General features: G+C 34.5%; 56 protein-coding genes, 2 rRNA genes and 1 other annotated feature (1 of these 59 running past the window's edge). Of the genes, 15 read left to right on the top strand and 43 right to left on the bottom strand.

What is annotated here, in order from left to right; translation table 11 throughout:
• The 3 genes from ald to LD272_RS09745 form a co-directional block, all read right to left on the bottom strand.
• On the bottom strand, positions 1-119 hold the 5' end (the start) of the coding sequence (gene ald, locus LD272_RS09755; protein ID WP_226036422.1) for an alanine dehydrogenase. Its footprint begins 994 nt before the window's first position; 119 of the gene's 1,113 nt are visible here — the first part of the coding sequence; it begins with the start codon at positions 117-119; the stop codon falls past the left edge of the window.
• Between the two features lie 57 nt (positions 120-176).
• Complete coding sequence (locus LD272_RS09750; RefSeq protein ID WP_226036421.1) at positions 177-929, bottom strand: SDR family oxidoreductase; 753 nt, start codon at positions 927-929, stop codon at positions 177-179.
• Positions 930-1,053: 124 nt separating this feature from the next.
• A complete protein-coding gene (locus LD272_RS09745) occupies positions 1,054-1,197 on the bottom strand; it encodes a hypothetical protein (protein WP_226036420.1) in 144 nt (47 codons plus the stop codon).
• 128 nt (positions 1,198-1,325) lie between these two features.
• Here LD272_RS09745 and LD272_RS09740 point away from each other — a divergent pair, with 128 nt between their 5' ends.
• Entirely contained in the window at positions 1,326-1,775 is a 450-nt protein-coding gene (locus LD272_RS09740; protein WP_226036419.1) for a universal stress protein, read from the top strand.
• Positions 1,776-1,981: 206 nt separating this feature from the next.
• Here LD272_RS09740 and LD272_RS09735 read toward each other — a convergent pair whose 3' ends face one another.
• The 5 genes from LD272_RS09735 to LD272_RS09715 form a co-directional block, all read right to left on the bottom strand.
• Positions 1,982-3,184 (bottom strand): acetate kinase, encoded by a 1,203-nt coding sequence (locus tag LD272_RS09735; protein ID WP_226036418.1) that lies wholly within the window; start codon positions 3,182-3,184, stop codon positions 1,982-1,984.
• A 130-nt stretch (positions 3,185-3,314) separates the two neighbouring features.
• Positions 3,315-4,301, bottom strand: a complete 987-nt coding sequence (locus LD272_RS09730; RefSeq protein WP_226036417.1) for a class I SAM-dependent methyltransferase — start codon at positions 4,299-4,301, stop codon at positions 3,315-3,317.
• A 234-nt stretch (positions 4,302-4,535) separates the two neighbouring features.
• The gene (tpx, locus tag LD272_RS09725; protein ID WP_226036416.1) at positions 4,536-5,036 is read right to left on the bottom strand and encodes a thiol peroxidase; all 501 of its coding nucleotides are present in this window, start codon (positions 5,034-5,036) and stop codon (positions 4,536-4,538) included.
• A gap of 104 nt (positions 5,037-5,140) precedes the next feature.
• Positions 5,141-5,584: a GerW family sporulation protein gene (ytfJ, locus tag LD272_RS09720; protein WP_226036415.1), complete on the bottom strand. Its 444-nt coding sequence runs from the start codon at positions 5,582-5,584 to the stop codon at positions 5,141-5,143.
• Positions 5,585-5,602: 18 nt separating this feature from the next.
• On the bottom strand, positions 5,603-6,253 hold the full coding sequence (locus tag LD272_RS09715; RefSeq protein ID WP_226036414.1) for a DUF2953 domain-containing protein: 651 nt from the start codon (positions 6,251-6,253) through the stop codon (positions 5,603-5,605).
• Positions 6,254-6,398: 145 nt separating this feature from the next.
• On the opposite strand from LD272_RS09715, the gene LD272_RS09710 reads away from it, so the two are divergent.
• Positions 6,399-7,199 carry an NAD kinase gene (locus tag LD272_RS09710; RefSeq protein WP_226036413.1) on the top strand — a complete coding sequence of 267 codons (801 nt, stop codon included), beginning with the start codon at positions 6,399-6,401 and terminating at the stop codon, positions 7,197-7,199.
• A 51-nt stretch (positions 7,200-7,250) separates the two neighbouring features.
• Here LD272_RS09710 and LD272_RS09705 read toward each other — a convergent pair whose 3' ends face one another.
• The 7 genes from LD272_RS09705 to refZ form a co-directional block, all read right to left on the bottom strand.
• Positions 7,251-8,843, bottom strand: coding sequence for an amidohydrolase (locus tag LD272_RS09705; RefSeq protein WP_226036412.1), 1,593 nt, complete (start codon positions 8,841-8,843; stop codon positions 7,251-7,253).
• Positions 8,844-9,077: 234 nt separating this feature from the next.
• Entirely contained in the window at positions 9,078-9,284 is a 207-nt protein-coding gene (locus LD272_RS09700; RefSeq protein WP_226036411.1) for an alpha/beta-type small acid-soluble spore protein, read from the bottom strand.
• 97 nt (positions 9,285-9,381) lie between these two features.
• Positions 9,382-10,584, bottom strand: coding sequence for a tRNA uracil 4-sulfurtransferase ThiI (thiI, locus tag LD272_RS09695; RefSeq protein ID WP_226036410.1), 1,203 nt, complete (start codon positions 10,582-10,584; stop codon positions 9,382-9,384).
• A 7-nt stretch (positions 10,585-10,591) separates the two neighbouring features.
• Entirely contained in the window at positions 10,592-11,731 is a 1,140-nt protein-coding gene (locus tag LD272_RS09690) for a cysteine desulfurase family protein (RefSeq protein ID WP_226036409.1), read from the bottom strand.
• Between the two features lie 298 nt (positions 11,732-12,029).
• Positions 12,030-12,341 (bottom strand): hypothetical protein, encoded by a 312-nt coding sequence (locus tag LD272_RS09685; protein ID WP_226036408.1) that lies wholly within the window; start codon positions 12,339-12,341, stop codon positions 12,030-12,032.
• Between the two features lie 11 nt (positions 12,342-12,352).
• Positions 12,353-14,044 (bottom strand): septation ring formation regulator EzrA, encoded by a 1,692-nt coding sequence (gene ezrA / locus LD272_RS09680; protein WP_226036407.1) that lies wholly within the window; start codon positions 14,042-14,044, stop codon positions 12,353-12,355.
• A 213-nt stretch (positions 14,045-14,257) separates the two neighbouring features.
• Complete coding sequence (gene refZ / locus LD272_RS09675) at positions 14,258-14,896, bottom strand: forespore capture DNA-binding protein RefZ (RefSeq protein WP_226036406.1); 639 nt, start codon at positions 14,894-14,896, stop codon at positions 14,258-14,260.
• A gap of 134 nt (positions 14,897-15,030) precedes the next feature.
• Between refZ and LD272_RS09670 the strand changes: the two genes are divergently transcribed.
• Positions 15,031-15,510 (top strand): free L-methionine (R)-S-oxide reductase MsrC, encoded by a 480-nt coding sequence (locus LD272_RS09670; protein ID WP_226036405.1) that lies wholly within the window; start codon positions 15,031-15,033, stop codon positions 15,508-15,510.
• 57 nt (positions 15,511-15,567) lie between these two features.
• Here LD272_RS09670 and LD272_RS09665 read toward each other — a convergent pair whose 3' ends face one another.
• Positions 15,568-17,460, bottom strand: coding sequence for a sensor domain-containing diguanylate cyclase (locus LD272_RS09665; protein ID WP_226036404.1), 1,893 nt, complete (start codon positions 17,458-17,460; stop codon positions 15,568-15,570).
• Between the two features lie 327 nt (positions 17,461-17,787).
• On the opposite strand from LD272_RS09665, the gene rpsD reads away from it, so the two are divergent.
• Positions 17,788-18,390 (top strand): 30S ribosomal protein S4, encoded by a 603-nt coding sequence (gene rpsD / locus LD272_RS09660; RefSeq protein WP_226036403.1) that lies wholly within the window; start codon positions 17,788-17,790, stop codon positions 18,388-18,390.
• A gap of 63 nt (positions 18,391-18,453) precedes the next feature.
• On the opposite strand, the gene tyrS is transcribed toward rpsD, so the two are convergent.
• Complete coding sequence (tyrS, locus tag LD272_RS09655) at positions 18,454-19,725, bottom strand: tyrosine--tRNA ligase (protein WP_226036549.1); 1,272 nt, start codon at positions 19,723-19,725, stop codon at positions 18,454-18,456.
• A 61-nt stretch (positions 19,726-19,786) separates the two neighbouring features.
• Positions 19,787-19,995, bottom strand: a binding site (T-box leader).
• A 120-nt stretch (positions 19,996-20,115) separates the two neighbouring features.
• On the opposite strand from tyrS, the gene LD272_RS09650 reads away from it, so the two are divergent.
• The 4 genes from LD272_RS09650 to LD272_RS09635 all read left to right on the top strand — a co-directional run bounded on the left by LD272_RS09650 (position 20,116) and on the right by LD272_RS09635 (position 25,865).
• A complete protein-coding gene (locus LD272_RS09650) occupies positions 20,116-23,106 on the top strand; it encodes a transglycosylase domain-containing protein (RefSeq protein WP_226036402.1) in 2,991 nt (996 codons plus the stop codon).
• Positions 23,107-23,389: 283 nt separating this feature from the next.
• Positions 23,390-24,043 carry a GNAT family N-acetyltransferase gene (locus LD272_RS09645; protein ID WP_226036401.1) on the top strand — a complete coding sequence of 218 codons (654 nt, stop codon included), beginning with the start codon at positions 23,390-23,392 and terminating at the stop codon, positions 24,041-24,043.
• Positions 24,044-24,045: 2 nt separating this feature from the next.
• The gene (locus tag LD272_RS09640; RefSeq protein WP_226036400.1) at positions 24,046-24,690 is read left to right on the top strand and encodes an acetoin utilization AcuB family protein; all 645 of its coding nucleotides are present in this window, start codon (positions 24,046-24,048) and stop codon (positions 24,688-24,690) included.
• Between the two features lie 5 nt (positions 24,691-24,695).
• On the top strand, positions 24,696-25,865 hold the full coding sequence (locus LD272_RS09635) for an acetoin utilization protein AcuC (protein WP_226036548.1): 1,170 nt from the start codon (positions 24,696-24,698) through the stop codon (positions 25,863-25,865).
• A 65-nt stretch (positions 25,866-25,930) separates the two neighbouring features.
• On the opposite strand, the gene motS is transcribed toward LD272_RS09635, so the two are convergent.
• From motS to LD272_RS09570, 13 genes are all read right to left on the bottom strand, one after another.
• On the bottom strand, positions 25,931-26,713 hold the full coding sequence (gene motS / locus LD272_RS09630; RefSeq protein ID WP_226036399.1) for a flagellar motor protein MotS: 783 nt from the start codon (positions 26,711-26,713) through the stop codon (positions 25,931-25,933).
• Positions 26,703-27,518, bottom strand: a complete 816-nt coding sequence (gene motP, locus LD272_RS09625) for a flagellar motor protein MotP (protein ID WP_226036398.1) — start codon at positions 27,516-27,518, stop codon at positions 26,703-26,705. Before motP ends, motS begins: the two co-directional genes overlap by 11 nt.
• A gap of 104 nt (positions 27,519-27,622) precedes the next feature.
• On the bottom strand, positions 27,623-28,618 hold the full coding sequence (gene ccpA, locus LD272_RS09620) for a catabolite control protein A (RefSeq protein WP_226036397.1): 996 nt from the start codon (positions 28,616-28,618) through the stop codon (positions 27,623-27,625).
• A 391-nt stretch (positions 28,619-29,009) separates the two neighbouring features.
• Positions 29,010-30,071: a bifunctional 3-deoxy-7-phosphoheptulonate synthase/chorismate mutase gene (locus LD272_RS09615; RefSeq protein ID WP_226036396.1), complete on the bottom strand. Its 1,062-nt coding sequence runs from the start codon at positions 30,069-30,071 to the stop codon at positions 29,010-29,012.
• A gap of 351 nt (positions 30,072-30,422) precedes the next feature.
• Entirely contained in the window at positions 30,423-30,866 is a 444-nt protein-coding gene (locus LD272_RS09610; RefSeq protein ID WP_226036395.1) for a YtxH domain-containing protein, read from the bottom strand.
• Positions 30,867-30,899: 33 nt separating this feature from the next.
• Positions 30,900-31,304: a DUF948 domain-containing protein gene (locus LD272_RS09605; RefSeq protein WP_226036394.1), complete on the bottom strand. Its 405-nt coding sequence runs from the start codon at positions 31,302-31,304 to the stop codon at positions 30,900-30,902.
• A gap of 456 nt (positions 31,305-31,760) precedes the next feature.
• Positions 31,761-33,062 carry a UDP-N-acetylmuramate--L-alanine ligase gene (murC, locus tag LD272_RS09600; protein ID WP_226036393.1) on the bottom strand — a complete coding sequence of 434 codons (1,302 nt, stop codon included), beginning with the start codon at positions 33,060-33,062 and terminating at the stop codon, positions 31,761-31,763.
• Positions 33,063-33,205: 143 nt separating this feature from the next.
• Positions 33,206-34,312, bottom strand: coding sequence for a nicotinate phosphoribosyltransferase (locus LD272_RS09595; protein WP_226036392.1), 1,107 nt, complete (start codon positions 34,310-34,312; stop codon positions 33,206-33,208).
• A 249-nt stretch (positions 34,313-34,561) separates the two neighbouring features.
• Complete coding sequence (locus LD272_RS09590; protein ID WP_226036391.1) at positions 34,562-36,976, bottom strand: DNA translocase FtsK; 2,415 nt, start codon at positions 36,974-36,976, stop codon at positions 34,562-34,564.
• A 205-nt stretch (positions 36,977-37,181) separates the two neighbouring features.
• Entirely contained in the window at positions 37,182-37,787 is a 606-nt protein-coding gene (gene ytpR, locus LD272_RS09585) for a YtpR family tRNA-binding protein (protein WP_226036390.1), read from the bottom strand.
• A 3-nt stretch (positions 37,788-37,790) separates the two neighbouring features.
• Complete coding sequence (locus tag LD272_RS09580) at positions 37,791-38,618, bottom strand: DUF1444 domain-containing protein (protein WP_226036389.1); 828 nt, start codon at positions 38,616-38,618, stop codon at positions 37,791-37,793.
• A 257-nt stretch (positions 38,619-38,875) separates the two neighbouring features.
• Positions 38,876-39,190, bottom strand: a complete 315-nt coding sequence (locus LD272_RS09575) for a thioredoxin family protein (protein WP_226036388.1) — start codon at positions 39,188-39,190, stop codon at positions 38,876-38,878.
• An 18-nt stretch (positions 39,191-39,208) separates the two neighbouring features.
• Entirely contained in the window at positions 39,209-40,249 is a 1,041-nt protein-coding gene (locus LD272_RS09570; RefSeq protein ID WP_226036387.1) for a PTS sugar transporter subunit IIC, read from the bottom strand.
• Between the two features lie 276 nt (positions 40,250-40,525).
• Here LD272_RS09570 and LD272_RS09565 point away from each other — a divergent pair, with 276 nt between their 5' ends.
• Entirely contained in the window at positions 40,526-42,634 is a 2,109-nt protein-coding gene (locus tag LD272_RS09565) for a methyl-accepting chemotaxis protein (RefSeq protein WP_226036386.1), read from the top strand.
• A 60-nt stretch (positions 42,635-42,694) separates the two neighbouring features.
• Here the strand turns inward: LD272_RS09565 and LD272_RS09560 are convergent, their stop codons facing one another.
• Positions 42,695-43,219, bottom strand: coding sequence for a hypothetical protein (locus LD272_RS09560; RefSeq protein WP_226036385.1), 525 nt, complete (start codon positions 43,217-43,219; stop codon positions 42,695-42,697).
• Between the two features lie 188 nt (positions 43,220-43,407).
• Here LD272_RS09560 and LD272_RS09555 point away from each other — a divergent pair, with 188 nt between their 5' ends.
• Positions 43,408-43,848, top strand: coding sequence for a YtoQ family protein (locus LD272_RS09555; RefSeq protein WP_226036384.1), 441 nt, complete (start codon positions 43,408-43,410; stop codon positions 43,846-43,848).
• A gap of 29 nt (positions 43,849-43,877) precedes the next feature.
• On the opposite strand, the gene LD272_RS09550 is transcribed toward LD272_RS09555, so the two are convergent.
• Positions 43,878-44,393, bottom strand: a complete 516-nt coding sequence (locus tag LD272_RS09550; protein ID WP_226036383.1) for a DUF84 family protein — start codon at positions 44,391-44,393, stop codon at positions 43,878-43,880.
• Between the two features lie 148 nt (positions 44,394-44,541).
• The gene (locus LD272_RS09545) at positions 44,542-45,609 is read right to left on the bottom strand and encodes a M42 family metallopeptidase (protein ID WP_226036382.1); all 1,068 of its coding nucleotides are present in this window, start codon (positions 45,607-45,609) and stop codon (positions 44,542-44,544) included.
• A gap of 143 nt (positions 45,610-45,752) precedes the next feature.
• Between LD272_RS09545 and LD272_RS09540 the strand changes: the two genes are divergently transcribed.
• A complete protein-coding gene (locus tag LD272_RS09540) occupies positions 45,753-46,067 on the top strand; it encodes a PepSY domain-containing protein (RefSeq protein ID WP_226036381.1) in 315 nt (104 codons plus the stop codon).
• Between the two features lie 80 nt (positions 46,068-46,147).
• Here LD272_RS09540 and trmB read toward each other — a convergent pair whose 3' ends face one another.
• A complete protein-coding gene (trmB, locus tag LD272_RS09535; protein ID WP_226036380.1) occupies positions 46,148-46,786 on the bottom strand; it encodes a tRNA (guanosine(46)-N7)-methyltransferase TrmB in 639 nt (212 codons plus the stop codon).
• Between the two features lie 303 nt (positions 46,787-47,089).
• Here trmB and LD272_RS09530 point away from each other — a divergent pair, with 303 nt between their 5' ends.
• Complete coding sequence (locus LD272_RS09530; protein WP_226036379.1) at positions 47,090-47,248, top strand: hypothetical protein; 159 nt, start codon at positions 47,090-47,092, stop codon at positions 47,246-47,248.
• A 147-nt stretch (positions 47,249-47,395) separates the two neighbouring features.
• A complete protein-coding gene (locus LD272_RS09525) occupies positions 47,396-47,683 on the top strand; it encodes a YtzH-like family protein (protein ID WP_226036378.1) in 288 nt (95 codons plus the stop codon).
• Here the strand turns inward: LD272_RS09525 and LD272_RS09520 are convergent.
• The 5 genes from LD272_RS09520 to LD272_RS09500 form a co-directional block, all read right to left on the bottom strand.
• Positions 47,670-48,467 (bottom strand): phosphotransferase family protein, encoded by a 798-nt coding sequence (locus LD272_RS09520; protein WP_226036547.1) that lies wholly within the window; start codon positions 48,465-48,467, stop codon positions 47,670-47,672. The genes LD272_RS09525 and LD272_RS09520 overlap by 14 nt on opposite strands.
• A 240-nt stretch (positions 48,468-48,707) precedes the next feature.
• Positions 48,708-49,652, bottom strand: coding sequence for a diacylglycerol/lipid kinase family protein (locus LD272_RS09515; protein ID WP_226036377.1), 945 nt, complete (start codon positions 49,650-49,652; stop codon positions 48,708-48,710).
• Positions 49,653-49,683: 31 nt separating this feature from the next.
• Entirely contained in the window at positions 49,684-50,592 is a 909-nt protein-coding gene (locus tag LD272_RS09510) for an NERD domain-containing protein (protein ID WP_226036376.1), read from the bottom strand.
• A 12-nt stretch (positions 50,593-50,604) separates the two neighbouring features.
• A complete protein-coding gene (thpR, locus tag LD272_RS09505) occupies positions 50,605-51,171 on the bottom strand; it encodes an RNA 2',3'-cyclic phosphodiesterase (RefSeq protein ID WP_226036375.1) in 567 nt (188 codons plus the stop codon).
• Between the two features lie 117 nt (positions 51,172-51,288).
• Positions 51,289-52,314, bottom strand: coding sequence for a potassium channel family protein (locus LD272_RS09500; protein WP_226036374.1), 1,026 nt, complete (start codon positions 52,312-52,314; stop codon positions 51,289-51,291).
• A 313-nt stretch (positions 52,315-52,627) separates the two neighbouring features.
• Between LD272_RS09500 and LD272_RS09495 the strand changes: the two genes are divergently transcribed.
• Entirely contained in the window at positions 52,628-52,846 is a 219-nt protein-coding gene (locus tag LD272_RS09495; protein WP_226036373.1) for a DeoR family transcriptional regulator, read from the top strand.
• 76 nt (positions 52,847-52,922) lie between these two features.
• Here the strand turns inward: LD272_RS09495 and LD272_RS09490 are convergent, their stop codons facing one another.
• On the bottom strand, positions 52,923-53,630 hold the full coding sequence (locus tag LD272_RS09490) for a pseudouridine synthase (protein ID WP_226036372.1): 708 nt from the start codon (positions 53,628-53,630) through the stop codon (positions 52,923-52,925).
• A gap of 141 nt (positions 53,631-53,771) precedes the next feature.
• Positions 53,772-55,400 carry a putative polysaccharide biosynthesis protein gene (locus tag LD272_RS09485; RefSeq protein ID WP_226036371.1) on the bottom strand — a complete coding sequence of 543 codons (1,629 nt, stop codon included), beginning with the start codon at positions 55,398-55,400 and terminating at the stop codon, positions 53,772-53,774.
• Between the two features lie 272 nt (positions 55,401-55,672).
• On the opposite strand from LD272_RS09485, the gene LD272_RS09480 reads away from it, so the two are divergent.
• The gene (locus LD272_RS09480) at positions 55,673-56,941 is read left to right on the top strand and encodes a BaiN/RdsA family NAD(P)/FAD-dependent oxidoreductase (protein WP_226036370.1); all 1,269 of its coding nucleotides are present in this window, start codon (positions 55,673-55,675) and stop codon (positions 56,939-56,941) included.
• Positions 56,942-57,109: 168 nt separating this feature from the next.
• Here LD272_RS09480 and rrf read toward each other — a convergent pair.
• Together rrf and LD272_RS09470 are read right to left on the bottom strand one after the other, a co-directional pair.
• Positions 57,110-57,225 (bottom strand): 5S ribosomal RNA (gene rrf, locus LD272_RS09475).
• Between the two features lie 321 nt (positions 57,226-57,546).
• A 23S ribosomal RNA gene (locus LD272_RS09470) occupies positions 57,547-57,671 on the bottom strand; the annotation flags it as partial.

The following is a 57,671-nucleotide window of genomic DNA, read 5'->3' as shown; positions in this document are numbered from 1 at the left end:
CCTGACGTTGTTTCCACATAAACATAGTGACCTGCATTAGTTAGTGTTATTACTCCCGCAGGGGTCATTGCTACACGATTTTCATTGTTTTTTATTTCTTTTGGAATACCTATATTCATTTGTTGACCTCCCTTTATCTTTATCTATATGGTATATTTTATCAAAAAAATGTACTGTTATCGATATCTGTTTATGACATCAAGTCCACCAGTTACTTCAAAGATTGAACCGGTTATCATATCTGAATCTCTATCACATAAAAATAAGATTGTTCTAGCGATATCCTCTCCGGTCCCAGATCTACCAATTGGAGTGAATTCATCAGGAATGGTCCTGCTCCTCGCAATACTAGACTCCTTCATCTCTCCAACAATATTCCCCGGACAAATCATATTGGATGTAATACCAAATTCAGCTTCTTCAAGAGCGATTGATTTTGTTAATGAAACAAGGGCTACCTTTGCAGCTGCAAATGCAGAACGATATAACCATCCTGAAGCTGATGATGCCCCTTGAAATCCACAGTTTATAATCCTCCCAAATCCTTGCTCTCTCATACTTGGTATTGTTAGCTTCATCATGTGAAAGACAGCATCTAAATTACCTCGTACCATACTGTCCCACTCCTCTTGAGTGTAATCCATTAACTTTTTCCGTTCAAAAACAAATGGACCCGCATTATTCACTAAATAGTCTACTGTTCCAAATCGATTCACTGCTTGTTCTACTAGTCTATTAAGATCTTCTTTTTTTGTTACATCGACATTTACTATATGTAATTTTCCATTCGGAAAAATTTCTTTTAATTCATTTGCTTTATCCAAATCATTTAAGTAGGTTACTGTAACTGCATGTCCTGCATTAATGAACTCCTCTGTTACTTTTCTGCCCAATCCTTTCGTACCTGCAGTAATAATTGCATGTCCCATATGACCCCTCCTAAAAACGAATTTTTATTCTATTACAAGCAATTATATCGTACATGAACAAAAATATTATTACTACCTAAAAAGACTAGGAACTAATTTTAGAAGTCCCTAGCCCTAGTTTATTCTAGTTACTCAAATTCTTGCCTTTAGAATTTGCTTCTCGATCACTATCAATAACTCCACTATGGTAACTATCTAAAATCTGTTGGCTTACAAGTTCTTCTCCTTTATTTTTCAAGCTCGGGTCTAAATAATTATTTTTTTTCAAAGTTATCACCTCCATTTTTAGTATGTTCAATACCTTGAAAATTCAGCTAAATAACTTTTTCCAAATTTTGTTGAGGTTGTTTAAAACATGTTATAATTAAAGTAGAAATTAATGAGGGAGAGGTTGTTATGACATTCGAATATAAACGAATCCTTGTTGCTGTTGATGGTTCAAAATCCTCGGAACGTGCCTTTGAAAAAGCAGTTGCTATTGCTAAAAGAAACGATGCTAAACTGATTTTGTCGCATGTAGTAGATACGAAATCATTTGCTACAGTTGATGCTTATGATCGTACGTTAGCTGATCGCTCTGAGGTTTACGCTAACTCACTACTAGAAGATTACAAGCATAAAGCAAAGGCTGTAGGGATAAACGACGTGGAAGTTAACATCGAATACGGATCTCCTAAGATTAAAATTCCAAAAGATGTGGCAAAAAGTTTTAATGCGGACTTAATTATATGTGGTGCTACTGGCTTAAATGCAGTTGAAAGATTTCTTATAGGTAGTGTTTCTGAAAATATCACTCGCTATGCTAACTGTGACGTCTTAGTTGTTCGAAAAGAAGAAACAAAATAAGTAAATACACACTTAAAAATATAGTATTAAATGTTTAATGTGGACTAACTAATGGTCCACTTTTTTTCGTTTTGTTTACTAATAAGTCCGTGTTCAAAAAGGTGCCAAAATTAAAAACTAGAAGAAGGTCGAGGCGCTTAACTTTGAACAACTTCTATAACTAATCTAAATAAGGAGTCTGACTTATACTGGCCAGACTCCTTATATTAATTACTATATTCTTTTTGAGATAGTCTTACTGTGTCTCTAGCAATCATTACTTCTTCATTTGTTGGAATAACAATAACCTTTACCGGCGAATGTGGATAATTTATAAATGTCTCTTTCCCACGAACATTATTAAGTGACTGGTCCCAATAAACACCCATAAATTCGAGTCCTTTTAAAATCCTCTCACGCATAGTTATACTATTTTCACCAACGCCAGCAGTGAAAATAATCGCATCTACACCATGCATTCTTGCAGCATATGACCCAATATATTTATGAATCCTCTCAGCAAACACCTCTAAAGCAAGTTCAGCACGGTGATCCCCGTTCGTAGCCTTTTCCTCAATATCTCTAAGATCACTTGAAAAACCAGATAGAGCTAACATACCACTCTCTTTATTCAGTACATTCATTACTTCACTCGCAGTTTTACCGGTTTTTTCCATGATATATGGAATTAACGCTGGATCAATATTTCCGGACCGTGTTCCCATTGTTACACCAGCAAGTGGAGTGAATCCCATAGATGTATCAATAGATTTGCCATTTTCAATTGCGGCTATACTTGCACCATTTCCAAGGTGACATGATAATAGACGAAGTTGATCTAATGGAATTCCTAAAAGCTCTGAAGCTCTCTCAGAAACATATTTATGAGAAGTGCCGTGAAAACCATATTTTCTTATGCCATAGTCTTTATAATACTCATATGGCAAGCTATAAAGATAAGATTGTTCTGGCATTGTTTGGTGAAAAGCTGTGTCGAATACTACTACTGATGGTACTTCAGGTAAAATTTCCTTGAAGGCACGAATACCCGTTAAGTTTGCTGGATTATGAAGTGGTGCAAGTTCAGATACATCTTCAATTTCTTTTATAACTTCTTCAGTAATCAGTACTGAATCACTGAACCTTTCTCCACCATGTACAACGCGGTGACCTATACCATCTATTTCATTTAGGGAAGCAATGACACCTGATGAAGTAAGTTTATCCAATAACATTTTAACTGCTTCTCCGTGATCAGCAATATCCTTTATTGTCTTATCTTTTTCGTCATTTACCTCAATAGTAAAGATAGAATCGTTCATGCCAATTCGTTCCACTATTCCTACTGCTAACACCTTTTCTTCCGGCATCTCAATTAATTGAAACTTTAATGAAGAGCTACCGGCATTGATTGATAAAATCTTGTTCAAAATTATTCAACCCTTTCATTTAATAGGTTTTAAGACCTGAGCCTAACTCCATTTTAACCACCGGTTTGTTGCCTTTGCAATACGAAGTCATTATTGATAACGCTTGCTAACTAAATTTGTTATTTTCCAACTATTCGAAACCTTCATTTTTATACCATTGATTTATCTTCTCGACTATATTATTCATTGCTGATGCGTCTTTAAAGGAAGGTAGTTGAGCCAAAAGAGTTTGCTTGGGTGCTTTTGTTTCAGGTCCCTTTTTTTGTAGCAACAAAATACTTTTAGCATTACTTTCTGATTTAAATATACTAAGAGGTAATTGAAGTAATCCTACTATATGAGCGTTCTTGTGAAGAAAAGCATTTAACTTATCAGCTTGATCACCTTCAAACAAAAAGTTTGGAACCACAAATAAGAGATAACCACCCGGTTTTATATAATTCAGGCTCTGCTCGATAAAAAGATGGTGTGAATAGGAATGTCCTTGTTCTGCTTTTAATTCATATTGTCTAGCTTGTACATCATCTGGGTAATATCCTACAGGTAAATCCGATACAACTATATCAACTGGCTCTAATAAAAATGGACTTAAGCTATCTTGGTGAAAGAATTCTACTTCCGTTTTTTGAAGGTTAGCACTTAGTAAGGCAAGCTTTATTAGAGTTGGATCAACTTCACTACCATAAGATTGTCCTACCTGATTTAACTGATTCGTAACAGCTGTTAATAAATTTGCTGTTCCACACGCCGGATCAAATAACCTTAAATTTTTCTTGTTGCCTGTAAGTTTTTGAACTAAATATCCTATAAAGATAGCAACCGTATCCGGTGTAATTAGGTGATGCTGTTGGGTGAATCCTTTCATTCCTTTTAAAATTGCTAGCTGTAAAGCTTTTCTTATTTCTTCTTTCTCAATGGCATTAAGATTTATTGATTCTAATCTGTTTTTTAACTGTTGTTTCGCCAATTCAGTCATTTCTTCATTTGTTTCTTTTTGAAATAAAAATTCTAATGCAACCGTAAGACTATCAATATATGTCTGATTTGTCTGTTTTTGAACTAATTCAGTTGTTTCATCTATCCATGCATACATATTTTCTACTTTAGTTTGTTCCAAGTTTGTTCCTCCATTCATACCTTATCGTAACAACGATTATATTTTACCAAAACTTTATGTATTTTAGAAAAAGAAAGTCCTCATGGTAGGTTCGTACAGTAAACTTTTTTAGGATTATCTAAAACAACGAATATTTCGTAAGCTTAAGTTAATTTGTACTGACCTCTTTGGTAATTAGATATGTTTATATTAAATTCAGAGAACCCGGCTTCTACAAGCACCGGGTTCTTTAACTTATGAAATCTTTCTAACTGCTTCTAGTGCTTTTTCGTAATTCGGATGATTTGTACCTTCACTAACATATTCCGTGTACCTCACAATATCATCATTGTCTATTACAAAAACGGACCTAGCAAGCAAGCGAAGTTCTTTCATTAAGACACCATAGTTTATACCGAAATCTGCTTCCCGGTGATCGGAAAAGATTTCGATTTGTTTGATACCATTTTCATTTTTCCATCTTTTTTGTGCAAATGGTAAATCCATACTAACAGTAAGGACTTTAACGTTCCCTAACTTTTCTGCCTCATCATTGAAACGTTTTGTTTGTTCAGAACATACACCAGTATCTACAGATGGAACAACACTAATGATTTTAACTTGTCCTTTAAAATCGCTAAGACTTACTTCCTGTAAATTATTATCTAAGACCTTAAAGTCTGGTGTCTTATCGCCAATTTTAACTTCATCACCAATTAATGTCATTGGTGTTTCTTTAAATGTTACTTGTACCAATTAATCATCCTCCATTTTCATCTAATTAGTTTTTATTATTGTAAAAAAGAGACTGCCTTTCTGTTTATTATGAAGGCAGCCAAAGTTAATGTCTAATGTTAGAGTTACTCTTGTGGTTTCTCTTTTTGTTTTTTTCCATCACTCTTACTATTTTTAAGTATTTCTTGTATTTTCTCAACAGCCTGAGGTGCTAAGTCAATCATTTTTTCATACAAATGAGTGTTTTCATCTAGGTGTATCATTTGAACACCCTTACTGTTAACAATTAGGAAAGCGATTGGTGTTATTGACACCCCGCCACCACTTCCACCTCCAAAAGGCAAGCTATCCGATTGTCCCGACTGCCCATCCTTGCTTTTTGATTGTCCACTATAGAAATCACTACCCCCAGCAGCAAATCCAAAACCTACTTTTGAGACAGTAATAATGACGCTGCCATCTGGAGATTCTATTGGGTCACCTATAATTGTATTTACATCAACCATGTCTTTTAAATTTTCCATCGCAGTTGTCATTAATCCTTCGATAGGGTGCTGTTGTTCACTCACGTTATACTCCTCCTTCTATTACTGAGCCGCTTCACTAGTCCAGCTATGTCCACTTCCTTGAAAATGCCTTATCATTTGAATGATTGCGTAAATAGTTTGTCCTAATCTGACAGAAAAGATACACTCTAACTCTGTATAAGCTAACTTTTGTTGAAAGTATGGAGTTACATGGATGTTAGGTTGAACATTGAAATTCATATACCTGACTAACAACCCAATTATACTGCCTTTAACTGCCCATATAGCTCCACTAATAACTCCTGTAACGCTTGCATCTCCAGTTCCAACTTTTGTGTTCCAGTGCATTTGATGAATCTTTATTTTTGACAAGAAAATTAATGTTTTAGATTTAAAACTAATAACACGACCAAGAAGTGACTTTATTTTTTTAAATTGACTTAATAGTTCGTGAGGAGTGTACTTACTAGTATTTGATTTTTCTTGATCCTTAGTTGAAATATCATTCCCCTTTTTCATAGTCATGCTACTATTTTCTGATTCAACCATATTAATTTCTCTATTTACTATTTTTATCCCTATCATCTTTACTTCGACTCTTAATATATTTGTATCACCTTTATATAAATAATAAATCGTTGTATAGATACGAATAAACAGACTTAAAATAATCAGTAATGTAAGACCAAGTAATAAATAGAACCAAATCATGTTTACACCTCCATTACATCTATTATTTTCAAAAAGTTAGTAATGTAAACCCTGACAGGATTAATTGTAGTCATACTAGGATTTCTTGTTAAATGATGGTAATATGAAACTGTCAAAAAGTTAACTGATTAGGAGGAGCCAAGGAATGGACAATCGCAGAAATTTATTTTTTTACTATCCAAAAGAAACTGAACTAGAAGAACAGCTTGCACCTTTATTTCAACTTGCAAAGAAAAATAATTTCAACATTGTAGAAGACTATAAAGATGCCAATATTATTGTAAGTGTTGGAGGAGATGGAGCCTTCCTTCAAGTTGTTCGAAAAACTGGTTTTCGACAGGATTGTTTATATGTTGGGATCGCCCGAACAAATGAAGCTGGACTATACTGTGATTTCAATTTAGATAATTACGATGAAATGATGAAATCTATTGTGAATGAGGAATTAGAGGTCAGGCGCTTTCCTATTATTGACGTAACAATTAATGGTGAGGCAACATTCCAATGTCTAAATGAAGCAAGTATTAAATCGACTCTTATTAAAACTATTGTAATTGATGTATTTATTGATAATAACCATTTTGAGAGATTTCGTGGAGATGGACTGATTGTTGCAACACCTACCGGTAGTACAGGATACAATAAATCTACTCATGGAGCTGTTATAGATCCTCTGACACCTTGTTTTCAAGTATCAGAGATCGCTTCCTTAAATAACAACAAGTATCGTACACTAGGATCATCGTTTGTTTTAGACCAAAAACGAAGTCTAAAACTAGAAGTAATCCAAGATGGAAATGACTATCCGGTCGTCGGCTTAGATAACGAGGCATATTCAATTAGAAATATAAGAGATCTTACTATAACAATGAGCGACAAAATTGTTAAGACCGTCAAGCTGAAAAACAATTCCTATTGGGACCGGGTAAAACGAACCTTCCTTTAAAACTTAATTTCAACGAAAAAAGCATCTCTCCAAGTTATGGAGAGATGCTTTCTATTTTCTTTGATAAACGATATGTTCACCAACTATCGTCATTTCTACTTCTGTAGATACAATCCTATCAGGTGAAACCTTAAATAAGTCTTGATTTAACACTGTAAAATCAGCGCTAAAACCTGGTATGATTTGTCCTCTATCTTCTTCGTGAGAGATAGCATAGGCACTTCCCTTTGTGTATAAGGAAATCGCCTCATATACACTTAATTGTTCTTTTTCATTATAATATTGCCCGTCAATAGTTGATTTACGTAATACTGCAGCCTCAATTCCTAAAAGCGGATTCACTTCTTCGATGGGTGCATCCGAACCTGCAGCGCACGGTATCCCGTGTTTAAGAAATGTTCTCCAGGGATAAGAATAACCAATTCTTCTTTTCCCTATCCGATCAATAATCCATGGAAAATCAGAAGCTACAAAGGTAGGTTGAATATCAAGTACTACATCAATCTCCTTCAATAATTCTAAGAGATTTTCATTAATAATCTGTGCATGAATAATCCGATCACGCCGACCATTTTTTAAAGGATATTTTTGGATTATTTTAGCGATAGTCCAAGCTGCCTGATCACCAATTGCATGAACAGCGATTGGCATTTCATTTTTTCGTGCTTTTTTTACTAACGTTTCTAATCCCTCAATACTGTGGATTGGTATTCCATAATTATTCTCATCATCCTCGTATGGTTCGGACAGCCAAGCAGTTCTTCCACCCAACGCTCCATCTGAAAATATTTTTAAAGCTCCTAGTTCAATATATTCTGTTCCATCATTGTAGCCTAATCCTTCATTTACCATATCATCAAGTACTTCGTGATGGACTAATAGGTTAGTTCTAAACCTTCTTTTATTCCCATCAATAGCATTTTTAAATGCATTTAACGTTTTATTAAAGCCACCATAATAATTAAGGTCCTCACTATGTCCACCAACTAAACCTTTTTTAACTAAATCATCAATTGATGATTTGACTACCTTAGTTAAATACTTTTCAGATACACCCGGAATACCTTTTTTAATAAATTCTTGTGCGGTATCAAGAAAATACCCCGTAGCTTCTCCGTTGTCGCCACGAACTATTTTACCACCTTGTGGGTCCTCTGTATTTTCATCAATTCCAGCTATGTTGATTGCTTTAGAATTAGCTAGTATTGCATGCCTACAAACCCTAGTGAGCATCATTGGATTATCAGGACATATTTCGTCTAATTCATTCTTATGTATAATCCGAGGATTTTCCCACTGATTCTCGTTCCATCCTTCCCCAATTAGCCATTCCCCAACTTCTAACTGTTGTACACGTTCTTTTAATATTTCAATCACCTGTTCAGGTGAAGTGATTAAGGATAAATCTAAGTGAAGTAACTTCTCACCATGACCAATAATATGTAAGTGGCTATCGACAAAACCTGGATACATGACCTTTCCACCCAGGTCATGTGATTGCTCTATTTGGCCTTTATATTTTGCTAACAAATTTTCCAAACTTCCAATTTCAACAATTTTTCCTTTTTCGGTATAAACGGACTCTACTTGATCGCCTTCTGTTTTCATCGTATAAATACTACCGCCATACCACAATGTCCCCATTACTATGTCCCCTTTTTCCAAAAAATTAAATTGTTTACTGTATTTAGTCAATTTCATAATAATGATTTTTTGTAAATGTCACGGGATAAGCCGTCCCCAAACTATATGTGGGTTAAATTTGCTGCATAAGGAATTATGAAATCGATTCTATTTCAATAAGATATCAAATTGAGGACAAAAAGAAAAGGGTAGTGCAATAACACTACCCTTTTATATATGCCATTTAATACTATATTATTGTGGTTGTTGTCCATTCATTTGTTGTTGGGCCATTGAAACTAAGCGCTTCGTAATTTCCCCACCAACGGAACCGTTGGCACGAGAAGTTGTATCAGCACCGAGGCTCACCCCAAATTCCTGTGCAATTTCAACCTTCATTTGATTTAATGCTTGGTCTACTCCAGGAACAAGTAAATTGTTACTGCTATTGTTATTTGCCATGATATCTTCACCTCCTCTTTGCTACACTTCTATATTGCGCAGCCAAAAGGAGAAACATGCATGAGAAGCATTGGTAGTTGTTTCAATTAAAACCATATTATAATAGGTCACTAAATTCATCATCTTCTTTAGATGCTTTAGTAATTTCAACTACTTCTATTTGATTTATTGTATTTTTTAAGTCTTCAGTAAAATCCATAGCACTCTCAAATTGTAATACTTTCTCTTTCCTAGGCTTGGTCTTTGGTGAGCTTGGAACAAAGATGGTACAACAATCCTCATAAGGTCTGATAGAAATATCATATGTGTTTATTTTTTGAGACACTGTTATAATCTCTTCCTTATCCATCGCTATTAATGGACGCAATATTGGATAGTTGGTTACATCATTGATTGCATTCATACTTTCCATTGTCTGACTCGCTACTTGCCCTAAACTTTCTCCAGTAGTGAGCGACAATATCTTTTCTTTTTTAGCTACAGCTTCACTAATTTTCATCATCACTCGACGCATAACTGTCATAGAGTAACCATGCGGAATTTCGGAATAAATTCTTTGTTGTAAATTGGTGAAAGGTACCATATGGATTTTAATTTTGCCTCCGAAGCTTGTGAGTTGTTCCGCTAAATCAAACACCTTTTGTTTGGCTCTGTCATTTGTGAATGGTGGAGAGTGAAAATGAATAATCTCTAATTGAACTCCACGCTTCATTGTCATGTACCCAGCAACTGGACTATCAATCCCACCGGATAAAAGTAATAAAGTTTTACCAGCAGTTCCGACTGGTAGTCCTCCAGCACCTAAAATTTTATTCGAAGTAATATAAGTAGCGTCTTCGCGGGTTTCTACATTAATCTCTACATCCGGATAATGCACATCAACTGTATATCCGTCTGTATTAGAAAGTAAATGCCCCCCCAGAATTTGATTCATTTCTTGGGATCCGATTGGAAATTTCTTATTAATTCTCTTAGCAGTAATTTTGAATGTCTTTGCTCCTATAGCTTCGGTTAAAGCATGCAATGCAGCTTGCTTAATTTGAATTTCGTCATTTTCAACCTTGATTGCCAAACTTATACTTTGAATTCCAAATATATTTTTACATTTAGTTATTATAGGTTCAGGATTTTCCCCATTCAGTAGGATATACATTCGGTCCCTATCCGACTTTATCTTTATCGCGGGAAATTCCTTAAGTTTTCCCAGTACATTTTCATGCAATCGATGGATAAACTTTTTTCTATTTCTACCTTTTAATGCTATTTCCCCATAACGCATCAATATATAATCATATTTCATAGTTAATCTACCCCATTACTTCGCTTAATTGTTGTATAGTTTCAGTTAGTGATTGACAAAACAATTCAATTTCTTTTTCTGTAGTTTGGTAATTCAAGCTAATCCTTAAAGCGGATTCACTAATGTTTTTATTAAAACCACAAGCTGAGAGAACTGCACTTTCATCTGGTTTTTTGGAAGAACAAGCAGCCTTCGTTGATATATATATTTCTTTCTCACCCAGAGCATGTATAATTACCTCTGGTTTGTAGTCCGGAACAGATATGTTGACTATATGTGGAGCACGTTGATTAGGTGTGTTTATAATAACAGTATTGATTTGCTCTAATTTTTTTATTAATAATGCTGTGCGTTCTGTCAGATTTTCAACTTCCCTAGATTGTTTGTCCAAGATAAGTCGCATAGCCTTTACTAATGAAACTGCACCAGCTACATTTTCTGTTCCAGAGCGATAATTACCTTCTTGTCCACCACCATCAAATAAAGGGAATATCTTTGTGTTTTTTTTAACATATAATAATCCAGTGCCTTTTAATCCATGGATTTTGTGACCAGAAATTGTGCAAAGATCTATACCGCTGTTTTCTAACTTTTGTGGTATTTTCCCAAAACCTTGTACATTGTCAACATGAAAGAATAATTTAGGATATTGTTTTGCAATTTCTCCAATTTGTTGAATTGGTTGAATTGAACCTAATTCATTGTTTACGTGCATAATACTAATCAAAATTGTTTCCTTGGTAATAGCCCTCTTCACATCCAAAGCTGCAACCACACCATCTGTATTAACCGGTAAGTATGTTACAGTAAAGCCCAATTCTTCCAAGGATCTACATGCTTCAAACACAGATGGATGTTCAATTTGAGATGTAATAATATGTTTCCCGCGATTCTGGTGTGCCAAAGCAATACCCTTAATGGCAACATTATTCCCCTCCGTACCACCTGAAGTAAAAACAATTTCCTCCGCGTGCACTTGCATTAACTGGGCAGCTTGTTGTCTGGCCTTCGATAACAAGCGTTCAGCATCTGCTCCAAAACGATGAATAGAGGACGGATTACCATAATATTTTTCTGTCACTTGCTTAAAACTATCCAAAACCTCAGGGAAGGGTTTAGTGGTAGCACTATTATCTAAATAAATCATAGCAAAACTCCTCAGTTACTTTTTAGCATTAAAATATCTTATCATAAGTTTTATGTAATTCAAACGATTTCTAACCAATAATAAGAAAAGGGAAGGGCTCCTTGTTAGCCTAGGGCAATAAGTCAAGCCTCAGGCGGCAGTAGGTGCCGGAGGCTTGACTTGGTCAACTTAGAAATTAATTATCTTCAGCAGTTATTCGATAATTTCTTAAATAAGAAAAATAAGTCCCTTGCTATAGAATTAACAAGGGACGGAATACTTTTTAAATTAATAGACCTAAACAGAAAATCAATTATTGTTAGTATTCTATATTTAATGCCGCTAATATTTCATCAATGGATATCTCGTTGTCTACCTCGTTTAATGAATTAACTGAAATAGAAATAGCTTGCTCTTTATCCAAGTCTAAACTATCGTTCTGATTACGATCAACTACTTCTATAGAGTCTTTCTTATTATATCCAACTAATTCTTTCTTGACTGGTAAACCCTCAGCAACAGCCTGATTGCTCCAAGGTTTTTCAACCTGAGTTGCAACAATTATCCATATAACACTTACCCAAATGATAATCGTAGTAAAACTAAATAAGGTAACTATCCACTTTGTCATTATCTCAGCACCTAACTAGGTATTTCACTATATTCTTCAAGTTTTCGTAAAGCACCTGGTTCGATATCTTCCAAAGCGTTTGAAGCTTCTTCTAAAGCACTTTCATACTCGAATTTTCTAAACAATTCTTCTGCTTCATATAATTTAGCAGCTAAAAAAGCATGTTGACTTCTATATCTGTTTGCATATTGAATAACAAACTCAACTAATCTGGCTTGATCCAACAGTAGTTCTGTTTGATTTGTCATTGTTTGTACTGCTTTAGTTGCCTCCACTAATGAATGTTGTACTTTCCCAATATCAAGTGGTTGATTTTCAAGGTTTTTCACAACTGAATCACTTTTCGCAGTAGCTTCTTCCATTAAATCCCAAATGTAATTTGGGACACCTGGGATATTACTTTTTTGTAACTTACGATTTGTTTCAAAAAGCTCATTTCTAATTTCAAATACCTTTTCTTTAGCTTCTATCTCATCTTTTCTTAAGGTATGAATTCTTTCTTTGAATTCTTCATGAGCATCTTGCAATTCTAATAATTGTTTATAACTATTTTCAATTAATTCTCGCAAGTTTGAGTGAGAAATCTTTTCCTCTTCAACGTTTTTTTCGATTTTTTCGTGTTCCTTTTTAATTTGTTTAATCCAATTTTCAAGATGTAAATGTATCTTCATATCATTATCTTCAAAATAATAAGTTTCTTGTAAACGAACCACTTCATCAGTAGTATCAGTCAAATCATTATCGACTTCTGTTAACAGTTTGCGGTAGCTTGGTGCTTTTTTAGCAACATACGACTTGGCAACAGCCTCTTTTTCTAACAATTGGTACATTTCTGTAATTCTTTCCTCAATTGGTGAAATTATTTCATAGGCATCAGCTAAGCTGCCTTTCTCCAACTGTTCCACACTCTTGACTAGACTTTCTTGAAAATTACGTAGCTCTTTCTCGAAGCCTAGATGTTCTATCCTAAATCCTTCGTCTTTCATTTCTTTAATCCCAAACAAAACATCGTCAATTTGAACAGGTAGTTCATGTTTACATTTTTTATATACAATAGGAAACTCTTCTATCTGTTCTTCTAAAAAGTTAAGAGTAACTTTCATCTCACTAACAAGCTGTTGAGCCTCAAAGTAGTTACCTGACTCAGTCATTTGATAATAATTTGCTATCTGTTGTTCTAATTCATCAATTTCTACATCAAAACGAATCTCAGCTTTTCCATATTGCGGACGGCTTTGTATCAGTTTCTTTCTTAGCCCTGCCACTTTAGGTTGTAAGTTATCAACTTCTTCTCTGCTATTTTGCTCTGAATCAATTAACTGATCGAGTTCTTCAAACATCTTAGCAATGTTATTTTCAATCGCTACTAATGTTTCCTCGACAATATGTAGGTTCTTTTTTGCTCCACTAATACGGAATTTATCCGACGCTTCCTCTGCGTCAAGTAAGTATTCCTCGATATCCGGAAGCTCCCTAGTTAAAATAATATCCCAACGTTCCTTCCAAGACTCGAATTTCTCCTGAGTTTCTCCAGATAAGTTTAATTTTTTAACACGAGCCAGTTCCGAAGTAACATTTTTATTCATTATATCCATTTTCCAGCCCTCGAGCCGATCAACCTCATCATACACTCTTTTTCTTAAAATTAATCCCAAAATAATTAGTGCAATTACACCGAGAATACATCCTATGACATAGGCCATATTAATCCCCCTATCCGATGCCAATCTATGTAAAAAAATATTGCTAATATAGTCCTAATTAAGTAATACTATTATGATACCATGTTCAACCCATTTTTTGCTAAAATTTTTCAAATAAATTATTTATTCGACATCATACAATGAGATAACTCAAGAGATAAGATGTTGATAATTGATAAAGGGAATGTTTCTCCATCTATTAAGATAATTAGGTCAGTTATTAGAATCATTGTTGATCTGATGATATTCAATTTCTGCTAAGTAATCTATCCACCTATGAATCGAAAGTGTGTACTTTTTTATAAAAAAATCATGTGATTGATCCCAAGTAATTTCATTTCTCCATTCATTCGGGGCCATGTATGGGGTGATTAATTGACCTTTTAACTGCAGCAACAGAAACTTTTTGTCAATTGTACTGTGTGAAGTATGCTGTAAAGCAGCATTAAATAAACTGCTGATAATGTGATTTTCTTTAGCTAAATAAGTAACCATCATTTCTCGCACAAAAACGGAATCAATAGATAATTCTCTTTGAATAAAACAAGAGAATTGATGTTGGTTTTGCTTATACTGTATAATAGCTTCAATCAGTTTTTTTAATCTTTCAACAGCTAACATGTTTTTCGTTTCTTCGCACACAAATTCTAGCTGTTCAATGTAATCTTCATAGTAATTAACAACAGCGGATTCTAAAAGCCCTTGTTTACTTGCAAAATAATAGTTAATTAATGAAACATTAACTGAAGCTTTTTTTGCAATATCACGAACTGATGTACCATGGTATCCTTTAACATAAAATAGCATGCAAGCAGCAGCCATTACTTTTTGTTTCGTTTCATTCTTCTTCATTACACTCAACCCCTTACATTACTTTTTACGACATTGATGTACGGAGTCCTGCATTTTTCTCTCGTCAAATAACGCACCAATTTGTCGAATATGCAAGTAGTATCAATCTTTATATTTTAAAGGAGGAAGCACTAATGTTTCAAGTTCAAAGCTACCAAGGTTCTAAAGAAAAAGATTATACCCTGTTATTAAAACAACTACAGGCACTACTAGAAGACGAAAAGGATCAAATTGCTAACCTTTCAAATGCATCAGCACTTTTAAACCAGTTTTTATCTGAAGTTAATTGGGTTGGATTTTATCTTTGGAAAGAAGAGGAACTGGTACTAGGTCCATTTCAAGGGTTACCTGCATGTGTCAGAATTGTTAGTGGTAAAGGAGTATGTGGCACAGCGATAAAAGAAGGGAAAACACAACGAGTTGCAGACGTTCAACAGTTCCCGGGCCACATTGCTTGTGATGCCGCAACTAAATCTGAAATAGTCATTCCACTATATAATGATGGTGACTTATTTGGAGTATTAGATATTGATAGCCCTATCAATAATCGGTTCGATCAAGTAGATCAAGATTATCTAGAAAAATTCGCAGAAATTATTCAAAATAATTTATAAATTAAACTTGGATGCGATAACTAACAAATAATTAACCTAAAAAACAAGACCCTTTTTTTACAAGGGTTTTGTTTTTTCTCTTACTACACAATTCTTACCTTGATTTTTAGCTTTATATAAAGCTTCGTCAGCTCGTTCGAAAATTTGATGTTTTTCATTCGGTTGATTACTATTCCAGTAAGAAACTCCAATAGAAATAGTTATTTTAGGTTTTGTTTTTTCTTCCACTTGATTAACTAATTGAAGGGCCAAATCCATTCCCTCATTTAAACTTACTTCAGGTAAATAAACCGCTAACTCTTCACCACCCCACCTTGCAGCGAAGTCGTTTTTCCCAAGCTTACTTACAATTATGTTAGCAACCTGTATAAGTAACTCATCACCAGCATCATGACCAAAAGTATCATTGATTCTCTTAAAGTCATCTATATCGATTAACAAGAAAGCACCTTGACTATCGACTTCTAAGTGCTCATTTAATTTTTCATCCAAATATTTTCTAGAATATAGTTTTGTTAGATAATCAGTTATAACTAGCTGTTCTAGCTGTTCGCGCAACATAGAATTAACAAAAGCTAATGTTGAGTGATGTACTAATGATTGAATCAATTTAAAAGTCTCAAATGAGTAAAAATAAGGTAGACTATGAAGTACAATAAGGGCTCCCTTGACCTGTTGGGATTGTATCATTGGTATAGCCATCACTGATTGGTAGGGAATGTTAACATTCGGATACTTTTTGGGAAAACTTCCGATAAATAACGAATCTTGATGATTTTTCAATATTGGTATAATAGTCTGAAGAAGTATTCCAGCCTCATCACCTAAAAAGTAATTTGTACTTCCTTCTAATAAATCATGGCTGTCTTCTTTGAACAACAGAAATCCAATTTCATCTGCACCAAAAGATTCTCTGATTTGTTTATTCATAAAAGTAGTAGTCTCTGAAAGCCTGAGGTTTGAATTCAGTTTGTGTGATGTTTCATTTATTAATTTTAAATCAGCTATTAACTGTTTTGATTGTTGATATAAATGCGCATTTTCTAGAGCATTTCCTGCTGTATTTGCAAGTAACGTTATAAACTCAACGTCGCTCTCTGGAAATAAGTGAGCCATAGGCGCACTTATTTGTAAAACTCCATAAACACCCTGTTTACCTTTCAATGGCGCAAACAGTCTTGATTTGACACCAAATACGTCTGTTTCTACTTTTACTTCTCCAGTTAGAAACGCTTGTACACTTGACTTATTTACAAACTCTTCATTATAAATTAATTCTTTTATCGGTAAGTCCGATTCTGGTTCATTCTTATAATCTTGTGATAAATATAGGCTATATTTAAAACGTGGATACACATTTGATAATGTGTGTATTACTTCAGACAAAACATCATTTGTGTTTATTGAAGAATGGAATTTAGTCGTTACACGATATAAAAGTTCATACTTATTCGCTTTATCCATTGTATTCGAATATTCACCAACACCATTTAAAAGTTTGTATGTCTCCATGGCAATTCCTTCAAATTTTTCATAAAGCTGACCTGCTATTTTCTCGTTATCAATTGCCACAAATACATACCCAATTAAATTATCTCCATCATGAAGTGGGAGTAAGTAAGTAGATATCTTTGAAGTACGCTTCACAACTTCACTTCCATCTAATATAGTAAATTTATTGGCAGATGTATAAATAACCTGTGTTTCTATATTAACTAGTATATTCTGTGTTATATTAGTTTGATGGTTTTCAAGGTCACTAGCTAACTTAAAATTGTTATTAAAACTATCGTACAAATAGATTGCTACACAATCAGCTTCCAGTAATTCTTTTATTTGCTCAGAAACTTCAGCAACCAGGTTACCATCAAATCCATTTACACTACACATAAACTTCTCTACAAAGAGAATTCTTAAATCACTTTGAAATGATGATTCTTCAATTTGCATAATATCTCACCTATCAATTAGAATAACTGTTAATTAATTATATACGAAATAGCTTTACTTTCATATATAAATAGTACTTTTTACTTAGTTTTTAAAAGATAGTAGTATAAAGTATTGACTTATACCTCTAAAAAAATTATAATATTCTTTGTGTAAAATAAAAGGTAGCCTATGTGAACCTCCGACTGGTTCATTTTATTCCTCCTGGTGAGGTGTATCGTGTAACTCTCTGCTGCTGGAGCGATGGTACATGAAAATAAAATGGCTAGCGATCAAGGAACACTCTGTCTTTTTTTATGCAAATCTAATATAAAAAGGAAGATGTACATGTCACGCTATACAGGTCCTGTATGGAAAAAATCTCGTCGTCTTGGTATTTCTTTAACTGGAACAGGTAAGGAATTAGAAAAACGTCCTTACGCTCCTGGACAACATGGTCCAAATCAACGCAGAAAGTTATCAGAATATGGTCTTCAATTACAAGAGAAGCAGAAGCTTCGCTTCATGTATGGAATTAACGAACGTCAATTCCGTAACATGTTCGACCAAGCAGGAAAAATGAAAGGTATTCATGGTGAGAACTTCATGATTCTTCTTGAATCTCGCTTAGATAACCTTGTTTACCGTCTTGGATTAGCTCGTACTCGCAGAGCTGCTCGCCAGCTTGTTGGACATGGTCACGTTACTGTTGATGGTGGTCGTGTTGACATTTCATCATATCGTGTTAAACCAGGTCAAGTTATTGGTTTACGTGAAAAATCACAAAACCTTGGCATTATTAAAGAAGCCATTGAAGCTAACAATTTCACACCTGATTATGTTAGCTTTGATGAAGAAAAACTTGAGGGTACTTACACTCGTTTGCCAGAACGTTCAGAAATGCCAGCTGAAATTAACGAAGCACTTATTGTAGAATTCTACTCTCGTTAATTTCTATATTTTCCATATAAAAAGCACCGAATCTTTACTAGATTCGGTGCTTTTTTTCCTTTATCAGCTAAACCGGACAAGAAAATACTTCTTCTTTCCTCTACGTATAATCGTAAATTTATCATCGATTCGATTCTCTTCAGATATTACATAGGCTAGTTCTGTTTTGCGATCACCGTTAATATAAACAGCTCCATTTTGAATGTCTTCTCGCGCTTGACGTTTCGATGGAGAAATTTTCGCTTCTACAAGAACATCAATCAAACCTTTTTCCTCTCTTGGAAACGTAATTGAAGGTACATCTTTAAAGCCTTGTTCGATTTCTTCACCATTTAACGTTTGAATATCTCCACTAAATAATGCCTCTGTTATTTTCTGTGCTTGTAAAAGCGCTTCTTTTCCATGTATTAATTCAGTCATTTCTTCTGCTAATCGTCTATGAGCAACACGTTTCTCTGGCGCGGTTTCCATTTCGGTATGAAGCTCGTCAATTTCAGAATGACTTAAAAATGTGAAGTACTTAATAAATTTGATAACATCTCGATCATCAGTATTAATCCAGAATTGGTAAAATTCATATGGTGTAGTTTTCTTTCCATCAAGCCAAATTGCTCCACCAGATGTTTTGCCGAATTTAGTTCCATCTGCTTTTGTTATTAATGGAACTGTAAGACCAAATGCCTTAGCTTCCTCTTCTCTATCACTTTTTGTTCGACGAATTAACTCCATTCCCGCAGTAATATTTCCCCATTGGTCACTTCCACCAATTTGCAAGGTACAACCTTCTTTTTCATATAATTTTAAGAAATCTAACGATTGTAGAATCATGTAGCTAAACTCTGTAAAGGATATTCCATTTTCCAAACGGGATTCCACCGAATCTTTAGCCAACATGTAATTAATGCTAAAATGTTTTCCCGTGTCCCGTAGCAATTCAATAATGGTTGTAGTTGACAACCATTCGTAATTGTTCCTTGCAACAGCAGCATTTTCTCCCTGATCAAACTCTAAAATATTTGCCAGTTGGTGTTTAATTTTTTCACTGTAACCTTGGACAACGCTGAGCTCATTAAGTGAACGCTCAGATGAACGGCCACTCGGATCACCAATTAACCCAGTACCACCACCAATTAGTGCAATTGGACGATGACCGGCTCTTTGGAATCTTTTTAACATCATAGCTGGCACTAGATGTCCTATGTGAAGACTATCAGCTGTTGGGTCAAAACCACAATACAATGTAACAATATTTGCTTGCAGGTGCTTTTTCAATCCCTCATCATCTGTGGTTTGCTGGATCAATCCACGTTGACTTAAATCTTCTAAAATATCCATTCTCTTCACTCCTAATTTTTCTTCCAACAAGTTTTTTTGCACATAAAAAAATCCCCCCCAAAAAAGGGACGAGATTTCAATCGCGGTACCACCCTTGTTGCAAAAATATTTTTGCCACTCAAGTAAATAACGGTGAGGTTCACCGGCTTCTGAAAACAGAAGAAGCTCCAGAACGTAATTCATAAAGTAACTTTAAACTGACTTGCACCAACCGTCAGCTCTCTAATGTTAGGGAATTACTTTACTACTTCATTCTTTCAATGCTTTTTGATTTTTTATTGTGATATATTAATATCACAAATTAATATATATTGCAATAAATCTGTCGCAATTCCCTCTCTTATTTGACGTTTATGATATAATATAGATTGATATTTAGGAGGTTTTAACATGGATTTTAAAGCACTTATTCATAGATATATAACTAACTTAAAAACATGGTGGAAAAACGGAAAATTTCAAACAGGTTATCGAATAACATACGATGTAATTTGGAATGTTGTCTTATTCTTTATAATTATTGGCGTTGTTGGTTTGTTTTTTGCCGGTGGCGTTGGTGCTGGTTACTTTGCTTCTTTAGTAAAAGATGAACAAGTCAGGGACCGCGCTAGTTTAGAAAAAGATATATATAACTACGAAGAGACGTCAGAAATATATTTTTCTAATAACGTTTATTTAGGAAATATAAGTTCAGATTTATATCGTGAGGAAGTTAAATTGGATCAAGTTTCGGAATATGTAAAAGACGCCATTATTGCTACAGAGGATGAATATTTTGAAACGCATAACGGAATTGTTCCAAAAGCAATTCTTCGTGCTGTTTACCAGGAAGCTTCAAACTCTAATATAAAAACAGGTGGTAGTACATTAACACAACAATTAATTAAAAATCAAATACTAACAAACGAAGTATCCTTTGAAAGAAAAGCTAAAGAAATGCTATTAGCCATGCGTGTTGAACGATTCTTTGATAAGGACGAAATCTTAGAGGCCTATTTAAATATTGTTCCCTTTGGTAGAAATGCAAATGGACAAAACATTGCTGGTATTCAAACAGCAGCAAAGGGTATATTCGGAGTTGATGCAAAGGACGTTAACCTTGCTCAGGCGGCATTTATAGCCGGACTGCCACAAAGTCCATCTTCTTATACACCATTTTCAAATGGTGGATCACAAAAGGAGTCAGATGGATTAGAACCAGGTCTGAACCGTATGAAGTCAGTGCTTAGCCGAATGCTTGCCGGTGGGTATATTACTGAATCTGAATACAATGAAGCATCTAACTACGACATCGTAGCAAATCTCACTGAACCTACACCTTCTTCGTTTGAAAAGTATCCTTATCTTACCAATGAAATTAAGGAAAGAGCGACAGAATTAGTGGCTGATGCTTTGGCCAAAGAAGATGGATATACAGATGAAGATATAGAGAACAGTCAAACACTCCAAGAAGAGTATTCAATTCTTGCTGGCAGACAACTAGGAAAAAATGGCTATAAAATTCATTCAACAATAAATAAAGATATATTCGATAAGTTTCAAGAAATAGTAGCGAATTATAACAACTATGGTCCAGACAAAGTTGTTAGAAATAAACAAACTGGTGAAGCTATTATGGTTGAAAATAAGGAAACAGGCGAAATGGAACAATTAGTTGAACCTGTTCAAGTTGGTGGGATTTTAATTGATAATTCAACAGGGCGAATTATTAGTTTTGTCGGTGGAAGAGACTTTGAAATTGAACAGTTAAACCATGCTACAAATGCACCAAGACCAAATGGTAGTACAATGAAGCCATTATTAGTCTATGGACCAGCAATGGAAGCAGGATTTGCTCAACCTGGTTCGATTATTGCAGATACAAAGACTACTTTTTCTGGAGGTTATACCCCTGGAAATTACACAGGACGGTATTATGGATTAGTTTCTACAAGGGAAGCATTGTATAAATCGCACAACGTGTCGGCTGTTAAAACATACGCAAAGATTATTGGAATGGATCCTGCTACAAACTACCTTAAAAAAATGGGCTTCGATAATTTAGTGAAAAATGAAAATCACAATGATCATGTCAACTTATCAACCGCACTTGGTAGTCCGCGGAATGGAGTAACGATAGAAGAGAATACGAACGCTTATGCGACGTTTGGCAATGGTGGAAACTTTGTGGACGCGTATATGATTGAAAAAATAGAAACAGTTGATGGTGAAGTTATCTATCAGCATGAAAGTGAAGAACCAGTTGAAGTATTTACACCTCAAACCAACTATCTTATGATTGACGTCATGCGTGATGTTTTAAGTAGAGGTACGGCAACTGCCGCAAGAGCAAATCTGAAAAATCCAGGTGTTGACTGGGCTGGGAAAACTGGTACATCAAATGATTTTCTTGATACATGGTTTGTTGCAACAAACCCAAATGTTACGATGGGAAGTTGGATGGGATATGATCACAATCAACAACTAAATGACGGTTACAGCGGTAGAAATATCGGACTTTGGTCACAGTTGGTTAATGCAGCAACTGACATTGATCCAGAACTAATGGCTCCGAGTCAAAGTTTTGAGCGTCCCGGTGGTATTGTATCCCGGTCATATTGTGTAACATCAGGAATGTTACCATCCGATCTATGTTCAGAGCTCGGGTTAGTTCAAACTGATTTATTTAACGCTAAGTACGTACCGAATGAACGTGATGATAGTTTAATAAGAGGGCGTTACGTTATGTTAGGTGATAAAGCAGTTGTAGCTGGTGAAAATACACCAGAAGAATTCACCCAAGGTGATGGTGTAGCCTTTAACCCCGAGTGGTTAAAGCGTATGGAATATGATAAATTAGACGATATAAAACAACTGATACCATGGAATGCTAGTGGTGTATGGTCCGATATAGAGGTTCCAAGCACAGCTGATGTTGCCAATGATGGTAATGCCCCGTCGGCACCAAGTGCATTATCAAACTCTGGAAGTGCTCTTAAATGGAATGCATCAGGCAGCAATGATGTTGTTGGATACAGAATTTACAAAGCAAACGAGCCTGAATCAGACTTTAATTTAATTGGGAATACAACGGAACTTGATTTCAACATACCTGACAAAAAAGCAGTATATCGAGTTTCGTCAGTAGATTATTTTGGACAAGAATCATCACCTTCCAAGCCAGTTGTAGTCGGTGATTTTAGTGAACCGAAAGAGCCTGAGGAACCTGAGGAGCCTAAGGAGCCTGAAAAGCCTAAGGAGCCGGAGAAACCTGAAGAACCTGAAGTGCCTGAAGAGCCTGAAAATGAAGATGATAACGGCGGTGATGGCGATAACGGCGATGATGCCGATGACGATCCCAGTAACGACAGCAATAACAATGCTAATAATGAAGAAAACTAACTATCACTATCAGGCAAATATATATGTAGATAAGTACCCTTTACTCAAAATGATGAGTAAAGGGTACTTATCTTTATATCTGAGGCAATTTCATAATTGCAATATCAAGTCATATCCCAACAAGATATTTGGAAAAGATTTAGTCAACTATATGTTGTTGCAATAGCGATAAATAGGTATTATGAAATTGCTTAGTCTAGAAAAAGATTCCAATATTACTTACAACTTCCATTTAATTTTGTATAATGGAGTTATTAAAGGAAGTTTAACAGGTGGTGTCTATTTGCAACATATAAAAACCTATCAATCCATGAAGTTAGAAACTAGTTCTGGTTCAATTATCATTGAAGGTCCCCTATCTTCCAGTGAGTTGAAGAACTTTACATTTCATGAAAAACTTGAAGCTTTTCGTCCTTCAAAAAAGCAGTTCGAAGCTTTATTAGGAATTGCAGACCTTGAGGAGGGTCGGATTTTAATCGCTCGATTAAACGATACAATAATCGGATATGTTACCTATCTTTTTCCTGATCCATTGGAAAGATGGTCACATTTTAATATGGAGGATTTATTGGAGTTAGGTGCAATAGAAATAGCTCCTTCATTTAGGGGATATAAACTTGGTTCAGAATTAATAAGGTTGTCAATGCTCGATGAGATGATGGATAACTACATTATTATTTCAACAGAGTACTATTGGCATTGGGATCTAAAAGAGACACAGCTTAGTATTTGGAACTATCGAAAGGTAATGGAAAAGATGATGAGTTCAGGCGGGTTGACTCCTGCGCCCACGGATGATCCAGAAATTATTTCACATCCTGCAAACTGCCTGATGGTGAGAATCGGTCAAAATGTAACCGATTCATCAATTGAAAAATTTGATCGTTTACGCTTTTTAGATCGCGAAAAATTTCGTTCATTAAGGAAGGGGTTTTAGAGTTGTTAGTCAAGGAAATAATGAAAACTAATGTATTTACACTTCCTCCAGATGCGCCTATATCTGAGGCAATCAAGCTTCTTAATGATAATCACATTCGACATATCCCAATAATAGATAAGGATAAAAAAGTTATTGGAATCGTTTCTGATCGCGATGTTCGAGATGCTAGTCCATCGATTTTCACTAAACAGGTAGACCCAAAAGAATTAAAGAATGCTATAAAAACGATTATGAGTTCTCCTGTTGTTACTGTTCACCCATTAGATTTTGTAGAAGAAATTGCTGCTATTTTTTACGAAGAAGAGTTTGCATGTGTACCTGTTGTACAAGATGATATATTGGTAGGAATTATTACTGAGAAAGATATGTTATACACATTAATTCAACTAACAGGAACCCATGTCCAAGGCTCACAAATTGAAATAAAGGTTCCAAATAGAATAGGAATTTTACCCGAGGTTACTTCCATTTTCGGAAAGAGAAAAGTACAAATTACTTCAGTATTAGTTTACCCTTATAAGGATGACTCGAGCTACAAAGTCCTTGTTTTTCGAGTTCAAACAATGAATCCCCTACCGATAATTAACGACTTAAAAGCTCATAATCACCATGTTTTATGGCCAAATACATCGGAGACTGAATGATGACCATGAACTGTAATGCAACTTTCATTTACTCCGAAGAGTTTGAAAAATACCGTTTTAATGATGACCATCCTTTCAATCAAACTAGAGTAGCAATGACTAAAGATATATTAGAGTCTGAAAATAAGCTAGATAAAGAACAAATCCTACTACCACGAAAAGCTACAGATGAAGAACTTTCCTTGTTTCATGATCCAAGCTATATTGATGCTGTTAAGAGAGCCAGTGTTGGAAATTTAACTGAGGATGAAGGATTTGAATTTGGACTTGCAACAGAAGATACACCAATTTTTGCTAATATGCATGATGCCGCTTCACTATTAGTTGGTGGCACACTTACTGCGGTCGATGCAGTACTACAAGGGAAATCAGAACATGCTCTGAATTTAGGTGGTGGTCTTCATCATGGCTTTAAACGAAAAGCTTCAGGCTTTTGCATATACAATGATGGTGCAATTGCAATTAAATACATCAGACAAAAGTATAATCTTCGAGTATTATATGTAGATACGGATGCTCATCATGGTGATGGAGTTCAATGGGCATTTTATGATGACTCTGAGGTGTGCACACTGTCTATTCATGAGACTGGAAGGTATTTGTTCCCTGGAACAGGAAATATCAATGAGCGTGGCTTAAAAGCAGGATATGGCTACTCATTTAATTTACCTATTGATGCGTTTACAGAAGATGAATCCTTTATGGAAGTTTATGAATCTGCTTTTAGAGAGGTTGTAGAATATTTCAAGCCAGATGTTATCGTAACACAAAATGGCGCGGACTCTCATTCTTTTGATCCATTAACACATTTATCATCAACAATGAAAACATATGAGTATATTCCATTATTAGCACATGAATTAGCCCACGAATACTGTAATGGGAAGTGGATCGCCTTGGGCGGTGGCGGATACGACATTTGGCGTGTAGTACCCAGGGCGTGGGCTCAAATTTGGAATGTAATGACATCAAATAAGATTTTTACTGGTGACTTACCGACTGATTGGATTACAAAATGGGAGGGGAAATCTCCTGTTAGTTTACCCTCTACTTGGCATGATCCAGAAGGTATCTATAAGATTATTCCTAGAAAAGCAGAGATTACAGAGAAAAACAGAAAAATGCTTGATAAGGCACTTCAGTTTACAAGAAACAAGATGAAATTTAGCAACTAAACTAGTTCGGTACGTATGTAAGCTAAAATACTCCCAATGCAAGCAGTTTTGCAGGGGGAGTATTTTTAATCTTCTGTATCTAATTCTAATATCACAAATTCAACTCTTCTATTTTTGCTCCAATTTTCAGATGAATTGTTCTCAGCAACCGGCTTTGTATTACCATACCCAACAGCGATAAAACGTGTATCTTCTATATTACTACTATCAATTACATAACGAATAACACTACTCGCCCTGGCACCAGATAGTTCCCAGTTAGAAGGGTAGAGATAACTAGAAATCGGACGATCATCCGTATGGCCTTCTACTCTTACTTTGTTTGGTATATTACTTAATAACGCACCTACTTTATCTAGGAATGGTTCTCCGGTATCAAGTATATTTGCTTTTGCTGATTCAAACAATAATTTTTCTTGTAAAATTAGAACAACGCCCTGATCAGTACGATTTGCACTAATTACATTATTCAATTGGTTTTCATCTAGAAATGCTTCGACTTCTTCTAGTAGATTCCCGAGAGAATCTTCTTGTTGACTACCTGTTTGATTATTATCTTGCTGTTTGCTTGACTCCTCAGGAGCATTTTTATAATCAGTTGAACCCTCATTTTTCTTTTGTACATCAGTATGCTCTGTAGGGTTTTCCATTGGAACCGGTGAAGGATAATAATCGAAAATCATCCGATTGCGAAATGATTCAGAAATCGCTTGAAATTTTACTAGATCAATTTGAGACATGGAAAACAGTAAAATAAAAAATACCAATATTAGCGTCACCATATCAGCATATGTAACCATCCATTTGGGAGAACCTTTATCAATACGCTTTTTCTTTCTAAGCTTCATTGATAGTTTCCTCCATATACTCTTCTTCTGAATCTTTTTTCGTCATCTCTTTTGATAGAAATGCACTTAATTTCTCTTTTAATATTCTCGGATTCTGTCCTGACTGAACTCCAATAACACCCTCAATTACAATCTGTTTCAAGAAAATTTCTTCATTTGTCTTATTCTCTAGCTTCCCTGCCATCGGGATAAAGACTAGATTTGCTAATACTGTACCGTAAAAGGTGGTCAACAATGCTACGGCCATATTCGGACCGAGCGTAGTTGGATCTGTCAAATTATTTAGCATTAGCACTAAACCAATCAGAGTTCCAATCATTCCCCAAGCTGGTGCATACTCCCCAGCCTTTTCGATTATTGCTCTACCACTTTGATGTCTTTCCTCCATAGCAGTAATTTCAGCACTCATAATATCATTAATTACTTCCGGTTCAATACCATCGACTGCCAATAAAACTCCTTTGTTAATAAATGGATCAGTTACATCGTCCAGTTCATTTTCTAATGCTAATAAGCCTTCTCTACGAGCTCTTTCAGATAACCGAACAAATAATTCAATTAAATCATTAAGACTTTGTTCATTTTTGTTAAACGCTTCTTTGACAACATGGCGAGTAAGCTTAATTTGTTCTAAGTTAAAGTTAATTAAAAGGGCTGCAAAAAGCCCTCCTATAACTATTAGGATAGAAGAAAGCTGCAGAAAAGATAGAAACCCGCCGCTACCACCACTTGAAAGGATACCAAACATTAGCATGACAAAACCTAGTGTGATTCCAATTGGAGTCAAAATATCTCTTTTTTTCATAATCTCTCTCCCTAGCTGTTGAACAAACTTGGGTCAAGGGGATTATTGCACCAAGAATTTGTTGTTTAATAATATCTATTCTTGTATTAGTATCGGCATATTATTTATTTTGTTGAGTTTCTTTCGATAATTCGATGAGGTAAGATTACATTTTGCTCTTCTACTTCCTCTTTACTCATATATTTAGTTAATAATCTCATCGCAACTGCACCAATATCATACATCGGTTGGACGACCGTAGAAAGAGTAGGTCGAATCATTGTAGCAAGTCTAGTGTTATCAAATCCAAAAATCTCAACATCGTCCGGTACACTCAAACCCTTATCTTGTATTCCGTGGATAGCTCCGAGAGCCATCTCATCCGATGCTACAAATATAGCTGATATTTTGCTATCAACTTCTAGCAATTGTTCCACAGCTTCTATACCTGAGTCATATGTAAAGTCACCTTTTACAATAAGCTGTTCATTTAGTTCTTGGTTGGTTTCTTTTAAGGCACGAAGATACCCATTATATTTTTGAATACTTATTGCCGTATCCTCTTGACCAGATATATATGCAGGGTGCTTTGTACCATTATCAATTAGTAATTTAGATGCTTCGTATGCTGCTTGTTCATAGTCAATATTAACAGATGGTATTTGCTCAGTCTCATCGATAGTAGCAGCTAGGGCAACTGGTACCGGAGAGCTTTTAAAATGTTGCACATGTTCTTCCGTTACTTTCCCACCCATATATACAATACCATCAACTTGTTTTTCCAACATTGTATTAATTAATTTTAATTCTCGGTCTTTATTTTGGTCTGAATTACTTAATATAATATTATATTTGTACATTGTTGCAATATCGTCAATACCTCTAGCAAGTTCCGAGAAGAATATACTAGATATATCAGGTATGATTACTCCAACTGTAGTAGTCTTCTTACTAGCTAATCCTCTTGCAACTGCATTTGGACGATACCCTAATCGTTCTATTGTGTTTAAAACCTTTTTCCTTGTTGTTGGTTTCACATTTGGATTTCCATTAACCACACGAGAAACCGTCGCCATTGAGACATTAGCTTCTCTAGCTACGTCATATATTGTTATATTCATAACATTCTTACCTCCTAGATTCTATTCAATTTCGTTCTGCTTTTTCATTTATCATACGATACAATTAATTGTTCCGCAACGATTCGACAAATTTCATTATATACCATTTTCATTATATCAACATTCATTTCACTTTCCATTATACCAAATTACTAGGAAAATATTATTTTTTGGGTAAAAAGGACTAATTAAATCGACGATTACAAGTCTTGTTAGTTTATCATAACCAAAAAAGTCCAATAACAAAACAACTAAGTATAAGTTACCTAAGGGAACACAAAAAACGAATCAGTTCTACTGGTAAAAGTCGACTACTCTCATATATGTATTAACACGTTAAAAAGAAAGCCCCCACCTGATCTAAATAGGCAGAAGCTTGTATTATTACCAGTTATTTTTTTAACAATTCCTTCATGAAAGCATCAAAAGTGTCAATATCCATTTGTTGCGCAGCATCAGATAATGCTACAGCAGGATCGGGATGTACTTCAGCCATTACGCCATCTGCTCCGATAGCTAATGCAGCTTTTGCTGCAGGTAGTAAAAGATCCCTTCTACCCGTAGAATGGGTTACATCAACCATTACAGGTAGGTGTGTTTCTTGTTTTAGTATTGGTACAGCTGTGATATCTAATGTGTTTCGTGTTGCTTTCTCATAAGTTCTAATCCCACGTTCACACAATATGATATTTCCATTACCTTTTGAAATAATGTATTCTGCTGCATTTATAAATTCAGCAATTGTCGCTGACATACCTCTTTTTAGCAAGACTGGCTTATCAACTTCACCTGCTGCTTTTAACAATTCAAAGTTTTGCATATTTCTAGCGCCTATTTGAATAACATCAATATATTCAACTGCTTTTTCAATATCAGCAGGATTTACAATTTCACTAACAACAGCTAAATCATATTCGTCTGCTACTCTCTTTAGTATTTTCAATCCTTCAAAACCTAATCCTTGAAAATCATATGGCGAAGTCCTTGGCTTAAAAGCACCACCCCGAAGTAGCTTTAACCCTTGTTTTTTAATCGCTTCTGCAACTTGAGCTACTTGTTCATAGCTCTCAACCGCACAAGGCCCCATAATAAAGTGTTGATTCCCATCACCGAACTTTTCTCCATTAATTTCAATAACTGTATCTTCGGGTTTACTTTTACGTGAAACCAGCAGTTGTTTACTGTGATCATCTTCTTGCAACTCTAGACCCGCTTTAAATATTTCCTTAAAGAGGTGAGTGATTGTTGAATTTTCAAATGGACCACTATTATGCTTAGTGATTAAATTCAACATATCTCGCTCTCGAACAGGATCAAATCGATTAGCACCTTGTTTTTCTTTAACTTGGCCAATGTCCTGTACGAGCTCTGCCCGACTATTTATTAAATCCAAAATTTCAAGATTAACCTGATCTAATTTTCCGCGTAACTGATCCAATTGTTCATTACTCATTTAAAATTACCCCCGGTTTTTTTTATGTTATTGAAAAATATGATATTTTTTAATAATTACGGATAATTATAGCTAAAATAATAGCTCTTGTCACCCGTATGTTTATAATATTTAGTATATTCTTTTTTTAATTTCAAAATTGAAGCGGCATAACCAAATTTTCGATAATGGATTTTCACACTCAATAGTAGATGAATCAGCAAATAGAGTATTGCAACAAATTAATATAAATTAAATTTCTATGTCACTTCTAGTAATGGACATGACCTAACCTTTTCAAAAATCATCCATACAAAAAAGCTATTTGAACAATTACTGTCCAAATAGCTATAAATTGGCTTAGGTTAAAGCTTATAAACTAGATTTATCTTCTTCTTGTTGTTTTTCAATTTCATCTGCTGCATCCTCAATCGCTTGTGCAACTTCTTCAGCAGCCTTTTCTGGGTCTTCATCTTTATTTCTCAAATCCTTTACTCTTTCTTGTATAGAATCAGAGGTTTGCTTTACTTTATCACCTATTACTTGTGATTTTTCGGATACATTCTGAGAAAGTTGAGCAGAAGTGTCTTTTGCATAATCCTTCCAGTCAGTTCCTTTTTCATATGCAACATCTTTCCATTCATTAGCACGTTCTTTAACATAACCTGCTCCCTGATTAATGTCACTTCTTAGCTCTTTACCAGCTTTTGGAGCGAAAAGCAATGCGGCAGAAGCACCTACAATTCCTCCGATTAATGAACCAATTAAAAAGTCCTTACTGTTAATGTTTTGATTTTGTTCTTCTTGATTACTCATAGTTTTTCCTCCCAAGATATATTTTTATTATTTTTAACTTTTTCGCTTTTTCCAAAGATCCACAAAAAAGGTTCCCCACTTCATTGCTTGAGCAGTTCTGTCACTTTCTTCTTCTGATACAGTTAATACACTAGAAGATAAGGATCGAATTGAATTATTAAAATCGTTAATTGTATCCCCAATACCTTTAACACTATCTACAACAGTATTCATTTTCACAGATTTATCATTAATATCTTCTGCTAATTTATTTGTCTTGTTTAACAGTGCAGTTGTTTCTACCGTAATACCCTCCATTTGCTTTTCAAGACCTTCTAAAGTGTCCGCTACATGTATCAATGTTCGTTGTGTTGCTTTCAAAACTCTTGCTAAATAGATAACAAGCACGGCAAATGCAACTGCTGCAATTAATGCTGCGATATAAAGTAAATTCACCATTTACTTGACCAACTCCTTTTGCTTTATATGATTAGTAGTTCGAGGATACATACACTGCATTTAATAAATGATAACGATATCTTCGTCTTTTATGTAAACTAATGATTGTACAGAACCTTATTAAACATTTACCCCAATGCTATTAAGTTAAACATTTTATAAATTGAACTTTTTTACAGAAATTATACAACTCAAGATAAAATTAGAAACCCATTAGCTTTCTTTAATGATAACACACATGACACACATTACTAAATAAACAAACCTTGACAATTTCCAAGTATTTCTATATAAAGCATTTAGTCTTTAAAGAATAAGTTAACTGCTTACATTACTATTCGATTAAATTTGGTTATAAAAAAAGAAGGTAAGTTACCTTCTTTTTTTTATCTTACTTAATTATTTCTATATTTAATAGCTATATACCTTTAATTACAAAAATAAATTATATTTTTCTTATAAGTTCTTTAATTTATTTTCATACGCCTGCTGGAATTTCGGAATATCACCAGCACCCATAAAAATAAGTACACTATCCTTATGTTTTTTCAATACTTCTGTATGATCGATATCTATGATGTTACAATTATCAATTAAATCTTTTAAATCATTTATAGTTAGCTTCCCATCTGATTCACGTGCAGAACCAAAAATATCGCACAGATAAATGTGATCGGCCAATTCAAGACTCTCAGCAAACTCCTGCAAAAACGTCTTTGTTCTAGTAAACGTATGTGGCTGAAAAATTGCAATTACTGACTTGGATGGGTATTTCTTCCTGGCAGAATCAACCGTAGCCTCAATTTCTTTTGGATGATGCGCATAATCATCAATTAGAATTTGATTCCCAACTACTTTCTCAGTAAACCTTCGCTTAACGCCTTTAAATGAATGGATTTTCTTGATATCTTCTGCTTCCATTCCTTCATAATGACAAATAGCAATAACTGCTAATGCGTTCAGTACACTATGATTACCATAGGTCGGGATAGTAAAAGTATCGTAATAAGTATTCCTTACAAATACATCAAAGGTAGTTCCTCCGTCACTTTCAAATACATTCTGTGCTTGAAAATCATTCGTATCAGAGAAACCATAATACATTACTGGTACCTTTGCTTGGATGCGTTGTAAGTACTCATCATCGCCACAAGCAATAATTCCCTTTTTAACGCGATCTGACATTTCTTGAAAAGACTGGAAGACGTCATCAATATTTTCAAAATAATCAGGATGATCAAAATCAATATTCGTCATAATAGCATAGTCTGGTTCATACTTAAGAAAATGTCTTCGGTATTCACATGCTTCAAACACGAAATAACTACTATCGACATGCCCCATTCCTGTGCCATCACCAATTAAATAAGAAATTGAAAATGTTTGGTTCAAGACATGTGCTAATAATCCTGTAGTCGAAGTTTTTCCGTGTGCTCCAGTTACTGCTATACTTGTATATTGCTTTAACCATTCGCCTAAAAATTCGTGATATCTAAAAAATGGAAGGCCTTGACGCTTCGCTTCAATTATTTCCTCGTGATCATCACTAAATGCATTACCTGCAATTATTGTTAATCCTTCTTCGATGTTATTCTTTGAAAAAGGGAGAATAGGGATATTTTTTTCCTCAAGTACTTCCTGAGTGAAAAATACCTTTTCTACATCTGAACCTTGTACTTTTTCTCCAGAATCATTAAGAATTTGTGCTAATGCACTCATTCCAGTCCCTTTAATACCAATGAAATGGTAAGTTGTCATAAACAAGAACCTCCAAAAAATGGGTGATTTACTCTACATTATTGATAACATTCGTTAACTATTTAATCATTATAGCAAATCGAATCTACTAGTTGAATAACCCTGTTAAATTTCTTTTATTATCTTCTTTAATCATTCATTATTTATTTATTGTATTCGACTTTCTCAAGACGTGGATTAGATCGATATTGTCTACCTTCTTTAGCCTGATGAATTCCGTTAAGTAAAACATTGTCCCCAGTGAAGCCAATATGAACGTTCAAAAGATTTCTTCCAACCCCATACATATCAATCGGTACATTTAATGTTTCAAATTCACGAATTCGTCCCTCAGTAAATCCACCACTTGCAATGATCTTCACATGGCCGAATCCTTCTTGGTCCAGCGCTTTTCTTAATGCAAATACTAATTCAGGGTTTACACCTCTAGGATCAAATGTACCCATTAAATGCTGATTTCTCAGGAAATATTTATCAACCATATTTTTAGATGTATCGATCCGAACACCTTTTAACTCTTCTTTGAATACTCGAGCTACTTTTAGTGAATCTGAAATAACGTCATTATTGTAATCAACTAATACCATCAATTCATCATTTGGATAGATTTCCTTATATGCTTTTGAAGCTGCGACTACATCCCCTTCGAACATTTGAATCATTGCATGGGGCATCGTACCCATTCCTTGTTTTCCCCACCACTCATTCATAGCATGTGTTGCTTGAGCAGTAGATCCACCAATAAATGCAGCATAACCATCTCCAGCTTGTTGGGTATAATGATCATCTCTATCTCCCATAAAAATAATTGGTTTTTGTTTTCCTGATGTTCTCGCGGCTTTTACCACATTATATACATTCGTAGCGACAGACGTTCTTCTGGCCAAAATACCATCAATTATACCTTCTAAATAGCCAAAATACTGATATGGTCCAGTTACAGTCAATACTGTTTCATAAGGATTTATTTTATCTCCATCCTTAAGCGAATGTATTTCTAATTTTTCTGGGTTTTTGGCAAAGGTATGTAACAAAGCTATAGCTTCATCTGTACCACATAAAACAGCCTGATTTTTCTGAAAAAATTGCATGGTAATTTCATTATTTGGGATAACTTTTTCAGCAATCTCCTTTGTTTTCAGAAAATAGACTGCAGAAAACCACCCTTCCTTTATCCGTTCATCAAATTTAAATGTTTTATTTGTAAGTCGCTTAATTTGTCCATTTAATTTTAGAGTGATTTCTTTCATACAATAGCTCCTATCTCTCTTCATACACAGCTCACTAAATTTCAAAGTAAGATAATTTCTATGATTAATAGTTATTGTCTATCATATAAGAATAGTCGAACATCGACAAGTTATTTCACACATGTGTATAAAAACATTCTGAGCATACCAATTGTTCTTGCCATGTATGACAAGAACAATTGCTGTGTGTAATACTACTTTTTTACTATCTCACTTCAAATATCTCATATTTAGTCATTAGAAGACGATTTATCTACCTGTTGACGCTGGATGAATTAACTCGTCAACATCTGATTTTGATATAAGTACATCACGTGGTTTACTACCCTTTTGATCTGAGATAATACCATTTGCCTGCATATGATCAATTAACCTCGCTGCCCTATTATATCCTATCTTAAATCTACGCTGAAGTAAGGAAGCACTTGCTCCATTTTGTTGCGAAACAAATTCGATAGCCTCTAGATATATTTCATCCTCTTCTTCCTCTGTAGTTAACTGCTGGAGTAATTGCTCCTGTTCAAATAGATAGTTCGGAGGAGCTTGTTTTTTAGCGAAATTGGTTACTCTTTCTATTTCATCATCAGAGACAAACGCCCCTTGAATTCTAATTGCTTGTCTTACTCCGTTTTCTAAGAACAACATATCGCCCTTACCGAGTAATTTTTCAGCCCCACTTGTATCAAGAATTGTTCTAGAATCAACCTGTGAAGAGACACTAAACGCAATCCTAGTTGGAATATTTGCTTTAATTAAGCCTGTAATAACATCTACTGATGGTCGTTGAGTAGCTAACAATAAATGAATGCCACATGCTCTTGCCTTTTGAGCTATTCTACATATTGCATCCTCAACATCTTGTGGGGATACCATCATTAAATCAGCCAGTTCATCAATTACAATTACAAGGTATGGTAATTTATCCTCTTTTCGATTCTGCTTTAACATCTTCTCATTATAGCGTTCAATGTCACGAGCGCCTTCACGTACAAATTTTTCATAACGCTCTTCCATTTCAGCAACTGCCCACTTCAAAGCGGCAGTTGCAGCTTTCACATCTGTAATTACTGGTGAAACTAGATGTGGAAGACCGTTGTATGGAGCTAATTCGACCATTTTAGGGTCTATTAGTAAAAATCGTACATCTTCATGACTAGCTTTATAAAGTAAACTTATTAGGATTGTATTGATGCATACACTTTTACCTGAACCTGTTGCACCTGCGATTAACCCGTGTGGCATCTTTTTCAAATTAGTTACTTTTGCTCTCCCCGCTATATCTAACCCTAGGGCAACTAGTAATGAGGTTGAATCATCTTGAAAGACCTTCGCTTCAAATATCTCCTGCAAACCAACAGCTTGAGAGACAGGGTTAGGAATCTCTATACCAATTGTATTTTTACCTGGGATTGGTGCTTCCATTCTAATTTCTTTTGCTGACATGTTTAATTTAATATCGTCACTCAAGTTTTTTATTTTACTAACCTTCACACCGGGATCAGGTTGGATTTCGAAACGAGTAATCGATGGCCCACTCATAGCATTAACTACCTTTGCTCGAACATGAAATTGTTTCAAGGTAGTCTCTAATAACTCTGATTGTTCTATAACCCAGGAATCATCTTCATTTGTACGTTCTAATTGATCACTCAACAAATGTAATGGAGGCCTGAAATCTCTTACCACATTAGTTTTCTCATACTTTTTTTCTATCTGATTCGGTTGTTGTATTTGAGTTCTATTCTGTTCAATCCTAGTTTTTTTATCTCTAGGTGTCATAATTACATTAAAAGGAACAGATTTTTTGTTACTATGGGAAGTTCTGTCAGAATTAGCTGAGTTACTAATTGTGTTTTTTTCAAGTTCTCTCGTATGAGTAGTGTCATCTTGATCTTCTTTAATCTCAAGACTCGTTAATTGGTTGTCTGGCTTACTTTCATCTTCATTGGTAGTTAATCTTTCACTCTCTTTTGAAGTTGCTTCTTCTTTTTTTTCTAGTTCACTCTTATGAGTAGTGTCATCTTGAACTTCTTTAATCTCAGCATTTGTTAATTGGCTGTTTGACTTACCTTCATCTTCATTGGTAGTTAATTTTTCACTCTCGTTTGAAGTTACTTCTTCTTTTTTTTGAGAGTCGATTACTGACTCGTCGTTAACCATTTCCATACTTAATGTTTCATTATTTGAATAAGATGAAACGTCAGGCATTTCATTCTTCACTAGCGGTAACTTTTCATCTTTTTCATTTTCAATTTGCAGCTTTTCTTTTCGTAAATAGGCAGGTATCTTTTCTATTTCCTTAGCTTTATTCGACATAGCTCTTTTATTAAAACCATGCACTGGTGATGGTACATCTGTTGGCTCAAATTTCTTCTTTTCTGGTTCTGCCTTATTATTTCTTGAATTTGTTTTCTCTATTTTGAAATCATTCTTTTCCTGTTCTCTTTGGCTTGGAGCACTTTTATACCGTTGTTTTTTTTCTTCTTGAGACTTATCTGGGATGGCAGGAAAATTAAATGACCTGTCACTAGGATATCTGTAAGCCATTCTAGTATGTAAACTGTTGTTATCTCTGCCTTCTACCTTGCTAGTTGAGTCTTCTTCTGATTCAGTTACGTCAGTATCAAATAACTCTTTTAGCTTATTCTTAAATTGTTTCCACATAATCTTCCACACTTTCTATCAATTTCTATCTTAATAGTATTCTAACAGTTTATTTACATCCTTGGGATAAATAATATGGATTAAAGAAGGATTAAGCTACAACCCGGTCCAAAATACCTTGTAACCATGATGATTTTTTCTTTTGAGAATTTGCCTCATTAAATAAACCTTTGTCAAGTTAATCTTATGACAAAGGTTTATCCTTTTAAAATTCAAATGGTTGTCCAGAATGATAGCTATCATCCAAAACATATATTCCTTTTTCTTTGGGAGCATCCGGAAGTCCAAGTTCTTTTTGAGAGCAAATCATACCTTTTGATTCCACTCCTCTTAGTTCTGTCGGCTTGATTTCCATGCCACTTGGCATAATAGCACCTACTTTTGCCACTACTACTTTTTGATTTTTTTCGATATTAGGTGCGCCACAAACAATTTGTAATGTTTCATTACCAATATCTACCATACAAACACTTAGTTTATCTGCATTTTCATGTGGTTTTTTTTCTGCTACATAGCCAACTACGAACTTCGGTGTAATATCAACTGTTAAAGAATCTTCCAGACCATTTGTCTTAAAGAGAAGTTTTATATCGTCCAATAAATCATTCGTTAGAGTTATTTTACCCGTTTCATTTAAACGAAAGTATTTAGATGCATTAAAGATATTATACCCAAGGACCGTCTCATCTTCTTTATTAATAATCTTAACTACATCGCCATATTTCTCATAACCGGTTGTGTACCTTTCACCCTGCTTGATAGGAAAAATTAACACATCTCCTATTCCTTTTTCATTATAAAAAACATCCATCTCTTATTCATCCCTTCTGGGTTTACTACTATTAGTAGGTCTATTTTTTGCTAATATAAAGATTGGTTCTAAATGTTTATCCTCATATATAAATGGTAAAGAAGTGATAGGCACCCTACCCTCTGCAAAAAATTTCATCATCATTTGTGCTAAAATGTCATATCCCATATCATTTTGGATATCAGCAATAATCAATACGTCTTGATGTGGAACCGCTACTGCTAATTCACCTTTACTATTTGCCTTCATTTCTTCAAGTAATGATTCATTCAAAATTCTACTAGCATCATAACCATCCTGGCTTGACATAAAATAAAAGTCATTATCAGCTACTCTGTCCTGTTTTACTTTTGATGGTAATGAGCGAATATTAAATATTGAAATTTCCCTTATTCGTTCAATTGTCCATGATTCTTTCTTTAGCATATCTTCATCGATCAATTTATAGGTTTTGCCTAAGTCTAAAGCATAAAATATCCGCGTTTCCGCAGTGTGTTCCGTATATACTAGTTTCAAACCAGCCTTTGTTTTGGTTGGAAAAGAAGTAGAACGAATGACTGGATAAATATTTTTTTCTTCACCAGTTAATTCGTGTTCTTCGTTCATTATTTTCAAGGCTTCTTTAATATGATACTCTAAATCCGCTAAAGCTTCTTCCCCTTTTTGTTCATACTTGGAAATTACATTTGGGATCGTAATTGATATTCCTCGTTTTGTATCTTTCCACTCAACTCGAAAAATGTCTTTATCCCTATTAAAAGAAGTATGCCAATCAGGGTTATTCAATCTCTCATCTAAAATGTTTTTCATTTTTATGCTCGTCATTTTCATAAAACATTCCTCCTTAAGGGAAGAAAATAACTATTATTTATTTTAGCATTATTTATATAAGTTTTAAAACATAGCCTATCTATAAATAACACTTCTCAGCAGGAATTTCAAAAAATACACGCTATAAATTTATTTGAGTAAGTAAAAAACCCTTATCTGTATAGAATAGGGTTTTTTACTTACTCAATTCATAATAATGATTTTTGCAATTGTCATCCGCATAAAGTAATTGCGAAATTGATTCTATTGCTAATTATTTAAGAATCAATGCTGTCAATAAATGTCTCAATTTCATCTTTTGTTTTACGATCCTTACTTATAAGTCGCCCGACTTCTTCTCCCTTTTCAAAGGCAATAAAGCTCGGTATTCCAAAAACATCATATTTCTGACAAACGTCAATAAATTGATCCCGGTCAACATGAATAAAAGTATAGTGGTTATATTTCTCCTCTATTTCAGGTAGAATTGGTTCAATTATTCGACAATCTGGGCACCAGTCAGCAGAAAACATTAAGATGGTTTTCCCATTCAAATAGCTCTCTAGTTGTTCATTTGTTTGCAAATTTTTCATATCAACATCTACTCCTTATTACTCATAATTTATTTCCATATCACCAGGTTTGATCCATCCTTTTTTACGGAATACTTCTGAAATAAGCAAACTAATAATCGCAGGGCCAACGATATGTATTACTAAAATAACCCAAAAAATATTTATGCTAAAGCCCATAGATTCAAAGGTCATAATTTGACCAACAAATCCAGCAGTTCCCATTCCGGCACCTAATGAATTATTTGTCATCTCAAACCAGACACTAGCAAAAGGTGCCATAATTGCACCTGCAATTGTAGGTGGAAGAATGATGATTGGTTTTTTTATAACATTTGCTACTTGTAACATTGAGGTACCAATACCTTGAGCAATGACACCACCCATACCATTATCACGGTAACTAGAAACGGCAAACCCGACCATCTGTGCAGCACAACCTACAGTCGCTGCTCCTGCTGCTATCCCATCAATTGATAGCATCATAGCAATAGCTAAGCTTGAGATTGGCGCTGTCAATGCCCATCCCATTAAAACTGCAACAATGATTCCCATAATTAGTGGCTGTTGCTCGGTAGACCAATTAATTATACTCCCGAATCCTGTCATAAATGTATTAATTGGTGGACCAATAAGTTTTCCAGTAGCAAAGCCGACTGCAATCGTTACTAATGGAGTTAAAATGATATCGATTCTCGTTTCTTTATAAATCAATTTACCAAACTCTGTTGCAAATAGAGCTGCTACATAACTTCCTGCTGGTCCGCCTAAATCATATCCATACGCACCTGCAAACAAGGCTGAAAAAACCACTAGAGGGGGAGCTTTTAACCCGTAGGCAATAGCTACACCTATAGCTCCACCAACGATTTTGGGATCCATCGCAAATGCTCCCATTTCTATAAGCCAGGTGAAGAGTTCAATCTCCCCTAGGAGCTTTTCAAGTTGCTCTCCTATTGTTTTAATTATTAAGCCAATAATAAGTGAAGAAAAAAGTCCTAATGCCATATAACTTAGCGCCGTAATAAAGTAAGCTTTAGGTGATATCGATACCCCTTTTTTAACTAAAAATTTCTTCATTTGTAATCTCCTTTTTGCGCAACTAATTTTCACTCTACATAATTAAAATACTTACCTCAGCTCCCTCTAACTAATTTCCGACAAAATATTAAATTGGAATTGTAATCCATATTAATTGTCTCTATAATTATAATATAATTTGAAAATTCTTTCAGTAATGGGTTCAATGCTACAACTTGATCTCCCAATCTCCCACTAAAAGCTGACAGTGGGAGTCTACAAAAGTTTTTCAATTGAAAGTTCTAAACCTTAAATAGATAAACAGGGGGGATTTTTTTGCATTCAATCCGTAATAGACTTCGCTATATACTTATTCTAACAATTTTAAGTGTTGTTGTATTAGGTAGTTTTACAATTTATTTCTTTAATCAACAAACAAAGTGGTCAAAGGAAAGTGACTCACTAAAGCAAGCTCTTATTCATAGTGAAAGACTTAGTAATGAATTAGCCGTAACAAGGCAAAAAGAGCAACAATTCTTTTTTGATCCTACAGAAGATAATTCAGAGCAAATGAGAGAATCTATCGAAGGTTTACAAGAATTAGCAACTACATATACTGCTAGTCATTCTCAGTACCCAGAGATTGTGAGCGATTTCTTTGCTATAACAGAAAGTGCGGGTACATATATTGAACAACTAAAACCTATGGTGAATATGTATCGATTAGTCGGTTTTTCTGAAGAAGAAGGCTTGCTCAAAAATATCGATGACTCTTATCAAAATTTGTATCAAACGATAGAATTGACAGAAAATCAGGAATTAATGAACACTGTTCTACAAATTAAAATAGAAGAGCAAGATTATTTAAACGATAACGCCCAACAGGAGAGCAAGGGATTTGATCTAGCTATTCGTGAATTGTCTTCGCTTAGTAACAGTCCTGTTATTAATGACGATCAAAAGAGCAGTATAAGCACTAACTTATTAAAATATCAACAATCCGTTCATTCTGTATCCAACACGTTAACTCAAGCACATGGTATTAAGCGTTCATTTGAAAACGTTGCCTCTGAAGTTGCGGCAAAGGTTTCAGATGTGAAAGCTAGTGCAACATCTATTAATAAAGAAATTAATAGCTCCCAAGAACAATCAAAACAAAATTTAATTATATTATTTGCTATCATCGGTTCAATATTACTTTTAATTGTGATTATTACTGGAATTATCCTGATACGCTCCATCTCTAGGTCGATTCAAACACTAAAGATAGGTGCGAAGAAGATCGGTAATGGAGATTTGTCCCATCGAGTTCTAATTAAAACGAAGGACGAAATGGCTGAACTTGCTGAAACATTTAATTATATGGCTAACAAAATGGAAGGATCAATGGTAAAGGTTCAAAAAGCCTCAAAAGTATTAAGCGACTCCTCTTCCAATTTAGCAGCTGTATCAGAACAATCGACTGCTCAAGCTGAAGAGGTGAATGAATCTATTAACCATGTTGCAGCAGGTTCCCAACAACAAGCATTTCAAATCGATGAAAGCACTAAATTAATCGAAGATGTTTCTGATGCAATAGCTGAAAGTAGTTCAGCTACAGAGGAAATATCCTTATCACTTAAGCAAGCTGAACAAGAAGGTAATAACGGTCTTAAGACCATGAATGAGTTAGAAAGCACTTCCTCTTCATTTATAGAATTAGCAGTCCATTTAACTAATCGAATACAAGAGACAGCCAATCAATCCCGTCAAATATCCACGATTGTAACTGCAATCGAAGAAATCGCAGATAGTACAAATTTACTTGCATTAAATGCTGCGATAGAATCTGCCAGGGCTGGGGAGAGTGGAAAAGGATTTGCAGTTGTTGCAGCTGAAGTAAGAAAGTTAGCAGAGCGATCAAAAAATGAGGCTGGACAAATATATCAACTAGTCAACACGATAAATAAACAGATGAACGTATTAACTGAAGACGCCGGACAGTTTGATCAATATCAACAAACACAAAAAAATACTGTTTCTCAAACAAAAGACGCTTTCAATCGAATTTCCAACCATATTTATGATATGAATTCAAAAATTAAAAATGTTAGAGACTCCATTCAAGATGTCAACAGCGTTAATAACAACTTAAAGGACAAGTTGCATGAGATTAGTATAATTTCTGAAGAGGCAGTTGCAACTGCAGAGGAAATGACTGCTTCTAGTGAAACACAATCAAAATCTATCGAGCAAGTAAATGAAGCAGCTATCGATTTACAAGGACTATCTCAAGAGCTTTCTGCAGAAGTAGGTCAATTCATTCTTGCAACTGCTAAATCCGACACCGTAGAAAAAATAAGTGAAAATGGTATAGATGATAAACAAGCATTGGATCAGAACGGTGAAGAAACCAAGAAATATATAGAATCTATTGATGAATATAATCAGAAGATAAGTTCATAATCTCAAGTGACGATTTAATAATCAAAAGCACGAATTCCTTAACAGAAATTCGTGTTTTTCTTAATTTTGTGAAGTGTATGCAATTGAGGTAGCCATACTCATCATTTCCTCAGAGTTTTCTTTTAGTTTACCTTTTGAGGTATGGGTAGTTATTTTAACTCCACCCACGCCAACCTGTAGCTCATAGTTATGTTCTTCAATTGCTAAAACCTTGATATAACCGAATCTATCTTCATCATCAAAAGACTCCAATAAAGTCGAATTCCCACCAGTTGCTGCAGCCTGGTAATTTAATTCACTCGTTGTATCTTCTAGTGCATTGTAGAACAAGATATATGTTTGATCATCATTTTCTAAAATTAAATTACTTTGTGTTTCATCAGTAACTTCAAATCCAGCCGGTAAATACAAAGAAAAATGTTCTAAGTCAGTATTTGTTTCGATTGTCTCTTGTTTGAAAGTTTTAGCTGCAACTTCGTGCGCATCTGCTAAAGCTTCTTCTTCTGACACAAGGCTACAACCCGTTAAGACAGATATTACTATTATTGAGGTAATAATATATAGACTAGCCTTACTCTTGATCATAAGATTCCCTCCTGACAAATCTAGTTCTTTTCCCCCTTACTATAATACTATTAATAGCCGATTTGACAAGATATGATTTATTTCATTTTTGTGTCAGATTGTAATTCAAACTTTGATAGACCGGACGAAACAGTATATAATAAAGTTATATGACAATATTTACTATATTTTCACTTGGAGGCATAATGATGGAATTAACAGTCTATTTAGCCGGACAAATTCATGATGATTGGCGGCAACAATTGAAAGCTAAAGCTAGTGAGAGAAATCTACCAATTGTTTTTGTTGGACCACAGGAAAATCACGAGGACTCTGATAACATTGGTGAGGCTATCTTAGGCAAACAACCAGGAAATCTGCAAAAAGATGATGCTGCCTCAGCCATTAATAATTTTAGGACTAAGGTGCTAATGCAAAAATCTGATGTTGTTATCGCGCTTTTTGGCGAAAAATATAAACAGTGGAATACAGCAATGGATGCGGCAACTGCTATCACTTTAAATAAACCAACTATTATTGTAAGACCGGAATCTCTAATTCATCCGTTAAAGGAATTATCTAATAATTCTAATGTTACAGTTGAAAATATTGATCAAGCACTTGAAGTAATTAACTACTGCTTCCTCTAAAATTTAATTACAAATTTAGAACGCTAAGATTAAATCTTAGCGTTCTTCTGATGAAATTCATATTGACCCTTTAATAATTTTAATACATGTGTGAACATTTCTTCTCTACTTACCATTTCATTGGTAAAAATACCCACCGCACCTTCTCTTTTCCTTACTTCTTTCATTTTTGTGTAATCGTCCATTACTTCTCCTAACTCACTTCCTTTATCCAACTGATTTTTAACTGCTGTAGGTAAAGGAATTCTTGCACCACCAGCAACGTAAAGTTCTCCAGATTCATCGACCAAGGCACCCCAGTTACATAAAAACATCCCTGTATCAAGTTCCATTACCCCACCCTCTAAACCTATACCTAATGCGCCTTTAGCAAGTGAGGAACATTCTGTCGCTCGGTTAATTGCACCTTCCAGTGTTTCTTCATCAGAATAAGGCTGTAATGAAACTTTAGATGACACATCAACCTCTTTCATTTCATAATGAGGAAATACATTTGTAACTGCTTTTATTTTTGCTGGGTTTTTTGAGCCAATAAACACTTTCATTCTGGTCATCCTTTTCTAAAAATATAATTTACCAAACTAAAACGCTGTTGTATTTATCTCGCTAATACAATTAAAAGAAGGACCAACATATTAGGTTGCATTATCCTATCAGTTAGTCCTTATAAATTAACAACTTATTCAGAGATGATTAGCCATTTTTCTGTATTTGCTCTACAGCGTTATTATCTGTCGTTTTCACTAATTTAACTATTAGTTCCTTAGCTGCTGCATAATCATCAACATGTATAATCGAAGCATGAGTATGAATATATCTAGAACAAATTCCAACTACTGCAGACGGGACGCCTTCATTTGTTAGATGGACTCTCCCTGCATCTGTTCCACCTTGTGATATAAAATATTGATATGGTATTTTATTTGATTCTGCCGTATCTAGGATGAAGTCGCGAATACCACGGTGTGTAATCATTGAACGATCAAAAATACGTAACAATGCACCTTTACCAAGTTGACCATACTCCTTATCATCTCCAGACATATCATTAGCTGGGGAAGCATCTAATGCATAGAAAATATCTGGCTTTATCATATTGGCAGCGACTTGTGCACCTCTTAAACCAACTTCTTCTTGTACAGTTGCACCAGAATATAACTGATTAGGTAAGTTTTCACCTTGTAATTCTTTCAATAATTCAACTGCTAATCCACAACCATATCTGTTATCCCAAGCCTTTGCAAGAATCTTTTTATCATTAGCCATCGGTGTAAAGGGCGTAATCGGTACTATTTGTTGACCAGGTTTAACACCAATTTTTTTTGCGTCGTCTTCGTCATCTGCACCAATATCAATTAGCATATTCTTTTGTTCCATTGGCTTCTTTCTTTGCTCTGGTGTCAAATTATGAGGAGGGATTGATCCTATTACACCTGTAATCGGACCACTATCAGTCATTACCTGGACCCGTTGTGCTAACAGTACTTGTGACCACCAGCCTCCTAATGGTTGAAAACGAATCATACCGTTTTTCGTAATTTGTGTTACCATAAAACCAACTTCATCCATATGTCCAGCAACCATAACCTTTGGACCCTTACCTTGTTTCACTCCAAAAACTCCACCAAGTCGATCTTGGATAACTTCATCCGAATATTTTTCGAGCTCTTCTTTCATGAAATTTCTCACAAGGTGTTCATTACCAGCAGCACCTTGAAGTTCAGTTAGTGTACGAAACAATTCTAGTGTTTCCTTTCTCATATGTAATACCTCCAACAATATAATCTTCTATTTATTCTATCTGATAGATGGGAACCTTTCCACTTTTATTAATTATAGGTTTTCTATTTTTTCTTAATTCAGGTATACTAATACTAAAATCTTAACCTGAGGTGACAAATAGTATGAATTGGAAAAAAATAGTGATTGCAGCCGGATTAGGTGCTCTTGCAGGTTTAGTAATTAAAGAACAATTAGTTAGTACTCGTTACGTATCTCCAGAGAAAGCATTGAAGTCAGCAAAAGAAACATTTAAGAAGCAAGGCCCGATTAGCGGTTCTTGGATATACATGAAACCAGAAGAATTGGTCAAAAACGAGCTGACATATATCGTATATCGCGGTGGAGTAACAAGAAATATTAACGGCGAAAACCAGCAATATGAGTTTTTTGTAGATGCAGATACTGGTACAATTTTAGATTCAGCTCAATCTGCATAAACGTTTTAAAAACTTCTTCTTTATCAAAATAACTAGAATATCAAAAGGACTAAGTCGATAATAACTTAGTCCTTTTTAAATCACTTAAAATGGGCTCTACATCTAAAAATCGGTTGTCCTTTTGCCGAAAACTTTTCTTCATATTCGGTCATGACATTTAACGGATCACTGTGATTGTGAAGATCAAGAACTACTTCATCAATTTCCATACCAAACTTTGAAAAGCTTACCAACGAATATTCGAATAAACTTCTATTATCCGTTTTAAGAATGATTTCACCATTTTCCGTTAGTATATGTTGGTATTGTTCAAGAAACGTGTGAAATGTTAATCTTCGTTTTTCATGTCGACTTTTGGGCCAAGGATCAGAAAAGTTTAAATAAATTTTATCTACTTCACTCTCCCCAAAAAATTCTCGGATGTCCTCTGCATTTTTATTAATTAAGCGAATATTGTTTTGACCGGATTCCAATACTTTTTGGACAGCACTCACTATAATATTTTTTGCTACTTCAATTCCTATAAAATTCACATCTTTTTGTTGTTTAGCCATACCTGTAATAAACTGGCCTTTTCCTGTTCCAATCTCTAAATGGATCGGATTATTATTCTCAAAGACGTTTGACCAATTTTTTTTATAATCAAAAGGTTCTAGCTCGACTACATGGCTATTTTCTAATAGAAAATCATCAGCCCAAGGCTTATTTCTTGCGCGCATAAAGTTTATCTCCTTTATTTTTGTATATCGATTTAAACGATACCATGTTTTCAAACAAAAGTTCAAGACTTAGATATATTTTCACTTAATTTTATTTAACAAGTAGAATATCGGCAATTTTTTAGTTATATGGAGTATAAGGGATCATTTGGTATCAATAGTATCTATATCAAAGATATATCGGCAAGATAATAGGACACACCATTAGATAACTCATTATAGATGCCAAGAATACTTTGAATGGTTGCGCTTACAGTTATATGATTAAACAATCAGAAAAAATAATAAAACGGAGTGAATCATTTGAATTTATTAGCACGTCTTGCAGATATTGGATTTTTGGCTTTATTCACATTAATGTTCATAGGATATTCTTTATTTATATATCCCGTTGAAAAACTTAACCAGATGGTTGATCCAGAAGTTAAACAGAAAAAGGTTAAGTACGCACCTCAATTATAAATATAATGTTTTTTATGTAACATAATGGAATAACAGAATTCTATCAGGATTATGCAAAAAAGGACTGCGTTTGATCAAAACGCAGTCCTTTTTTGTATAAATAATTACCTATCTGAGAAAAATAAAATAAAAAGGTGGGGTACTCCTATGGCATTAAATGTTTATGATCAAATGGCATTATTACAAGATCTTTTAAGTGAACAATCTGAGGATTGCTGTGGAAGTGTATCGGAATGCCAACAAATAAAGAGAATTGTACAATCTATGATGGTAAAAGAAACAATTAGTAACCAAGAATTAGTGCAGTTATTACCAGAGATTTACAATTATGGCAGGCAAGGTGAACTAGTACAAAATCTTGATGAACATATTACTACCAATCAAGAAAATCTTAAAAACTGGGTTAATGTTATCGAGTTCACTAGTACTCACTAACACGTTGGATAAGCCGCTTCAATTCTTTCAAGCGTTGAGCGGCCTCCTTTTTTTCAAATCTGCTATTATGCCAATTGATGTAAGAAATTGATTCTGCAATTAGATACCAATACATTCGATTTATTAGCTGTTTATTTTTTTCAACACCATAACTTTCCAACCAATAATTCCATTCATTCTCTGGAATATATGATTGCAGTACTGTACCTATATCCATTGCCGGGTCACCAACTCTTGCATTGTCCCAGTCAATTAAATATAATTGTCCATTCCCCGAAAGAAGCCAATTATTATGATTCATATCACAATGACATACAACTTGCATGTCAGAATCTATATCGGGTAACATTTTTTCAAGATAATCAATTCCTTGATGAATTTCTGTATGAACCATTTCCACTGAATTTTGATCAACACTTTTTTTTAACTCTATAAAGATTTCTTTAGGTTTGAGTGGCTTTTTTCCAATTCGCATTAACATATCTAATAATTCCGTTGAATGATGAATTTTACTTAATAATTTTGCTACTTTAGGGTGTTTCATTTCTTCTGGAGTAAGCTCACGACCATCTAACACTTCCTGCGCAGTAATTACGTCTCCATTCTCCATTCTTTTTGTCCACACTAGTTTTGGAACAATACCTTCTGCAGATAAAACTGCCAAAAAAGGTGAGGAGTTGCGTTTCAGAAAAAGACTTTTTGTTTCACTTTTTGCGAAATAAGCTTCTCCAGTTGAACCCCCAGCAGGTGTTATCGTATATTCTTTACCAAGTGTATGTTCCAAACTTTTCACCTTATTTTCCTCAAATCTATCAAAGTTAATATTTTATAATTGCTTTATTGTCGTCTGTGCAAATGAATAAAGATTAAAAACTTGCGTCTTAGCTTTGTTATAGTTAAGTTTAGTTTTTATTTGTTAAACACGTTTCAACGTACCTTAATCACGGTTGAAAAATATTTCATTATAAAAAAGAGTGATAAAAATAGGTTAACGCAAACTAGAAGGTGTTTCAAGAAAATTATTTTAAAAAGCTATGCCATATATTTCTCTAGCATTACTTTCTTTTGTAATACGACAGGAATGACAAGTGCCAGATTGTCCATCAACCTGGTATTCTAAAATAGATTCCGAATAGACTTGTAGACTAGAAACGTATTCTACAGACACTTCTTTAAACCTAATATGTCCACCCCAAAAAACGGTCAAGAATAAAGCTAAAACCTTCCAAGGTGAAATATTAGCAACTAGAAGCACCGGGAAAACATCTGGCTGATTTTTTGTGCCTGGAATAATTTTCATCCCACCACCATAATAGGGGTGATTCGTTACGGAAACCATCCAAACATTATCTATTTTCTTCTTTTTTCCATCAACTACCAGATCAACTGATTTGGGCTGGAAGTTCCTTAGTACATCGACCGTAGCAATCGCGTAGATTATTCTAGATAACCTTAATTTATTTATCCACCTCTTGTAATTAGCATGCTGAGCAGCCTTTACAATTTCAGCGTCGAAACCAAACCCAATACTATTGGCAAATAGTCTCGGTACTTGCGTTCGTCGCTCATTAACTCGTTCATTAACTGAAAAACTACCAGGCCAAAACGACTTAGATTTCCCTTCAACTATCCGTTTAAATATTTCACAGGGATTACCTTTGATATGATATCCTCTAGCAAAATCATTTCCTGATCCTGCTGGGATAAAGGATAATGAAACATTGTTGTAATTACCTAATCCATTTAATACTTCATGTAGTGTTCCATCGCCACCAATTACAATTATTGAGGTGATTTTACTAGGATACATCTTAACAGCTTGTTTTGCGAGTAATTCAGCATGTCCTGGATATTCAGTTATAAAACTACGTGAACGAATCTGATTGAAAATGTCCTGTTTTTTCAATTTGTTAAAGATCTTTAATCCCTGTCCTCTCCCCGCTACGGTGTTCACTATGAAAATATACATAACTTTAGCTCCCTATTAAACTATTTAACTGTTAGAACGGAGAAATATCGTTTTCTTCGTTCCATTCCGGCCGTCTTACAGCTGATGTATAACAATGCTTTAATAAACACTCACAAACTTTAAGCTGCCTATGTTTCAACGGAGATACTAGGCTTCTCTTTTCAGTTAGCCACTTTTCGTGTCGTTTACTATCTATATACTGTGTATTAAACGGTTCGCTATTATAATCTATTACATTAGTTCTGGATAAAACTGTTTTTTTAATTGGAAATTTTAGTTCGTACTTGTTTAAAATGCTCTTTATCACTTGTTCTGTACGTTTCAAAGAGATGATAGGACTTAGAATTCTACTTTGTATGTTATTTTCCTCTAAGTACCATGTACGTTCGTCTCCAACAATAATAGATGTACTAGAATCAACTTCTAGTATTTGAATGATTTCAATCCCTAATGGACTAATTAAAATCAAGTCAGTCTCTAAGGAAATCTTTTTCAAATCAAAAATCGGCTTATAAAACAATAGAAAAGTATCAGGAAAACGTTGTAAAAAGTACTTTAGAGTAAAATCTGTTCGAAGTTCTCTATCTAAAAAAGACATTTCACTAACAGTCGTTGAAGCCCAATTTAGTTGGAATGAAATTAGGTTATCCAAAAAGTACTGTTTTAAGGCAGTTTCGGTTTTGGGGATATCTGTTTTATCATCTTCGTTATATTCTTCATCTATTTTTTCTCTTTTTTTAAAGAAACTTTTCCATTTTGAAAAATTGCTCTCTTCAACATCGTCAACATATAATTGATTTTTAGTTTCTTGCTCCATTTGCCAGGTATATAAGAGTTTTTTCCAATTTTCATTTTTCAAACGAATAAACTGGCCTGGATAATGAAAGATGTCCCTTTGGTACCTGGAAATATAATCTTGTATTTTAATTAGTTGAGCCAATTTTCCACCTCTTTAGCTAAACTTTATTTCTTTTACAACTTCATACTTTGGTGTTTTACTTGGATGAATAAGGTAAATAACAAAACAGTCCACCTTAATCTCCTTTACTTCCTTGTAGGAGGTTACTATCTCGCTTAGAGTACTACTGTCAATAATTTGCCCATTCCACTTTTTAGCAAGTGTTATATGGGGATGATAACGTCTATTCTCTTTATTAAAGCCAAAATCAACACATGTATTCTCTACCTCATGAAATAGTTGTTTTAGATGCTCATTATCTTCTACCCCAGCCCACAAAACCCTTGGTTTATTAGGATTACCAAATGTGCCTAATCTTCCTATAGTCAGATTGAAATTACTCATTTGAACATTTTGCTCAAGATTATTACTTAACTGAATTACTGTATCTTTTGAAACTGGTCCCAAAAACTTTAATGTGACATGTAAATCTTCAGGATCAGTCCAACTCTTATAAGAAAAATTACTCGCCTCAATTAATTGACTTTGCCAATTTCTAAGCCATTGTTGTGTGGAGTTTTTAATAGGAACTGCAATAAAATAATGTTGGTTTTGTGACATAAAATAACCTCCAATACACTATTTTTTGAATAAATTACTCAAGTTCTTATTTTAAAAATCAAGATTTGATTTAAACGTCAAACTACTTATGGCTGAGGGGGGAAAATTAAACTATGATTAAAGTTCACTTTGTTTCTTAAACAACTTTTGTTGTGTTTCCTTATCACAGATGGCATATAACTCTGCGTCTTCTGGTAACTTTTCACTAAGCATTCGATTAATACTCAAATTATTTTTATCCGCTATTAAAGTGGCTCCAACTTCTAGGAGGCCATTAAAAGCGTCTCGGTAAGTTGACCAATTAGGAGATTTAGGAATGAGATACAAATCATCGCCATGTGATCGACTTAGTAACTGATTATATACACTAGATATTCCATTCCTAAATGCTGATCTTACAAAAAGGGATGAAATTGTTTCATTCGAAATAATAAATTCATCTACATTCATATACTGAAAATTTTTAATGTGATTCTCTTCCATTACTTCAACAATAGTATGGACGTTTGGTGCGATTGATTCTACTGCTGAAGCAATTAAAAGTGTTTTACCATCTATTAGTTGATTATTAGTAAGTTGACCATCCCCAAAGACTAGTACAACCTTCGCTTCTTTTATGTTAGCTTTTAAAAGTGTTTCATGGTCTGATACGTTCCCTTTAACATAGTGAATATTATCATCTAAAAGTGGTGCTTTTTCCAATTCATCAATAATTACAATTTCTATCTTTGGATTTGTATCCAACATTTCTTTTATAGCGAATTTAGCTTTTTGTGACCATCCAATAATAATATAATGATTCTTTTCTTCGAACACAATATCACCCTCCAGTCTTTTTCTCCTGAAACTAGCTAACCCATCTACTACTTTACCAATAACAATCCCAATAATACCAATACCAAATATGTATAAGAATATAGCGATAAGTCTCCCACCAACAGATACTGGATAATAATCCCCGTAACCAACAGTAGTTACCGTAGTCATTACCCACCAAAAACCATCAAAAAAGGATGGAAATGTTTCGTTTTCAACTAGTACAACTAAAACTGAAGTTGTCGCAATTAAGAAAAGACTTGTAAATAAAAGTAGACTATTAGGAATTTTCACAGCTTTCAATATCAATTTTTTTATTATAAACATATAATTCCTCCTCTAACTATAATATATAGTGAAATTTCGGTAAGAGAGTATCAAGTTTAACCATTGATTAGTTTCATCCCCTATACGAAGGGAATGTTTTTGAATATCATTACAGGTAACGATACGCTATTTCTAGTTGCCACACTTTTGATATTTCGGTAAAATTATCCGCTCGTTAATTAGGGTGAAGTTAGAATTATCTGTTAAATTAGAATCAACATCTGGTTTTTCCTAGCAAAAAGGTGTAAAATTAAAATAACTTCTAGATTCACATTCACCACATGTCTAATGAATGAACATAAGGAGTGGTTTTTTGAATCAATCAACAACCCGTATGCTTACTCGAGTAAAAGCTGAATATCTGTATATTAGAGAAAATGGCACAGTATCGACAACAGAACTAGCAGAGGAATTTGGTATTACTGATCGAACTGTTCAGAGGGATTTGAACGTCCTTGAACATAATGGTCTTGTTATTAGTCCTAACCGGGGTAGATGGAAAATCACTAAGAAAAAAGTTAAAATTTCTTGAATGTAATTATAGAACAATGGGCTGACTTTACAATAGTCAGCCCTATTTTTGAACTAGCTTATGCTTCGCTATTGTCTTATTGTCTTAATTTGCCGTATTCCTCATCTGATAACTCACGATATTCACCAAGTTGTAATTCTGTATCTAGAGTTAAGCTCCCCATCGTTAACCGTTTTAAATAGATAACTTCCTTACCTACTGATTGAAACATTCTTTTTACTTGATGGAATTTACCCTCTGTAATGGTTACTTCAATCTCTGATATTTCTCCCCTGGTTAGTATTTTTAATTCAGCAGGCTTAGTCACATAACCATCTTCTAGTGTTACACCTTGTTCAAACAAGATAATATCTTCATTAGAAACTCGCCCGGAAATTTTTGCGTAATACGTTTTACCGACCTTTTTTTTAGGTGATAAAAGTTGATGTGCCAGTTTACCATCATTGGTAAGTAACAATAATCCTTCTGTATCTTTATCAAGTCTTCCTACTGGAAAAGGATCAAACACTACATCCTCTGGTTCTAATAAGTCTACTACTGTTTGGTCTCTCGCGTCTTCTGTAGCCGATATATAACCAGGTGGTTTGTTCATCATTAAATAAACATATTCTTTATATTCGACTAGTTCACCATAAACTTTAATTATATCCTGCTTGGGATCCACGTGTGATTGACTATTTTTAATCAACTCATCACCTTTTCGTACTGCCCCTTTTTTTAGCAGATTTTTCACTTCTTTGCGACTGCCATAACCCATATTTGAAAGCAGCTTATCTATTCTCATTTATTTCCTCCTACAATATAATGTTAAATCTCCTTTTAAAGGGCTTTATCACCCCTCCTGAAGGATAATTAGCATTTAAACTGGGACCAATAGTCTAATTACACATTTTACCCTTACATGCACGGAATTCGATTCACACTATTATTTCTTTAAAAAACGGTCAAACACACGGACTCTGTTTCCAAGTACTCTCTCTAACAATGTTGACTGATAGCTCAGCCATAAATAGATCAATATACCGGTTAAAACTCCTACAAAAAGAACTATAATAGCTTCTAATCTTCCATCAGAGTATGAGATAAAGAAACCTAATCCCCATTTAAGCAACCAAACAATTATGCCCATTATCGTAGTGAAAATTGCAATTAGCATTGATCTCTTTGTTAATTCTCGTAAAGGAAAGTTTACAGCAGTTTTAATCTTCCACATATTCAATGTTACAACGGTCGCTACAGTTAAAAGTGTAGTTAATATAGCTCCCTTTGCGCCAAATAAATGTATAAATGGAATGTTTAATGATATTTTTATTAATAGTCCTATAGACAAGCTTATCACTGCAAATTTTTGTTTATCTATACCTTGCAAAACAGCAGAACTTACAGTGAATAACGCAAAGAATATCCCAACTGGTGCGTACCATCCGAGTAAGGCGCCATAGGTCTCTATATTATTAAGCCCATATAGCGACCCATAAGCTTCATTAGAAAGAATTGACAATCCTACCACGGCCGGCAGAACAAATAAGATGATTATTTGGAACGATTGATTCATCTGTTTTAACATTTGATCGCGTTTTTGTTCGGTATATGACTTTGTAATCGCTGGTAACATTGCTAACGACAACCCTGTTGCAAGTGTCACTGGAATAATAACCAGCTTATGACTCAAAAAGTTGAAACTACCTAATGCATTTTCTGCTTCACTTTGACTAAAACCTATATCAACCATCGTGCGGTTAAACGTAAATTGATCTACTAATTGGTATAAAGAAGTAGCAATACCAACTAAGATAAATGGTCCAGCATAACGAAATAATTCTATGAATAAATCCTTCATTGGGAGATTATAAGAAACCTGTTGTTGCTGAATCTTCTTATCTAAATATGGCTTTCTTTTTTTCCAATAAATAAATAAAACAAAACAAGAAGCTATCGCACCAATAAAGGCTGCAAATGTTGCAAATCCAACTGCCATAGCAATCGTACCATTATACACATTTAGTATAAGGTAAGCAGCTATCAATAAAAACACAATACGAGCAATTTGTTCTACTACCTGAGATAGAGCAGTTGGTCCCATTGATTCGTAGCCTTGAAAGAATCCTCTGACAATACTCATACTAGGGATGATTATTAATGCAAAGCTTACCATCTGAATAACCATCGTTGCATCCTCAACTGAGTTACCAGAAGATCCATTTTCTGATAACATCCTTGTAGCTAAAAATTCCGCACTAAAAAATAATGTTAAGAAAGCAATGAAACCAGTTACCGCCATTAGTAGAATTCCTGATTTAAACATCCTTCTTCCGGTTTCATAATCACCTAACGTATTATATTTTGCTACAAATTTAGAAACAGCTAAAGGAACTCCTACAGTTGATATACTTAATAATATATTATAAGGATTGTACGCGTAAAAGTATAAAGCTGATCCTTTTTCACCTACAAGCCATTCAAAAGGTATTACATAAATCATCCCTAAAAATTTCGAAATAAAAATTCCTGAAGTTAATAACATCGTACCACGAAGTATATTTGATGTTGCCATATTTTCACCTGCACCTATTATTTTGTCGAATGAATTCATTTTATCACAAAGTCATGTCTTCTATCATAATTGTTTTCCCTTGATTAGTCTAATGACTTAAGTCAGTCCTTTTCAAATTTATTTTAAAAGGATATTATTTTACAACAATAAATCTTCTATATATTAAAAAACGAACATGTTTGATACTATGTAATAGGATATAACACTATTATTAGGAGAAAATAAAATGTATTATTTCTAATTTTGCGTACATGAAGAAAGGAATGAAATCATTGTCATATCACGTTACGGTTATTGGAGGAGGACCTTCGGGTTTAATGGCTGCTATTGCGGCAGCAGAGAATGGTGCCAATACAATTCTTATCGATAAAGGACACAAACTCGGAAAAAAATTAGCTATCTCTGGTGGCGGACGTTGTAATGTGACTAACAGACTTCCACAAGATGAAGTAATTAAACATATACCAGGAAACGGACGTTTTTTATATAGTGCTTTTTCTGTATTTAATAATTATGATATTATTGATTTTTTTGAAGATCTTGGCGTCCATTTAAAAGAAGAGGATCATGGTAGAATGTTTCCCGTAAGTAATTCAGCAAAAAGTGTAGTTGATGCTTTAATTAACCGCCTAAAGGAGCTAAATGTAACAATTAAAACTGATTGTCCAGTTAAATCAATTCATTTTGATAGTCAAGAACAAGAGCACTCAGTTATTTTAAAAACAAATGAAAAGTTCAAGACAAAAGCAGTCGTACTAGCTGTTGGTGGCAAAGCAGTTCCTCATACTGGTAGTACTGGTGATGGATATGCTTGGGCTAGGAAAGCCGGACATACCATAACAGATATTTACCCTACCGAAGTACCTCTCTTATCAAATGAAGGTTTTATTAAAGAAAAGAAATTACAAGGATTAGCACTAAGAGATATTGGTTTATCTGTTTTAAACAACAAAAAGAAACCAATCATTACTCACCAAATGGACATGCTTTTCACTCATTTCGGGGTATCCGGTCCTGCTGTATTAAGATGTTCTCAATTTGTTGTTAAAGAAATGATGAAAGGAAATGAAGAAGTACTATTGGAGATTGATGCACTACCTAAAGAAAAAGAGCAGTCTTTGTATAATGAATACATACAAATTATAGATAATAATCCAAAGAAAAATGTTAAAAACATATTTAAAGGATTGGTTCCTGAAAGATACTTGGACTTTCTACTTTCAAGAAACGAGATTAATAATGAAGATAAGACTGCTAATATTTCCCGGGAAAAGATAAGAAATTTAATAAGTGATTTCAAACATTTCCAGTTTGTAGTAAATGGTAGTCAACCGATTGAGAAAGCCTTTGTAACCGGAGGCGGGGTCTCAACAAAAGAAGTTATACCAAACACCATGCAATCTAAGATAATGCCTGGTCTATACTTCTGTGGCGAGATATTAGATATCCACGGTTACACTGGCGGATATAATATAACCTCTGCGATGGTAACTGGTCGTGTTGCTGGTATGAATGCCGCTTGGGAAGCAAATGCTAATTAAATTCGTTCTCACTCTTATCCGTTAAGAGAATTGACTGGGTAAGAGTGTTTCTTATTTTACCAAAACTGGAGACGAATAACTTAGTTATCCACTTACAGATAGCTATGATTTCACAAAACAAAAAGCCACCGAAAAAGATTATTAAATCTTTTTCGGTGGCTTTCATTTGCCTAGCGGCGTCCTACTCTCGCAGGGGCAAAGCCCCAACTACCATGGGCGCTGGAGAGCTTAACTACTGTGTTCGGCATGGGAACAGGTGTGACCTCTCCGCTATTGCCACTAGACCAACAGGTATATTTAAAGGCTATGCACCTTCAAAACTAGATAAGAAGAACAAGACATCAATCTTTACGCTTTATTATTCTAGCTACAGCTCCTAAAAGCTATCGTATAGGTAATCCATCATTTCGTCCTCAAAGGTCGAGAACTACATGCTGTCTTATCTATCCGTACGCTTTTGATCAGTCGCTTTCGCTTTATCATTCTAGCTTCGACTCCCAAATCCTCGCTGTTATAAGCAATCCCTCTCCAAGGCTAAAAACCAGCCTTTACGTGGTCTTACTTATCCAGTCGGATTTAACCGGTCGTCTACGCTTTATAATTTTTTAGTTAAGTCCTCGATCTATTAGTATTCGTCAGCTACACGTGTCACCACGCTTCCACCTCGAACCTATCAACCTCATCGTCTCTGAGGGATCTTACTCATTTAAAATGATGGGAAGTCTCATCT

Origin of the sequence: Aquibacillus saliphilus (assembly GCF_020404745.1) — a bacterium.
Classification (GTDB): domain Bacteria; phylum Bacillota; class Bacilli; order Bacillales; family Amphibacillaceae; genus Aquibacillus; species Aquibacillus saliphilus.
This window is presented reverse-complemented; position numbering and strand designations above follow the sequence as displayed.

What these genes read in the sequence shown, in the direction of transcription:
- LD272_RS09700 (WP_226036411.1), bottom strand. Translation starts at nt 9,284, where the DNA reads ATGGCAAATAACAATAGCAGTAACAATTTACTTGTTCCTGGAGTAGAC.
- ccpA (WP_226036397.1), bottom strand. Translation starts at nt 28,618, where the DNA reads ATGAATATAACAATATATGACGTAGCTAGAGAAGCTAATGTCTCAATG.
- ezrA (WP_226036407.1), bottom strand. Translation starts at nt 14,044, where the DNA reads ATGGCCTATGTCATAGGATGTATTCTCGGTGTAATTGCACTAATTATT.
- LD272_RS09575 (WP_226036388.1), bottom strand. Translation starts at nt 39,190, where the DNA reads ATGAAAAATTTGCAAACAAATGAACAACTAGAGAGCTATTTGAATGGG.
- LD272_RS09525 (WP_226036378.1), top strand. Translation starts at nt 47,396, where the DNA reads ATGGCATTAAATGTTTATGATCAAATGGCATTATTACAAGATCTTTTA.
- thiI (WP_226036410.1), bottom strand. Translation starts at nt 10,584, where the DNA reads ATGAAATATGATTATATATTGATGCGTTATGGGGAAATAGCATTAAAA.
- thpR (WP_226036375.1), bottom strand. Translation starts at nt 51,171, where the DNA reads ATGTCACAAAACCAACATTATTTTATTGCAGTTCCTATTAAAAACTCC.
- LD272_RS09605 (WP_226036394.1), bottom strand. Translation starts at nt 31,304, where the DNA reads ATGGTGAATTTACTTTATATCGCAGCATTAATTGCAGCAGTTGCATTT.
- LD272_RS09500 (WP_226036374.1), bottom strand. Translation starts at nt 52,314, where the DNA reads ATGTTTATAATAAAAAAATTGATATTGAAAGCTGTGAAAATTCCTAAT.
- LD272_RS09540 (WP_226036381.1), top strand. Translation starts at nt 45,753, where the DNA reads ATGAATTGGAAAAAAATAGTGATTGCAGCCGGATTAGGTGCTCTTGCA.
- ytpR (WP_226036390.1), bottom strand. Translation starts at nt 37,787, where the DNA reads ATGGATGTTTTTTATAATGAAAAAGGAATAGGAGATGTGTTAATTTTT.
- LD272_RS09560 (WP_226036385.1), bottom strand. Translation starts at nt 43,219, where the DNA reads ATGATCAAGAGTAAGGCTAGTCTATATATTATTACCTCAATAATAGTA.
- LD272_RS09650 (WP_226036402.1), top strand. Translation starts at nt 20,116, where the DNA reads ATGGATTTTAAAGCACTTATTCATAGATATATAACTAACTTAAAAACA.
- LD272_RS09595 (WP_226036392.1), bottom strand. Translation starts at nt 34,312, where the DNA reads ATGAAAGAAATCACTCTAAAATTAAATGGACAAATTAAGCGACTTACA.
- motS (WP_226036399.1), bottom strand. Translation starts at nt 26,713, where the DNA reads ATGAAGCTTAGAAAGAAAAAGCGTATTGATAAAGGTTCTCCCAAATGG.
- LD272_RS09490 (WP_226036372.1), bottom strand. Translation starts at nt 53,630, where the DNA reads ATGAGAATAGATAAGCTGCTTTCAAATATGGGTTATGGCAGTCGCAAA.
- LD272_RS09685 (WP_226036408.1), bottom strand. Translation starts at nt 12,341, where the DNA reads ATGACAAAGTGGATAGTTACCTTATTTAGTTTTACTACGATTATCATT.
- murC (WP_226036393.1), bottom strand. Translation starts at nt 33,062, where the DNA reads ATGACAACTTACCATTTCATTGGTATTAAAGGGACTGGAATGAGTGCA.
- LD272_RS09515 (WP_226036377.1), bottom strand. Translation starts at nt 49,652, where the DNA reads ATGTATATTTTCATAGTGAACACCGTAGCGGGGAGAGGACAGGGATTA.
- trmB (WP_226036380.1), bottom strand. Translation starts at nt 46,786, where the DNA reads ATGCGCGCAAGAAATAAGCCTTGGGCTGATGATTTTCTATTAGAAAAT.
- tyrS (WP_226036549.1), bottom strand. Translation starts at nt 19,725, where the DNA reads ATGGATATTTTAGAAGATTTAAGTCAACGTGGATTGATCCAGCAAACC.
- LD272_RS09570 (WP_226036387.1), bottom strand. Translation starts at nt 40,249, where the DNA reads ATGAAGAAATTTTTAGTTAAAAAAGGGGTATCGATATCACCTAAAGCT.
- LD272_RS09590 (WP_226036391.1), bottom strand. Translation starts at nt 36,976, where the DNA reads ATGTGGAAACAATTTAAGAATAAGCTAAAAGAGTTATTTGATACTGAC.
- motP (WP_226036398.1), bottom strand. Translation starts at nt 27,518, where the DNA reads ATGAAAAAAAGAGATATTTTGACTCCAATTGGAATCACACTAGGTTTT.
- rpsD (WP_226036403.1), top strand. Translation starts at nt 17,788, where the DNA reads ATGTCACGCTATACAGGTCCTGTATGGAAAAAATCTCGTCGTCTTGGT.
- LD272_RS09690 (WP_226036409.1), bottom strand. Translation starts at nt 11,731, where the DNA reads ATGATTTATTTAGATAATAGTGCTACCACTAAACCCTTCCCTGAGGTT.
- LD272_RS09705 (WP_226036412.1), bottom strand. Translation starts at nt 8,843, where the DNA reads ATGGGGACATTGTGGTATGGCGGTAGTATTTATACGATGAAAACAGAA.
- LD272_RS09665 (WP_226036404.1), bottom strand. Translation starts at nt 17,460, where the DNA reads ATGCAAATTGAAGAATCATCATTTCAAAGTGATTTAAGAATTCTCTTT.
- LD272_RS09715 (WP_226036414.1), bottom strand. Translation starts at nt 6,253, where the DNA reads ATGATTTGGTTCTATTTATTACTTGGTCTTACATTACTGATTATTTTA.
- LD272_RS09615 (WP_226036396.1), bottom strand. Translation starts at nt 30,071, where the DNA reads ATGAGTAATGAACAATTGGATCAGTTACGCGGAAAATTAGATCAGGTT.
- LD272_RS09545 (WP_226036382.1), bottom strand. Translation starts at nt 45,609, where the DNA reads ATGAGAAAGGAAACACTAGAATTGTTTCGTACACTAACTGAACTTCAA.
- LD272_RS09670 (WP_226036405.1), top strand. Translation starts at nt 15,031, where the DNA reads ATGTTTCAAGTTCAAAGCTACCAAGGTTCTAAAGAAAAAGATTATACC.
- LD272_RS09750 (WP_226036421.1), bottom strand. Translation starts at nt 929, where the DNA reads ATGGGACATGCAATTATTACTGCAGGTACGAAAGGATTGGGCAGAAAA.
- LD272_RS09635 (WP_226036548.1), top strand. Translation starts at nt 24,696, where the DNA reads ATGAACTGTAATGCAACTTTCATTTACTCCGAAGAGTTTGAAAAATAC.
- LD272_RS09710 (WP_226036413.1), top strand. Translation starts at nt 6,399, where the DNA reads ATGGACAATCGCAGAAATTTATTTTTTTACTATCCAAAAGAAACTGAA.
- refZ (WP_226036406.1), bottom strand. Translation starts at nt 14,896, where the DNA reads ATGAAGAAGAATGAAACGAAACAAAAAGTAATGGCTGCTGCTTGCATG.
- LD272_RS09555 (WP_226036384.1), top strand. Translation starts at nt 43,408, where the DNA reads ATGGAATTAACAGTCTATTTAGCCGGACAAATTCATGATGATTGGCGG.
- LD272_RS09550 (WP_226036383.1), bottom strand. Translation starts at nt 44,393, where the DNA reads ATGAAAGTGTTTATTGGCTCAAAAAACCCAGCAAAAATAAAAGCAGTT.
- LD272_RS09740 (WP_226036419.1), top strand. Translation starts at nt 1,326, where the DNA reads ATGACATTCGAATATAAACGAATCCTTGTTGCTGTTGATGGTTCAAAA.
- LD272_RS09610 (WP_226036395.1), bottom strand. Translation starts at nt 30,866, where the DNA reads ATGAGTAATCAAGAAGAACAAAATCAAAACATTAACAGTAAGGACTTT.
- LD272_RS09580 (WP_226036389.1), bottom strand. Translation starts at nt 38,618, where the DNA reads ATGAAAATGACGAGCATAAAAATGAAAAACATTTTAGATGAGAGATTG.
- LD272_RS09485 (WP_226036371.1), bottom strand. Translation starts at nt 55,400, where the DNA reads ATGGCAACATCAAATATACTTCGTGGTACGATGTTATTAACTTCAGGA.